This window comes from Amycolatopsis sp. NPDC104587 (genome assembly GCF_055583645.1).
Map to the genome: position 1 here is coordinate 185,125 of NZ_JBVJNO010000016.1, position 48,699 is coordinate 233,823.

General features: G+C 71.3%; 46 protein-coding genes and 1 other RNA gene (1 of these 47 only partly in view). 39 read left to right on the plus strand and 8 right to left on the minus strand.

Translation table 11 applies throughout. From position 1 onward, the window contains the following. From ACZ61C_RS39675 to ACZ61C_RS39690, 4 genes are all read left to right on the plus strand, one after another. Nucleotides 1–1,469 carry the 3' portion of an HsdM family class I SAM-dependent methyltransferase gene (locus ACZ61C_RS39675; protein ID WP_465313077.1) on the plus strand. The gene continues 223 nt to the left of window position 1, outside the view, so only the last 1,469 of its 1,692 coding nucleotides appear in the window; its start codon lies beyond the left edge, outside the window; it ends in the stop codon at nucleotides 1,467–1,469. A gap of 8 nt (nucleotides 1,470–1,477) precedes the next feature. Next, complete coding sequence (locus tag ACZ61C_RS39680) at nucleotides 1,478–2,368, plus strand: serine/threonine-protein kinase (protein WP_465313078.1); 891 nt, start codon at nucleotides 1,478–1,480, stop codon at nucleotides 2,366–2,368. Between the two features lie 108 nt (nucleotides 2,369–2,476). Further along, complete coding sequence (locus ACZ61C_RS39685) at nucleotides 2,477–3,127, plus strand: L,D-transpeptidase (protein WP_465313079.1); 651 nt, start codon at nucleotides 2,477–2,479, stop codon at nucleotides 3,125–3,127. Between the two features lie 100 nt (nucleotides 3,128–3,227). Then, nucleotides 3,228–6,062, plus strand: coding sequence for a PQQ-dependent sugar dehydrogenase (locus ACZ61C_RS39690; RefSeq protein ID WP_465313080.1), 2,835 nt, complete (start codon nucleotides 3,228–3,230; stop codon nucleotides 6,060–6,062). Between the two features lie 59 nt (nucleotides 6,063–6,121). On the opposite strand, the gene ACZ61C_RS39695 is transcribed toward ACZ61C_RS39690, so the two are convergent. Then, nucleotides 6,122–7,639 (minus strand): 3-hydroxyacyl-CoA dehydrogenase, encoded by a 1,518-nt coding sequence (locus ACZ61C_RS39695; RefSeq protein ID WP_465313081.1) that lies wholly within the window; start codon nucleotides 7,637–7,639, stop codon nucleotides 6,122–6,124. A 52-nt stretch (nucleotides 7,640–7,691) separates the two neighbouring features. On the opposite strand from ACZ61C_RS39695, the gene ACZ61C_RS39700 reads away from it, so the two are divergent. Beyond that, complete coding sequence (locus tag ACZ61C_RS39700; protein ID WP_465313082.1) at nucleotides 7,692–8,282, plus strand: TetR/AcrR family transcriptional regulator; 591 nt, start codon at nucleotides 7,692–7,694, stop codon at nucleotides 8,280–8,282. Here the strand turns inward: ACZ61C_RS39700 and ACZ61C_RS39705 are convergent. Beyond that, nucleotides 8,279–8,950 (minus strand): TetR/AcrR family transcriptional regulator, encoded by a 672-nt coding sequence (locus ACZ61C_RS39705; protein ID WP_465313083.1) that lies wholly within the window; start codon nucleotides 8,948–8,950, stop codon nucleotides 8,279–8,281. The genes ACZ61C_RS39700 and ACZ61C_RS39705 overlap by 4 nt on opposite strands. Nucleotides 8,951–9,076: 126 nt before the next feature. Here ACZ61C_RS39705 and ACZ61C_RS39710 point away from each other — a divergent pair, with 126 nt between their 5' ends. Further along, nucleotides 9,077–9,523, plus strand: a complete 447-nt coding sequence (locus tag ACZ61C_RS39710; RefSeq protein WP_465313084.1) for a nitroreductase family deazaflavin-dependent oxidoreductase — start codon at nucleotides 9,077–9,079, stop codon at nucleotides 9,521–9,523. On the opposite strand, the gene ACZ61C_RS39715 is transcribed toward ACZ61C_RS39710, so the two are convergent. Then, nucleotides 9,513–9,713, minus strand: coding sequence for a hypothetical protein (locus ACZ61C_RS39715; RefSeq protein WP_465313085.1), 201 nt, complete (start codon nucleotides 9,711–9,713; stop codon nucleotides 9,513–9,515). The two genes, ACZ61C_RS39710 and ACZ61C_RS39715, sit on opposite strands and share 11 nt — an antisense overlap. A gap of 79 nt (nucleotides 9,714–9,792) precedes the next feature. On the opposite strand from ACZ61C_RS39715, the gene ACZ61C_RS39720 reads away from it, so the two are divergent. Further along, nucleotides 9,793–10,947, plus strand: coding sequence for a sensor histidine kinase (locus ACZ61C_RS39720; RefSeq protein WP_465313086.1), 1,155 nt, complete (start codon nucleotides 9,793–9,795; stop codon nucleotides 10,945–10,947). Then, the gene (locus ACZ61C_RS39725) at nucleotides 10,944–11,627 is read left to right on the plus strand and encodes a response regulator (protein WP_465313087.1); all 684 of its coding nucleotides are present in this window, start codon (nucleotides 10,944–10,946) and stop codon (nucleotides 11,625–11,627) included. The genes ACZ61C_RS39720 and ACZ61C_RS39725 overlap by 4 nt, the downstream gene beginning before the upstream one ends. On the opposite strand, the gene ACZ61C_RS39730 is transcribed toward ACZ61C_RS39725, so the two are convergent. Beyond that, nucleotides 11,603–12,229, minus strand: coding sequence for a hypothetical protein (locus ACZ61C_RS39730; protein WP_465313088.1), 627 nt, complete (start codon nucleotides 12,227–12,229; stop codon nucleotides 11,603–11,605). The genes ACZ61C_RS39725 and ACZ61C_RS39730 overlap by 25 nt on opposite strands. A gap of 175 nt (nucleotides 12,230–12,404) precedes the next feature. Between ACZ61C_RS39730 and ACZ61C_RS39735 the strand changes: the two genes are divergently transcribed. The 11 genes from ACZ61C_RS39735 (at nucleotide 12,405) to ffs (ending at nucleotide 24,064) form a co-directional block, all read left to right on the plus strand. Continuing rightward, entirely contained in the window at nucleotides 12,405–13,154 is a 750-nt protein-coding gene (locus tag ACZ61C_RS39735) for a response regulator transcription factor (RefSeq protein ID WP_465313089.1), read from the plus strand. Further along, on the plus strand, nucleotides 13,132–14,655 hold the full coding sequence (locus tag ACZ61C_RS39740) for a sensor histidine kinase (RefSeq protein WP_465313090.1): 1,524 nt from the start codon (nucleotides 13,132–13,134) through the stop codon (nucleotides 14,653–14,655). The genes ACZ61C_RS39735 and ACZ61C_RS39740 overlap by 23 nt, the downstream gene beginning before the upstream one ends. Before the next feature lie 78 nt (nucleotides 14,656–14,733). Next, nucleotides 14,734–16,596: a glycosyltransferase family 39 protein gene (locus tag ACZ61C_RS39745; protein WP_465313091.1), complete on the plus strand. Its 1,863-nt coding sequence runs from the start codon at nucleotides 14,734–14,736 to the stop codon at nucleotides 16,594–16,596. Nucleotides 16,597–17,152: 556 nt separating this feature from the next. Further along, the gene (locus ACZ61C_RS39750) at nucleotides 17,153–18,160 is read left to right on the plus strand and encodes an ABC transporter substrate-binding protein (protein WP_465313092.1); all 1,008 of its coding nucleotides are present in this window, start codon (nucleotides 17,153–17,155) and stop codon (nucleotides 18,158–18,160) included. After that, nucleotides 18,157–19,092, plus strand: coding sequence for an ABC transporter permease (locus ACZ61C_RS39755; RefSeq protein WP_465313093.1), 936 nt, complete (start codon nucleotides 18,157–18,159; stop codon nucleotides 19,090–19,092). The genes ACZ61C_RS39750 and ACZ61C_RS39755 overlap by 4 nt, the downstream gene beginning before the upstream one ends. Continuing rightward, nucleotides 19,089–19,877 carry an ABC transporter ATP-binding protein gene (locus ACZ61C_RS39760; RefSeq protein ID WP_465313094.1) on the plus strand — a complete coding sequence of 263 codons (789 nt, stop codon included), beginning with the start codon at nucleotides 19,089–19,091 and terminating at the stop codon, nucleotides 19,875–19,877. The genes ACZ61C_RS39755 and ACZ61C_RS39760 overlap by 4 nt, the downstream gene beginning before the upstream one ends. A 25-nt stretch (nucleotides 19,878–19,902) precedes the next feature. After that, nucleotides 19,903–22,593: a sensor histidine kinase gene (locus ACZ61C_RS39765; protein ID WP_465313095.1), complete on the plus strand. Its 2,691-nt coding sequence runs from the start codon at nucleotides 19,903–19,905 to the stop codon at nucleotides 22,591–22,593. Next, on the plus strand, nucleotides 22,590–23,024 hold the full coding sequence (locus tag ACZ61C_RS39770; RefSeq protein WP_364378792.1) for a roadblock/LC7 domain-containing protein: 435 nt from the start codon (nucleotides 22,590–22,592) through the stop codon (nucleotides 23,022–23,024). The genes ACZ61C_RS39765 and ACZ61C_RS39770 overlap by 4 nt, the downstream gene beginning before the upstream one ends. Then, a complete protein-coding gene (locus ACZ61C_RS39775; protein WP_395921209.1) occupies nucleotides 23,024–23,371 on the plus strand; it encodes a DUF742 domain-containing protein in 348 nt (115 codons plus the stop codon). The genes ACZ61C_RS39770 and ACZ61C_RS39775 overlap by 1 nt, the downstream gene beginning before the upstream one ends. After that, nucleotides 23,349–23,948, plus strand: a complete 600-nt coding sequence (locus tag ACZ61C_RS39780) for a GTP-binding protein (RefSeq protein ID WP_465313096.1) — start codon at nucleotides 23,349–23,351, stop codon at nucleotides 23,946–23,948. The genes ACZ61C_RS39775 and ACZ61C_RS39780 overlap by 23 nt, the downstream gene beginning before the upstream one ends. A 21-nt stretch (nucleotides 23,949–23,969) precedes the next feature. Beyond that, nucleotides 23,970–24,064, plus strand: an RNA gene (ffs, locus tag ACZ61C_RS39785) — signal recognition particle sRNA small type. 206 nt (nucleotides 24,065–24,270) lie between these two features. On the opposite strand, the gene ACZ61C_RS39790 is transcribed toward ffs, so the two are convergent. Then, nucleotides 24,271–25,122 carry a spermidine synthase gene (locus ACZ61C_RS39790; RefSeq protein WP_465313097.1) on the minus strand — a complete coding sequence of 284 codons (852 nt, stop codon included), beginning with the start codon at nucleotides 25,120–25,122 and terminating at the stop codon, nucleotides 24,271–24,273. A gap of 84 nt (nucleotides 25,123–25,206) precedes the next feature. On the opposite strand from ACZ61C_RS39790, the gene ACZ61C_RS39795 reads away from it, so the two are divergent. Continuing rightward, nucleotides 25,207–26,769 carry an ALF repeat-containing protein gene (locus tag ACZ61C_RS39795; RefSeq protein WP_465313098.1) on the plus strand — a complete coding sequence of 521 codons (1,563 nt, stop codon included), beginning with the start codon at nucleotides 25,207–25,209 and terminating at the stop codon, nucleotides 26,767–26,769. Nucleotides 26,770–26,812: 43 nt separating this feature from the next. Further along, on the plus strand, nucleotides 26,813–29,113 hold the full coding sequence (locus ACZ61C_RS39800; protein WP_465313099.1) for a DNA polymerase III subunit gamma and tau: 2,301 nt from the start codon (nucleotides 26,813–26,815) through the stop codon (nucleotides 29,111–29,113). Between the two features lie 4 nt (nucleotides 29,114–29,117). Here ACZ61C_RS39800 and ACZ61C_RS39805 read toward each other — a convergent pair whose 3' ends face one another. After that, entirely contained in the window at nucleotides 29,118–29,969 is an 852-nt protein-coding gene (locus ACZ61C_RS39805; RefSeq protein ID WP_465313100.1) for an N-acetylmuramoyl-L-alanine amidase, read from the minus strand. A gap of 78 nt (nucleotides 29,970–30,047) precedes the next feature. Between ACZ61C_RS39805 and ACZ61C_RS39810 the strand changes: the two genes are divergently transcribed. The 3 genes from ACZ61C_RS39810 to ACZ61C_RS39820 are packed head-to-tail and all read left to right on the plus strand — an operon-like array spanning nucleotide 30,048 to nucleotide 31,496. Continuing rightward, the gene (locus ACZ61C_RS39810) at nucleotides 30,048–30,407 is read left to right on the plus strand and encodes a YbaB/EbfC family nucleoid-associated protein (protein WP_155549341.1); all 360 of its coding nucleotides are present in this window, start codon (nucleotides 30,048–30,050) and stop codon (nucleotides 30,405–30,407) included. Between the two features lie 5 nt (nucleotides 30,408–30,412). After that, a complete protein-coding gene (gene recR / locus ACZ61C_RS39815; RefSeq protein WP_285477257.1) occupies nucleotides 30,413–31,009 on the plus strand; it encodes a recombination mediator RecR in 597 nt (198 codons plus the stop codon). Then, a complete protein-coding gene (locus ACZ61C_RS39820) occupies nucleotides 30,999–31,496 on the plus strand; it encodes a hypothetical protein (protein ID WP_465313101.1) in 498 nt (165 codons plus the stop codon). The genes recR and ACZ61C_RS39820 overlap by 11 nt, the downstream gene beginning before the upstream one ends. Here ACZ61C_RS39820 and ACZ61C_RS39825 read toward each other — a convergent pair. Together ACZ61C_RS39825 and ACZ61C_RS39830 are read right to left on the minus strand one after the other, a co-directional pair. Beyond that, a complete protein-coding gene (locus ACZ61C_RS39825; RefSeq protein ID WP_465313102.1) occupies nucleotides 31,453–32,007 on the minus strand; it encodes a glucosaminidase domain-containing protein in 555 nt (184 codons plus the stop codon). The two genes, ACZ61C_RS39820 and ACZ61C_RS39825, sit on opposite strands and share 44 nt — an antisense overlap. Before the next feature lie 59 nt (nucleotides 32,008–32,066). Beyond that, nucleotides 32,067–33,164 (minus strand): UDP-N-acetylglucosamine 2-epimerase, encoded by a 1,098-nt coding sequence (locus ACZ61C_RS39830; protein WP_465313103.1) that lies wholly within the window; start codon nucleotides 33,162–33,164, stop codon nucleotides 32,067–32,069. An 84-nt stretch (nucleotides 33,165–33,248) separates the two neighbouring features. Here ACZ61C_RS39830 and ACZ61C_RS39835 point away from each other — a divergent pair, with 84 nt between their 5' ends. The 15 genes from ACZ61C_RS39835 (at nucleotide 33,249) to ACZ61C_RS39905 (ending at nucleotide 48,603) form a co-directional block, all read left to right on the plus strand. Beyond that, on the plus strand, nucleotides 33,249–34,271 hold the full coding sequence (locus tag ACZ61C_RS39835; protein ID WP_465313104.1) for a glycosyltransferase family 2 protein: 1,023 nt from the start codon (nucleotides 33,249–33,251) through the stop codon (nucleotides 34,269–34,271). After that, the gene (locus ACZ61C_RS39840; protein WP_465313105.1) at nucleotides 34,268–35,584 is read left to right on the plus strand and encodes a polysaccharide biosynthesis protein; all 1,317 of its coding nucleotides are present in this window, start codon (nucleotides 34,268–34,270) and stop codon (nucleotides 35,582–35,584) included. The genes ACZ61C_RS39835 and ACZ61C_RS39840 overlap by 4 nt, the downstream gene beginning before the upstream one ends. A 65-nt stretch (nucleotides 35,585–35,649) precedes the next feature. Continuing rightward, complete coding sequence (locus ACZ61C_RS39845; protein ID WP_465313106.1) at nucleotides 35,650–37,629, plus strand: DUF6541 family protein; 1,980 nt, start codon at nucleotides 35,650–35,652, stop codon at nucleotides 37,627–37,629. A 68-nt stretch (nucleotides 37,630–37,697) separates the two neighbouring features. Further along, nucleotides 37,698–38,399 carry a glycosyltransferase family 2 protein gene (locus ACZ61C_RS39850; protein ID WP_465313127.1) on the plus strand — a complete coding sequence of 234 codons (702 nt, stop codon included), beginning with the start codon at nucleotides 37,698–37,700 and terminating at the stop codon, nucleotides 38,397–38,399. Between the two features lie 13 nt (nucleotides 38,400–38,412). Beyond that, complete coding sequence (locus tag ACZ61C_RS39855) at nucleotides 38,413–38,847, plus strand: DUF2304 domain-containing protein (RefSeq protein WP_465313107.1); 435 nt, start codon at nucleotides 38,413–38,415, stop codon at nucleotides 38,845–38,847. A gap of 4 nt (nucleotides 38,848–38,851) precedes the next feature. Continuing rightward, entirely contained in the window at nucleotides 38,852–39,388 is a 537-nt protein-coding gene (locus tag ACZ61C_RS39860) for a uridine kinase family protein (protein ID WP_465313128.1), read from the plus strand. Between the two features lie 327 nt (nucleotides 39,389–39,715). Next, nucleotides 39,716–41,386, plus strand: coding sequence for an ABC transporter substrate-binding protein (locus ACZ61C_RS39865; protein ID WP_465313108.1), 1,671 nt, complete (start codon nucleotides 39,716–39,718; stop codon nucleotides 41,384–41,386). 88 nt (nucleotides 41,387–41,474) lie between these two features. Next, nucleotides 41,475–42,476, plus strand: a complete 1,002-nt coding sequence (locus tag ACZ61C_RS39870) for an ABC transporter permease (protein ID WP_465313109.1) — start codon at nucleotides 41,475–41,477, stop codon at nucleotides 42,474–42,476. Then, nucleotides 42,473–43,396, plus strand: coding sequence for an ABC transporter permease (locus tag ACZ61C_RS39875; protein ID WP_465313110.1), 924 nt, complete (start codon nucleotides 42,473–42,475; stop codon nucleotides 43,394–43,396). The genes ACZ61C_RS39870 and ACZ61C_RS39875 overlap by 4 nt, the downstream gene beginning before the upstream one ends. A gap of 6 nt (nucleotides 43,397–43,402) precedes the next feature. Continuing rightward, the gene (locus tag ACZ61C_RS39880; protein WP_465313111.1) at nucleotides 43,403–44,398 is read left to right on the plus strand and encodes an ABC transporter ATP-binding protein; all 996 of its coding nucleotides are present in this window, start codon (nucleotides 43,403–43,405) and stop codon (nucleotides 44,396–44,398) included. Further along, a complete protein-coding gene (locus tag ACZ61C_RS39885) occupies nucleotides 44,395–45,507 on the plus strand; it encodes an ABC transporter ATP-binding protein (protein WP_465313112.1) in 1,113 nt (370 codons plus the stop codon). Before ACZ61C_RS39880 ends, ACZ61C_RS39885 begins: the two co-directional genes overlap by 4 nt. Nucleotides 45,508–45,590: 83 nt before the next feature. Next, nucleotides 45,591–45,950 carry a YciI family protein gene (locus tag ACZ61C_RS39890; protein WP_465313113.1) on the plus strand — a complete coding sequence of 120 codons (360 nt, stop codon included), beginning with the start codon at nucleotides 45,591–45,593 and terminating at the stop codon, nucleotides 45,948–45,950. Further along, entirely contained in the window at nucleotides 45,947–47,128 is a 1,182-nt protein-coding gene (locus tag ACZ61C_RS39895) for an RNA polymerase sigma factor (protein WP_465313114.1), read from the plus strand. Before ACZ61C_RS39890 ends, ACZ61C_RS39895 begins: the two co-directional genes overlap by 4 nt. 81 nt (nucleotides 47,129–47,209) lie before the next feature. Then, nucleotides 47,210–47,851 (plus strand): SDR family oxidoreductase, encoded by a 642-nt coding sequence (locus ACZ61C_RS39900; RefSeq protein WP_465313115.1) that lies wholly within the window; start codon nucleotides 47,210–47,212, stop codon nucleotides 47,849–47,851. A 104-nt stretch (nucleotides 47,852–47,955) separates the two neighbouring features. After that, a complete protein-coding gene (locus ACZ61C_RS39905; protein WP_465313116.1) occupies nucleotides 47,956–48,603 on the plus strand; it encodes a DedA family protein in 648 nt (215 codons plus the stop codon). Nucleotides 48,604–48,699 lie beyond the last annotated feature (96 nt).

Consider the following 48,699-nt stretch of genomic DNA (forward strand, 5'->3'; position numbering starts at 1 on the left):
GCGCCCTCGGTGACGACCTCGACCTCGCCGCGCGCGTGAGCCGCGCCGGGGTCTTCTTCGCTTTCCAGGCCGGCATTTTCGACACGTTCGACAGCAAGCTCGACGACCCCGAGCTGCTCACCCTGCTCAGCGAAATGACGCATCAGACCGGGCCGGTCGAAGCGTTCGAACTGTTGTGCCACCGGTACTTCGAGGCCCACTCACGGCGGCTGTCGACCACGCCGGAGCCGGTCGCCGAGCTGATGGCCCGGCTCGCCGGGCCGGTGTCGGCGATCCTCGACCCCGCGTGCGGCTTCGGCGCGCTCGCGCTGGCGAGCGGCGCGAAAACCGTGCTGGGCCAGGACAGTGACCCGATGACGGCGTCGATCGCAGCGCTGCGGTTGAGGCTGCGCGGCCTCGAGGCCGAGGTCTACGCGGTCGACGCGCTGCGTGAAGACGCTTTCACCGACCGCGTCGCCGAAGCCGTGTTGTGCGATCCGCCGTTCAACGAACGGGCTTGGGGACATGACGAGCTCGTCGGCGACGAGCGCTGGGAGTACGGCCTGCCGCCGCGGGGCGAACCCGAGCTCGCCTGGGTGCAGCACTGCTTGGCCCACGTCGAACCCGGCGGCACCGTGGTGATCCTGATGCCCGGCGCGGCGGCCGGGCGGCGCAGCGGCAAGCGCATCCGCGGCAACCTGCTGCGCGCGGGCGCGGTCCGCGCGGTCGTCACGCTGACCGCGGCGGGCCCGGACCTCTGGCTGCTGCGGCGGCCGGTGCCCGGCGAACGGCCGCCGTCGACCGTGCTGCTCGGTGAAGCGGGCGACGATCTGTCCACAGTGGATACCAGCTGGCAGGAGTTCCTGGCCCGTCCCGAATCCGGCGTCCGGATCATCGACCTGCTCGACGACGACGTCGACCTCACGCCGGCCCGGCGTCGCGCCCGCGACGAGGACCTCGGCCAGGCTTTCCAGGCCGTGCACCACCATTTCGCCGAGCTGGCGCCCCAGCTGCCGGTGCTCGAGACGGCGGACACCGAACCCGCGTTCACGACGATCGGCGAGCTGGTCAAGGCGGGGATCGTCGAGGTGAAACACGCGGCTCGCGCGGACGCCGAGGCCCCGGTGGCCGAGGAAGGTGACGTCGTCGCGTCGGTGACCGGGGTCGCGTACGTCCACAGTGGACAACCGGAGCCGGTCGGCGCCGGGCTCACCGTGTACCGCGTCGACCCGGACCGGCTGGACGCGGGTTTCCTGGCCGGCTGCCTGCGCGCGGCCGACCTGCCCGCCGCGTCCGCGTCGACCCGGATCGACGGCAGGCGGGTGCGGATTCCGCGGTGCCCGATCGCCGTCCAGCGTGAATACGGACTGGTCTTCCGGCGGCTCGCGGAATTCGACGCCGTCCTGCGCGAGACGGCGGAAACGGGCCGTGAGCTGGTCCGGCTAGGCTTCGCTGGACTTGTCGAAGGACGGCTCAAGCCGGGCCATTAGGGGAACGGATGCTGATCGCCGACCGCTACGAGCTCGACGAGCTGCCGCTCGGCCGCGGCGGGATGGGCGCGGTGCACGGCGGGCACGACCGCCGGCTGGGCCGGCGCGTGGCGATCAAGCTGCTCAGGCTGCCGGGCCGTGACGAGGAGCTCGAAGCCCGCTTCGCCCGCGAGGCGCGGATCCTGGCGACGCTCGACCACCCCGGCGTCCCGACGCTGTACGACTACGGCACACACGACGACCGGTTGTTCCAGGTCATGCAGTTCGTCGACGGCGTGACGGTGGCGGATCTGCTCGCCGAGCACGGGCCGCTGCCGGTGCCGTGGGCCGCGGCGATCGCGGCGCAGGCGTGCGCGGTGCTGACTGCCGCCCACGCGCTCGCCGTCTGTCACCGCGACCTCAAGCCGTCCAACCTGATGCTCGGGCCCGACGGCGGGGTGAAGGTGATGGACTTCGGGCTCGCGGTGCTGCGCGAAGCCGACGCCGCGCAGTTCACGCGGGCCGGGCAGCTGCTGGGGACGCCGTCGTACATGGCGCCCGAGCAGATCCAGCGCGGCGGCGCCGAACCGCGCAGCGACCTGTATGCACTGGGGTGCGTGCTGCACGAGATGCTCACCGGCCGGCGGCTCTTCGACGGGCCCACGGCGTACGCCGTGTTCGAGCGGCAGGTCAAGGAGCTGCCGGCGCCGGTGCCCGGGATTCCGAAGCAGCTCAACGCGCTGCTCGCGGAGATGCTCGAGAAGGACCCGGAAGCGCGGCCGCCCGGCGCGGCGGCGCTGTACGAGCGGCTCGGCGCCTTTGTCGGCGCGCTGCCGCCGCTGCCGGGGTTCCTGGTGCCGCCGTCGGTGCCGAGCCCGGGCCGGATGTACGCGCGGATGCTGGGGCGCGTCACCGGCTGAGCCCCGGCATCTACCCAATCGTGACCTTCGCCGACGAACCTTCACCGGGTGACCACCGTCTTTACGGGTGTCCAAAGGCGATGATCGAGTAGCTGGGGGTACCGGATCGTGAAAAGGCTTCTGGCGGGAGCGGCCGCGCTGGCCACCGCGTTCGTGCTGGCCGCTTGCTCCGGCGGTGGCGCCGCGGGCGGGCCGAACGCCGGTGGCGGGGCCGTCGCGGCCGCGGGGACCGGTGGGGGGACGCCGACCACCTCGAGCACCACCGCCGCTCCGACGACGACGTCGAGCGCGACACCGACACCGACCCCCACCCCGACCACGTCGAAGGCCGCGCCGACCACCACGGCGAAGCCGAAGCCCAAGCCGAAGCCGCAGCCCGCGGCGAACGAGTCCGGGGTTCCGTGCGCCGCCGCGGCGGCCGCTTCCGGCACCGCGGCCTGCGTCGACCTCTCCGCGCACAAGGCGTGGATCCTGCAGGGCGGCAAGGTCGTCTACGGGCCGGTGCCGATGCTGCCGGGCCGCAAGGGCTACGCGACGCCGACCGGCACGTTCCACGTGCTCTCCAAGGAGAAGATGCACCTCTCCAAGGAGTTCGACAACGCGAAGATGCCGAACTCGGTCTTCTTCTACCCGGGTGACGCCTTCCACACCGGCAGCCTCTCGGTCTACTCCCACGGCTGCATCCACCTGTCGGCGAGCGCGTCCCTGAAGTTCTTCAACACTTTGCACGTCGGCGACGTCGTGCAGGTTGTGCCGTAACAACCACACACGGTAGGTCACAGTCAGATAACTTCACACTGTCGAGTGCAACTGACCCCCCTGTTCGGGCGATAAGTGATCGCTTGGGAAGGGGGGCCAAATGGCCTTGGCAAAACTTCGGGCACTCCGTCACGCCCTCGTGGCGGCTGTGCTCGCAGGGGCGTTGCTGCCCGTCGTGTCCACTGGGGTGGCGACGGCGGCAACAACACTCCCGCAGGGATTCGTCCTGCGGGACACCAGCACCGGGCTGGGACAGCTTCAGCTCACGGACTTCGCGTACCTGCCGGACCAGTCCGTTCTCGCAACGGCGAAGGACGGCCGTGTGCAGTGGGTCCCGGCCACCGGGACGCCCCGGACGATCGCGGCTCTGCCGTCGACCCGGGTCGCGGGTGACCTCGGTCTCGTGGGCCTGGCGATCGCGCCGGACTACGCGACTTCGCACTCCATCTACCTGACGCGGTCGATCAACGGCAGCAGCGGCTTCGTGATGCGGCTGTCGCGGTTCACGGTGACCGTGGACGCGGCGGGCGCGCCGACCGGGCTGACCGGCGAGCAGTCGCTGTTCGAGGTGCCCGGGTTCCACGACGTCCACGGCATCAACGGGATCGTCGCCGCCGCGGACGGCACGATCTGGACGTCCGTCGGCGACAACGGGGACTTCACGCAGGTCGACCCGGGTTCGCTGCGGGCGCAGGACGTCAACCAGCCCTACGGCAAGATCTTCCACTTGGCCGCCGACGGCAAGGGGGTGCCGGGGAACCCTTACTACGACACGGCGAACCCCTCGTCCACCGCGAGCAAGGTGTTCGCGCGCGGGTTCCGCAACCCGTTCCGGTTCAGCATCGACCAGAACCTCGGCCTGCCGGTCGCCGGTGACGTCGGCTGGAACACCTGGGAAGAGGTCGACGTCGTCCAGCGCGGCGCCAACCAGGGCTGGCCGTGCTGGGAAGGCAACCACGCGACGCCGGGTTACAGCGGGCTCGCGGGCTGTGCCGGCGTGCCGAACCAGCCGCCGCTCGTGGAGTTCCTCCACGGCGAAGGCCCGATGCAGGCCAACAGCGTCACCGGCGGCATCGTCTACAACGGATCGAGCTACCCGGCCGCCTACCGCGGGTCCTACTTCTTCGGCGACTACGTGCGCAACAAGATCTGGACCCTGCGGTACGACGACCAGGGCCAGCTCACGCAGGCCCCGGAGAACCCGCCGGCCTTCACCGGCATCGGCGGCCCGACCAAGTTCGCGGCGGCGCCGAACGGCGACATCGTCTACGCCGACATCCTGACCGGGAACCTGCGGCGGCTGACCTACTCGGCGGGCAACACCGCGCCGGTGGCGAAGGCGACGACGACCACCGATCCGGACGCCCGCACGGTGTCGTTCGACGGCTCCGGCTCGGTCGACTACGACAACGACCCGCTGAAGTACGACTGGGTCTTCGGTGACGGCGCCACCGCCGTCGACGCCGGCCCGAAGGTGAACCACACCTACGCGGCGGGCACCGAGTCGTTCACCGCGAAGCTCACGGTGCGCGACCCGCTGGGCGCCACCGGCACGACCGACATCCAGGTCGCGCCCGGCAACCACACGCCGGAGCTCACGCTGACCACGCCCGGGGACACCGCGACCTTCGCGGTCAGCCAGCAGGTCTCGCTGAGCGCCACCGCGACGGACGCCGAGGACGGCACGCTGCCGGTCACCTGGACCACCGCGGTCCGGCACTGCCCGAGCGAGGCGACGTGTCACTCGCACCCGGGTGTCGGCGGCACCGGGTCGAGCTTCGCGCAGCCGTTCACCGATCACCCGGACTCCCGCATGGAGTTCACCGCGACGGTGACCGACAGCGCGGGCGTGGTCACGACCAAGACGTACACGGCGATGCCGCGCCAGCACCGGCTCACCCTGCTCAGCACGCAGCCCGCGGCGCTGAGCATCCCGGTCGAGGGCGGGGTCAGCTCGGCGCTGGTCACCGAGGGCGCCAAGTTCGACGTCGAAGCCGCGCCGCTGGGCATCGACGGTGTCTCGAAGTTCACCGGCTGGCAGGGCGGTCCCACGGACACCACGTGGATCGTCACCGTCGGCACGGGTGACATGACGCTGACGGCGAACTACGCCACGCCGATCGACCAGCGCTACGACGGCGACGCCGCATTGCGGGCGAAGCTCGGGGCGCCGACGGCGGCCGAGGTCACCGACGGTCCGGTCCACTACCGCGCCTACGCGAACGGCCGGCTGTACTGGAGCGCCCTGGGTGGCGTGAAGTACGTGACCGGTCCGGTGCTGGACAAGTACGTCGCCCTCGGCGGCAGCAACGCGCTCGGTGTCCCGACCTCGGACACCGCGTCCACTCCGGACGGTGTCGCGCAGTACAGCCACTTCAACAACAACGGCAACATCGGGTCGATCTACTACACCGCGGCGACGGGTGCGCACTCGATCTACGGTGAGATCCGGAAGAAGTGGGCGGCGCTGGACTACGAGCGCGGGCTCGGTTACCCGACGACCGACGAGTCCGGCACGCCGGACGGGGTCGGCCGGTACAACCACTTCGTCAAGGGCGGCAACGTCGGGTCGATCTACTTCACGGCCGCGACGGGCGCGCACGCGATCTTCGGTGAGATCCGGAAGAAGTGGGCGGAGTACGGGTACGAGCGCGGGCTCGGCTACCCGACGACCGACGAGGGCACGACCCCCGACGGCGTCGGCCGGTACAACCACTTCAGCCTCGGCCACTCGATCTACTACACGGTGGCCACGGGTGCGCACGCGGTGAAGGGCGAGATCCGCAAGCGCTGGGCGGCGCTCGGGTGGGAGCGGTCCTACCTGCGCTACCCGACGACCGACGAGTACGTGACGGGAGGGGTGTACCGCAGCGACTTCCAGGGCGGTTACATCACCTACACCGTCGCGGGCGGGGCAGTCGACCGTCCCTGGTGACGTCTGAATGAGCAGAAGCGGGCCGTCTCCGGGTTTCCGGAGGCGGCCCGCTTCGCGTTTCAGGAGCGCAGGTCCGCCGGGGTCGTGCCCGGCGCCGTCAGCGGCAGGCCGAGGGCGACGCGCTCGGTGAGCCACGGGCTCGGCCGGTACCGCGGGTCGCCGGTGGTGGCCAGCAGGCCGCGCAGGATGCGCAGCACGACGTCCCCGCCGACGAGGTCACCCCAGGCCAGCGGCCCGCGCGGGTACCCGAGGCCGAGGCGGACGGCGGTGTCGACGTCGGCCGGGGTGGCCAGCTGCTGGCCCGCGATGAAGCACGCGGTGTTGACGATCGACGCGAGCAGCCGCTGCGCGACCGGGGCCGGCCCGTCGCGCACGACGGTCACCGGACGTCCGGTCGCGGCCAGCGCGCCCCACGCGGCGCGGCCCGCCGCCGGGTCGAGCCCGGCGTGCACGGACATCGTGAGGCGGCGTTCGTAACCGCCGAGCGGATCGACGCCGGCGACGCGGGCGGGCGGCAGTCCCGCGCGGATCGCGGCGTCCACAGTGGACTCGCCGTAGAGCGGGACGAGCAGGACCGCGTCCGGGTAGGCGTCGGACACCACGTGCACCCCCGCCGAGGACAGCACCCGCGCGAGGTGCTCGTCGGCGGTGAACACCGGGCTCGTCGGCTTCGGCGGCGCCGCGGGCTCGTCGGCGACCTGCTGCTTCCCGTCGACGTACGAGTAGAACCCTTCGCCGTTCTTGCGCCCGAACAGCCCGGCGGCGACCCGCGGCCGGGTCAGCCACGACGGCCGCAGCCGAGGCTCGCCGTGGAAGCCGCTCCAGATGCTTTCCAGCACGGCGTGCGACACGTCGAGCCCGGTCAGGTCGAGCAGCTCGAACGGCCCGAGCTTCAGCCCGAGGACATCGCGGGCGACCCGGTCGACGTCGGCGGGTTCGGCGAGCGCCTCGGCGAGGATCTGCAGCGCCTCGGTGTTCAGGCCGCGGCCGGCGTGGTTGACCAGGAAGCCGGGCGCGTCCTTCGCCAGCACCGGCTCGTGGCCCCAGCTCTTGACCAGCTCCAGCGCTTCGCCGGGCAGCCAGTCGTAGGTGCGCGTGCCGGGGACGACCTCGACCAGGCGCATCAACGGCACGGGGTTGAAGAAGTGCAGCCCGACGAGCCGGCCCGGGTCGGCCAGCTCGGCGGCGATCTCGGTGACCGACAGGGAGCTGGTGTTCGTCGCGAAGATCGTCTCCTGTGGACAGACGCGCTCGAGGCCGGCGAACAGGGCCCGCTTCGTCGCGATGTCCTCGCGGACGGCCTCGACGACGAGGTCGACGCCGTCGGCGGGCGCGTCCGGCGCGTCCACCGCGACCAGCCGGTCCTTGACCGCCTGCGGGTCGTCGAGCTTGCCCTTGCCGGCCAGCTTGTCGGCCATGCCGCCGATGAACTCGATCGCTTCGGTGACGGCTTCGCGCCGGACGTCGGCCAACTCGACGGTCACGCCCGCCGTCGCGGCGAGCTGGGCGATTCCGCGGCCCATCACCCCGGTCCCGATCACCCGGATCCTGCCGACCTTCCCGGCCCACCCCGTCACGTCGTGCCCGCCTTCCCGCCGATGCTCACCGGGCGACGGTACCGTCTCGGCCGTGACGGGGAAGCGCCTGACGCGGGCGGAAAGCCGCGAACGGACGAAGGACCGGTTGCTCACGGCCGCCGCCGAGCTGTTCGCCGAGCGCGGGGTCAACGGCGCCTCGGTCGAGCAGATCGCCGAACGCGCCGGTTACACGCGCGGGGCGTTCTACGGCAACTTCGACGGCAAGCACGACCTGGTCGTGGCCCTGCTGGCGCGACGTCGTGAGCAGGAAGCCGTCGAAGTCGCGGCGCTGCGGGGCGATGTTCTGGCGCGGTTGAAGGAGTGGCACGCCGAGCGCGCCGAGCACCTGCCCGAGTGGTTCGCGCTGCGCACCGAGCTGACGCTGTACGCGCTGCGCAACCCGGCCGCGCGGCCGTCGGCCGGGGAGAACGAGCGCGCCGCGCGGGAGCTGATCGAGACGGGCGTGCGCGCGACGTTCGCCGAGCGTGGGGTCGAGCCGCCGGCGGATCCGGCGTTCCTGGCGCTGATCATCCACGCGCTGGAGGACGGCCTGCTCCGGCAGCGGTACCTCAGCCCGGACGGCACCAGTGACACGGTGATCGCCGACGCCGTCGAGCTGCTGCTGCGGACCTGGCTGCGTTAGAGCCCGACGAACTCCGCCATCCGAAGCGCCGTGTGCGCGAAGAACTCGTCGGCAGGGTCGACACTGCCGACGTACTGGCCGAACAGGTCGAAGTTGATCGCCCCGAACAGCTGGGTCCAGGCCATGATCAGCCGGGCCACGGTTTCCGGCCCGGAGACGATCCCGAGGACCTTCGTGAGGGCCTCGGCCTGGGCGCGCAGCCGGGGCGGGACGTCGCCGCGGACGTCGCGGAGCTCGGTGTGGGTGAGCACCTTGACCAGGGCGAACGCGACCCGGGACGCCGGCGCGACGGTGTCCTGCGGCGCCTGGTAGCCGGGGATCGGCGAACCGTAGATCAGCGCGTACTCGTGCGGGTGCGCGCGGGCCCACTCGCGTGTCGCCCGCCAGATCGCCAGCCACCGGTCGCGTGGCTCGCCTTCGCCCGGGTCGGCCTGTTCCGCGGCCTCGCCGATCGCGTTGTAGGCGTCGACGATCAGGTCGGTCAGCAGCCGGTCGCGGCTGGGGAAGTAGCGGTAGAGCGCGGACGACACCATGCCCAGCTCCCGCGCCACCGCGCGCAGCGAAAGCCCGTGCGCGCCGACCTCGGCGAGCTGGCGGCGGGCCTCGTCCTTGATCTCCTGGGTCAGCTCGGCGCGGGCGCGTTCGCGCGCGGTGCGGGTCGCGGTCATGAAGCTCAGTGTGCCACGGCGGAGAGCGGCGCACCAAATCGAGAGCACTGCTCTTGACAACGTGTCGCGGCCGGTGTTCACTGCTCTTAACCGAGAGCACTGCTCTCCCAAGCTTCGGAGGACACCATGACTGCCGCCCGCTACATCGAGCCGAAGAAGGCCACCAACGTCTTCAACGAGGTCGTCGCGAAGCTGACTCGGATGGGCTTCAGCGTCTGGGGCAGCCGGGTGCTGACCGTCGTCGGCCGCAAGAGCGGCGAGCCGCGGTCGGTCCCGGTCAACCTGCTGACCGTCGACGGCGTGCGCTACCTCGTGGCCCCGCGCGGCGAGACGCAGTGGGTGCGCAACCTGCGCGCGGCCGGCCAGGGCACGCTGAGCGTCGGGCGCCGCGTCGAGGAGTTCACCTTCCGCGAGCTGGGCGACGACGAGAAGCCCGGCATCCTGCGCCCCTACCTCAAGCGCTGGAAGTTCGAGGTCGGGGTGTTCTTCGACGGTGTCGACGCCAAGGCGTCGGACGAGAAGCTGCGCGAGATCGCGCCCGGCTACCCGGTCTTCGAGATCTTCACGAAGTAGGTTTGCGCCGCTTCGTCAGGTTCGCCGCGATCAGGACCACGCCGAGCAGGAACGCGACGAGCCCGATCAGGAACCACAGCTTCTGGCCGGTCATGAAGCTGCCGGTGATGACGCCGATGCCCTGCAGCACCCAGACGGCGCCGACGAGCAGGAGCACAACCCCGACCGCGAAGGTGATCCAGCGCCTCATCCACCCAGTCTGGCACGCGTTCGGGCCAGTCGCCGGGAACGGGCCCGGCGACGGCCCCGGTTAGGGCAGAGTTGCGGGGGTGCACGACATCAGCGGGTCACTGCGGCGGCAGTCGCTGCTCGTCGCGCTGGTCTGCATCGCCTGCGACGCCATGCTCTTCAGCGTGCGCGGGCCGCTCGGCGACGGCCGCTGGCAGCCGTGGGCGGTGCTGGCCGGCGGGGTCGCCGTCAACGCCGCGCTCGCCGGGCCGGCCCGCTACTCGGGCTGGGTGTCGCTGGCGCACGCCCTGCTCTTCGCCGCGTCACCGGTGCTGATCAGCACCACCACGGGGTACGTCGTCGGCAACAACGCCGGCATCCTGATCGCCGGGTACCGCGCCGGCGCCTGGCTGCGGCCGAAACCGGCGGTGCTCGCGCTGCTCGTGATGCTCGCCGGGGTCACCGCGGGCTGCATCGAAGGCGGTGGCCGGACGGCGGGTGACCTGCGGCTGATCTCGGTCAGCGTCAGCGTGAGCGCACTCCTGCCGTGGCTGGTCGGCCGGTACACGACAGCCCGGCGCGCCTACATCGCCGACCTCGAGCGGGCGGCGGACGAACGCCGTCAGCACGAGGAAGAAGCCGTGCGGCGGGCCGTCACCGAGGAGCGCACGACCATCGCGCGCGACCTCCACGACGTCATCTCCCACCACGTCAGCGCCATCGGGGTGCACGCCGGCGCGGCCCGGCTCGGGCTGCCCGACGGCGCCGAACCGGCGCGGAAGTCCCTCGGCGCCGTCGAGTCCGCGAGCCGCGCGGCGATGGCCGACCTGCGCCGGCTGCTCGACCTCCTGCACGCCGAGGCCGGCGCCGGGCAGCCCGGGCTCGACAACCTCGACGAGCTGGTCGAGACCGTCCGCGCGGCCGGTCTGCCCACCCGGCTGACCCTGCTCGGCGAGCCCCGCGAACTGCCGGGCTCGCTCGACGTCGCGTTGTACCGGATCGCGCAGGAGGCCCTGACCAACGCGTTGCGGCACGGCACGGGCCCGGTCGAAGTCGAGCTAAACCACGGCCGCACCGAGATCGTGCTCACGGTGACGAACGGCCTGTGCGCCGGCCGCGCCGCGCAGGGCGACCACGCGCACCGCGGTCTGGCGGGCATCCGCCAGCGCGTCACGCTCTTCGGCGGCCAGGTCTCCTACGGCGAGACCGGCGAGCACTGGCAGCTGCGCACGACCTTCCCGGTGGAGAGCACATGATCCGCGTCCTGCTGGCCGACGACCACGCGATGTTCCGCTCCGGGATGCGCGCGCTGCTCGACACCCAGCCCGACTTCACCTGCGTCGGCGAGGCGTCCGACGGCCGCGAAGCCGTCGCCGAAACCGCGCGGCTGCGCCCGGACGTCGCGGTCCTCGACGTCCGGATGCCCCGCCTCGACGGCCTTGCCGCGACCGAGGCGATCCTCGCCGCGCCGGGCAACGACACGCGTGTCCTCGTGCTCACGACGTACGACGCCGACGAGTACGTCTACCGCGCGCTGCGCGCCGGGGCGAGCGGGTTCCTGTTGAAGAGCCTGGCGCCGGAGGAGCTCGTCGCGGCGATGCGGGTCGCGGCGCGCGGGGACGCGCTGATCGACCCGTCGGTGACCCGGCGGCTGGTCGCGAAGTTCGCGTCGGTGCTCGAACCCGCGGCCGCCGAACCACCCGAGCTGGCGCGGCTGACTTCGCGTGAACGTGAAGTGCTGCTGCTGATCGCCAACGCGTCCAGCAACGCCGAGATCGCGCGGCAGCTGCACGTCGGCGAGGAGACGGTCAAGACGCACGTGTCGCGGGTGCTGTCGAAGCTCGGGTTGCCCGACCGGGTGCACGCGGTCGTCTACGCCTACCGGCACAACCTCGTCCCTGACCGGACCGGTCAGTTCGACGGCCGGGCCGAGTAGCCGCCGCCGCGGCGCTGGCCCGGCTGGCGCTGACCCGCTTCGAAGCCCTTGCCGAGCGTCGTCGCCGTGGCCGTCTGGCCCTCGACCTTCGCCACGACCGTGATGTTCGTGGAGCCCTGCTTGACGTCGCCCGTCTTCTGCGTCGACGAGTCGAGCGTGTACGTCTGCTTGTAGCCGTCCTTGCTGGTCAGCGTCACCGAAGTGGCGCTCAGCTCGGTGACGTCACCGGTCTGCAGACGCTCGGTCGTGTAGCCGCCGTTCGGGTTGGCCACGACGAAGTCGCCGTGCAGCGCCTCGCGCATGGCCGCCATGCCGCCGCCGAAGCCGCCGCCCGGGCCGCCCTGGCCGCGGAACTGGCCGCCGCCCGGGCCGCCGAAACCGCCGGGGCCCTGCTGGGCGCTGTTGTCGGCGCTGCTGGTGCCGGCCCAGATCGCCGCGCCGCCGCCGGCCGCGATCACCACCGCGATGCCGGCCGCGATCGCCGTCTTCTTGCCGGACCAGCCCTTCTTGGGCGCCGCGGGGGCCGGGTCACCCCAGCTCGCCGGGGCCGGCTGGCCGGCGGGCGCCGGCTCGCTCTGGGGCGTGTTCGGCTCGGTCGTCATCGTGTCCTCCGGTCGTACCCACACTGGTTCAGCCCAGGTTCACCGCCGTGGCTGTGTTTGAGCTGTGCGGGCCGTCAGCACGCGCTGTGGCTCCCTTACCCGAACGAAGGACCTTCACAGGAAACGCACAGCGGTCACACAGTGACCACTGAAGCGCCGCCGAGAAGATGGCACTATGACCGCTATGAACGCCACGTCACCCGGCCCCGGCAAGGCCGACCTGCGCCGCGCCGACGGGAGCCCGGTGCGGGTCCTCGTCGTCGACGACGAGTCGACGCTGGCCGAGCTCGTCTCGATGGCCCTGCGGATGGAGGGCTGGGAGGTGCGCAGCGCGGGGGACGGCACCGAAGCCGTCCGGATCGCGCGCGACTTCCGGCCGGACGCCGTGGTGCTCGACGTCATGCTCCCCGACTTCAGCGGCCTCGAAGTGCTGCGGCGCATGCGGTCCGAGGCGCCGCACCTGCCCGTGCTGTTCCTGACGGCGAAGGACGCGGTCGAAGACCGGATCGCCGGGCTCACCGCGGGCGGCGACGACTACGTCACCAAGCCCTTCAGCCTCGAAGAGGTCGCGCTGCGGCTGCGCGCGCTGCTGCGCCGGGCCGGCGGGGTGACCGGCTCGAGCGGGTCGCAGCTGGTCGTCGGCGACCTCACCCTCGACGAGGACAGCCGCGAGGTGCACCGCGGTGGTGACCTGGTGCCGCTGACCGCGACCGAGTTCGAGCTGCTGCGCTACCTCATGCGCAACCCCAAGCGGGTGCTGTCGAAGGCGCAGATCCTGGACCGCGTGTGGAGCTACGACTTCGGCGGTCAGGCCAACATCGTCGAGCTCTACATCTCCTACCTGCGCAAGAAGATCGACGCCGACCGTGAGCCGATGATCCACACCATGCGGGGCGCCGGGTATGTCCTCAAGCCAGCGGGCTGAGCGGCGGCGGTCCCGGGCCCAGCGGCCGTGGTCGCTGCGACGGCGGCTGATCGTCCAGCTCGCCGCGCTGCTCGCGCTGGTGTGCCTGGTCGTCGGCGTGGTGACGGAGTTCGCGCTGAGCGAGTTCCTGGTGGGCCAGCAGGACAAGCGGCTCGCCGCGGCGACCGACCGCGCCGCGCACGGGGCGGACCGGCCGCCGCCGTGGACCTACGACGGACAGGCTCCGCCGCCGGATCCGCTGCGCGCGCTCGGCCAGGGCGAGGGCACGCTCGCCGCCGTCCAGATCGGCTCGCTGTACACCGGGTCGGTGATCGACTCCACCGTCGCCAGCTCGCTGCCGAAGCAGCGGCGAGCGCCGTTCCGGAACATCGAGAAAGGCCAGACGCTCGCCCTGCTCGCCCTGCCGTCGGACGGGAAACCGCACAGCATCGACCTCGGCGGCAAGCTCGGGGACTACCGCGTCGTCTCGACGACGTCGCCCGGCGGTGAGAAAACCGTCATCGGCCTGCCGCTCAAAGACGTCAACGAGACGCTGTGGCGGCTCGGCTTCATCCTCGGCGGGGTCGCGCTCGCCGGGATCCTGGTGGCGGGCGCGGTCGGCGCGGCGACGATCCGCCGCACGATGCAGCCGCTCGACCGGCTGGCCGCGACCGCGACCCGCGTCTCCGAACTGCCGCTGGACCGCGGCGAGGTGGCGTTGTCCGAGCGCGTCCCGGACGCCGACACCGACCCGAACACCGAGGTCGGCAAGGTCGGCTCGGCGCTGAACCGGATGCTGCAGCACGTCGCGAACGCGCTCACCGCGCGGCACGCGAGCGAGAACCGCGTCCGCCAGTTCGTCGCGGACGCGAGCCACGAGCTGCGCACGCCGCTGGCGGCGATCCGCGGGTACGCGGAGCTGACCCGGCGCAGCGGTGAGCAGGTGCCGCCGGACGTCGCGTTCGCGATGAGCCGCGTCGAGTCCGAGTCGCGCCGGATGACCACGCTGGTGGAGGACCTGCTGCTGCTGGCTCGCCTCGACTCGGGACGGCCGGTGGTGCACGAGTGGGTGGACTTGTGCCGGCTGGTGGCCGACGCGGTCGCGGACGCGCACGTCGCGGGCCCGGACCACAAGTGGCTGATGGACGTGCCGGGCGAGCCGATCGGCGTGCTCGGCGACGCGGGCCAGCTGCACCAGGTGGTGATCAACGTGCTGGCCAATGCGCGCACGCACACCCCGGCGGGGACAACCGTCATGGCGTCACTGTCCACTTCGGACGGTGTGGTGCGCCTGCGGGTGAGCGACGACGGCCCGGGCATCCCGCCGGACATCCTCCCGGACATCTTCGAGCGCTTCGCCCGCGGTGACAACTCGCGGTCGCGCGCGGCGGGCAGCACCGGCCTGGGCCTGGCGATCGTCGCCGCGGTGGTGGGCGTGCACGGCGGCCGGGTCGGGGTGCACAGCCGTCCCGGGCGGACGGAGTTCGAGATCACGTTCCCGGCGGCCCCGGCGCCGGAGTGACCCGATCGTGGTGGACGCACAGCCGTCGCACAGCTTCGGCACAAGTTCACCACATGCGCCGCCCACACGGTGGGCAGCATGACGACCACGCTGTCGGCGCCCGAACACGCCCAGCCCGCGCCCCAGGCCGCCCGCCCGCCGCGGTGGACCAAGCCTTCCGTCGCCGCGCTGCTGCTCGGGACCGGGCTGCTCTACCTGTGGGACCTGGCCAAAACGGGCTGGGCCAACGACTTCTACGCGATGGCGGCGCAGGCCGGCACGTGGAGCTGGAAGGCGCTGTTCTTCGGCTCGCTCGACCCGGGCAACGTCGTCACGGTCGACAAACCGCCGTTCTCCCTGTGGGTCATGGGGCTCTCGGGCCGGATCTTCGGCTTCTCGAGCTGGAGCCTGCTGGTGCCGAACGCGCTCGCCGGCGTCGCGTCGGTGGGCCTGCTGTACCTGGCCGTGCGACGGCTTTCGGGGCCGGGCGCCGGGCTGCTCGCCGGGGCCGGGCTCGCGCTGACGCCGGTCGCCGCGCTGATGTTCCGCTACGACAACCCGGACGCCTTCCTGGTGCTGCTGCTCGTCGCCGGCGCGTACTGCGTCGTGCGCGCGCTCGAGCACGCGAGCACGAAGTGGCTGGTGCTCGCCGGGGTCTGCGTCGGGTTCGGCTTCCTCGACAAGATGCTGCAGGCGTTCCTCGTGCTGCCCGCCTTCGTGCTGGTGTACGCGGTCGCGGCGCCGACGTCGCTCGGGCGCCGCATCGGCCAGCTGTTCGCCGCCGCGGGCGCGGTGCTCGTCTCCGCCGGCTGGTGGATCGCAGTCGTCGCGCTCTGGCCGGTCGCGGACCGGCCCTACATCAGCGGGTCGACCGACAACACCGTGCTGGAGCTGGCTTTCGGGTACAACGGCCTCGGCCGGATCTTCGGCGAAGGCCGGGGTGGTGGCGGCGGGACGTTCGCGCCGCCGTCCGGCGCGGGTGGTGGCTTCGGCGGGGAGACCGGTCTGACGCGGCTGTTCAGCGGCGAGTTCGGCGGTGAGGCGTCGTGGCTGCTGCCCGCCGCGGTCCTCGGCCTGGTCGCGGGCCTGTGGTTCACCCGGCGCGCGCCGCGCACCGACCGGACGCGGGCCGCGCTGCTGCTCTGGGGCGGCTGGCTGGTCGTCACCACGCTGGTGTTCAGCTACATGAGCGGCATCATCCACCCGTACTACACGGTCGCGCTGGCGCCCGGGATCGCCGCCACGCTGGGCATCTCCGCCCGTGAGCTCTGGCGGGGGCGGGCCAACTTCGCGGCCCGCGCGGTGCTCGCGGTCCTGGTCGCGGTCACGGCGGTTTGGGGCTTCGTCCTGCTCGCGCGGACGCCGGACTGGCAGCCGTGGATCCGCTACACGCTGCTCGTGCTGAGCGCGGCCGCGGTGCTGGCGCTGCTCTTCGGCGCCGACCGGGTCCGCCGCCTCGGGCCGGTCGTGGCCGTGCTGGGCCTGTGCGGCGCGCTGCTCGGGACGACGTCCTTCACCCTGGCCACGGCGGCGAACGCGCACGCGGGCGGGACGCCGTCGTCCGGCCCGGCCGCCGCCGCGAGCGGTCGCGGTTTCGGCGGCCGGGGCGGGTTCGGCGAGGGACAGGCCGACACCGCGGTGATCACCCTGCTGAAGGCCACGACGACGAAGTGGGCCGCGGCGCAGAGCGGCGCGATGCAGTCGGCGGGGCTGGCACTTTCGAGCGGACGGCCGGTGCTCGCGATCGGCGGCTTCAGCGGCAGCGACCCGGCGCCGACGCTCGCGCAGTTCCAGCGATACGTCGCCGCGGGCGACATCCACTACTACGTCGCCGGCGGGCGGGGCGGCTTCGGCGGCGGCCGCGGTACCTCGGGGGAGATCCAGGCGTGGGTCGAGCAGACCTTCGCGCCGCAGACCGCCGGGAGCACCACCGTTTACGACCTCACAAAATCTATCAATTGATCGAAATAGCCTCGATTGTTTCGGTCTTGTTAACAGTGGCGGAATCATTCGCGGTCTCCCGGCCGGTGCGATAGTCGCGGGTGGGCTCATCTGTTCGAACACCATTCCGGCCAGTGGCACACAACGAACGATTGTTCGGTTCTCGCCGGTAGCCCACGGTGATGATCGCGGGGGTGTGTAACGGGGAGGGACTACTGCCCGTGCAACTGCACGTCCGGGTGAACCGCGATTTTGACCGGGCGGCCGACAGAAAGTACGCCGGTCCTGTGTGTCGAACGTGTCGATGACGCTGGTTGGCCCACGCTTGGATCACTCGTTCGGCGGCATCCTCGGGGCATTGTGGTGATCTTGTGCTCCTCGCTAGGCTCTCCGCCGGGTGAGGGACAAGGGGTGGCTGGTCCGGTCCGCTGAGGCACCGGATCTCACTGGGTGTGGGTGATCCCTGTCCGCTTTTGCTCATCCGTGACCCGATCAGGTGCGTCTGGAAGAGAGCAGCGATGACTGTGCGCTTTCGGCGCCGCAACACTCCACTTCCCCCGCCTTTTGGAGTTTCGCTGTGACTTCCCGTCCCCGTCGGCTGACGGTGTTCCTGACTCTGCTGACCCTCGCCGGGGTCACCGCGCTTTCGGGGTGCAGCGACAGCACCGCCGCCGGTGGCGGCGGCAAGATCACCCTCGGGTTCAGCGCGTGGCCGGGCTGGTTCCCCTGGCAGGTGGCGCAGGAAAAGGGCCTGTTCGCGAAGAACGGCGTGGACGTCGACCTCAAGTGGTTCGACAACTACACCGACAGCATCAACGCGTTGTCGAGCGGGGCGATCGACGCGAACAGCCAGACCCTCAACGACACCCTCTCCTCGGCCTCCGGCGGCGCCAAGCTGTCGATCGTGCTGGTGAACGACAACTCCACCGGCAACGACAAGATCATCGCGCGGGACGGGATCAACGCCGTCGCCGACCTCAAGGGCAAGAAGGTCGCCGTCGAGCAGGGCACGGTCGACCACTACCTGCTGCTGCTCGCGCTGCAGGAGGCGAAGCTGACCGAAAAGGACATCGAGCTCGTCAACCTGCCGACCGACGCCGCAGCGGCCGCGTTCGTCGCCGGCCAGGTCGATGCGGTGGGCGCGTTCGCGCCGTTCACCACCAAGGCCCTCGAGCGCCAGGGCAGCCGCGCGATCTCGTCGTCCGCCGAGTTCCCCGGCGCCATCCCGGACCACCTCGTCACGTCGCAGAAGCTGGTCAAGGACCACCCGAAGGACGTCCAGGCGCTCGTCAACACCTGGTTCGAGACGCTGACCTGGATCAAGAACAACAAGGACGCCGCCGTGCAGATCATGGCCAAGCGCGGCGGGGTCAGCGACTCCGAGTACAAGACCTACGACGCCGGCACCACGATCTTCACGCGCCAGCAGAACCTCGACGCGTTCACCCCGGGCGTCACCGCCCAGCACCTGGACTTCTCCGCGAACAAGATCATCGACTTCATCGTGAACACCGGGCTCGCCCAGCAGCGGCCGTCGCTCGACGGGCTGTTCGACGACCAGTTCGTGAAGGCCGCACCGCAGTGACGGGTCCGACCCAGCGCACCGCGGGCGCCCCGGCCGACGAACGCGCGGCCGAGGAGCTGGAGGCCGAGCAGCGGCTCGCCGACGACACCCACGCGGGCCGGGGCCGCCCGGCCTGGTCGCCGTTGCCGCGGCGGGCCACGCCGAAGGCCCGGTCGCCGCTGTTCTCCCTGCGCACGCCGATCTCCTCGTCGGCCCGCTGGACGCTGGCGGTGCTGTCGTTCGCGATCCCGTTCCTCGCCTGGGTCGTGCTGAGCGTCAGCGGGGTCGTCGACTCGACGTTCCTGCCGTCGCCGGCCGCGGTGCTCAAGGCCGGGCTGGACATGGCCGGCACCGGCGAGCTGTTCGACGACCTCTGGGCGACGACCCAGCGGGTGCTCGAAGGCTTCGGGCTCGCGGTGCTCGTCTCGGTGCCGCTCGGCGTCCTGATGGGCACCTTCACCGCGGGCCAGGCGTTCTTCGAGCCGCTGATCGGCCTGCTGCGCTACCTGCCGGCGAGCGCGTTCATCCCGCTGCTGATCATCTGGCTGGGCCTCGGCGAGCCGTCGAAGATCGCGATCCTCTTCATCGGCACGGTCTTCTTCAACACGCTGATGACCGCCGACGTCGTGCGGGCGGTGCCGAGCGCGCTCCTCGACGTCTCCTACACCCTCGGCGCGCGCCGGGGCGAGGTGCTGCGCAAGATCGTCGTGCCGCACTCGCTGCCGGGCATGATCGACGCGGTCCGGGTCAACGCCGCCGCGGCGTGGAACTTCGTCGTGGTCGCCGAGCTGATCAACTCCCAGGCCGGCCTCGGCTACCGGATCGTGCGCGCGCAGCGGTTCCTGCAGACGGACAAGATCTTCGCGGTGCTGGTGGTCATCGGGATCGCCGGTCTCACCATCGACGTCCTGCTGCGCCTGCTGCGCACGCAGGTCGGGAAGTGGGCGGCATGACGCTGGAACTGCGGGGCGTCGCCAAGGACTACGCCGTCCGCGGCAAGGTGACGCGCGCCCTCGACGGGGTCGACCTCGAAGTGCTGCGCGGCGAGTTCGTCTGCGTCGTCGGGGCGAGCGGCTCGGGCAAGTCGACGCTGCTTTCGCTGGTGGCCGGGCTGAGCACACCGACCGAAGGCGAGATCGTGCTCGACGGCGCCCCGGTGACCGGGCCCGGCCCGGACCGCGGGCTCGTCTTCCAGCACGGCGCGCTCTACCCGTGGCGCACCGTCGAGAAGAACGTCGCGTTCGGACTCGAGCTGCTGCCGGTCGACGCGGCCGAGCGCGCCAAGCGCGTGGACTGGTACCTCGCCGAGACCGGGCTCGACGCCGTGCGCCGGTCGCTGCCGAAACAGCTTTCCGGCGGCCAGAAGCAGCGCGTCGCGATCGCGCGGGCGCTGGCGTGCGAACCGGAAGTCCTGCTGCTGGACGAACCCTTCGGCGCGCTGGACGTCCAGACCAAAGAGGACATGCAGGTGCTCATCCGCCAGGTGTGGGCCGACACCGGCACCACGGTGCTGATGGTCACCCACGACGTCGAGGAAGCGGTGTTCCTGGGCGGCCGGGTGGTGGTGCTCGCCTCCGACCCGGGCCGCATCGCCGCCGACGTCGAGGTGACGCTGCCCGCCGAGCGCGGCCTGGCGGTGAAGCGCGAACCGCGGTTCCTCGCGCTGCGCGCCCGGATCGAGGACCTGGTCCGCGAGCAGCACCGTGGCCACGTCGACCGGGTGGCCGCGGGTTCGTGAGAACGGAAGACGGGATGGTGGCGGGATGAGGCACGGCAAGGCGACCGCGAGATGGGCCGGCGGCGGGGGAATCCTCGCCCGGCTCGGCATTCGCGGCAAGCTGAACCTGCTGCTCCTGCCGCCGCTGGCCGCGGTGGTGCTCGTGTCGGTGCCGTTCGTGCTGACCCAGGCGAACAGCGCCGTGGCCGCGACGCAGTCGGCGACCGTGGCACGGCACACCCAGCAGCTCGGCGGGCTGGTCTCGCAGCTGCAGCGGGAACGGCTGCTGACCGGCGCGTTCGTCGCGTCGCCGTCACTGCCGGCCGACCAGATGTTCCAGCAGCGGAAGACGGTCGACTCGGCGGTCGAGAACGTCCGGTCGTCCCTCGGCGCCGACGCGCCCGACGAGCTTTCCGCGGCCCTGACCCGGATCGGCTCGCTGGCCGAGCTGAGGCAGAACGCCGAACGCCGCGGCGTCGCGCTCGACAGCGTCGCCCGCACCTACCACGCGGTGATCGGCGCGGTCATCGACGCGCTGCGGCTCGTCCCGCAGCTGACCAGTGACGCCGAGGGCACCCGGGAGCTGACCGCGCTGGAGGCGCTGCTGCGCGCGAACGAGGAGAACTCGTTGCGCGGCATGGCGTTGATCGTGACGGCGGTGGCGCCCGAGGCCGGGCAGTCCATCCTGGACGACGCGACCCAGCAGGCGCCGATCTTCACCGACCGGTTCGTCCAGCAGGCCGGCAGCGAGCAGTCCGCGCTGGTCGTCAACGTCGAGCAGAGCGAAGCGGGCCGCCGGATCGACGACCTCGCCGCCGTGGCCGCCAACCCGCGCGACGCAGGCGCGCGGAACCAGTACGTCGCCGACGTCCTCGCCGCGTCGGAAAGCCAGGCGGCGCAACGCAAGCTGGTGCAGGAGCGGGTCACCGGCGAGATCGCCGCCGCCGCGAACGGCCGTGCCGACGCGGGCACGCGGCTCGCGTGGCTGGTCGGCGCCGGCGCGGGCCTGCTGTTCCTGCTCGTCGCCTTCCTCGCCGTCGCGGTGTCGCGCTCGATCGCCCGGCCGCTGCGCCGGCTGACCACCGCCGCGACGTCGGTCGCCGACCTCGCCGGCACCGAGCTCGTCCGCGTGACCGACACCGAAGAGGCCGAGGAGCAGATCCCGCGGCTGGCCACCATCGACGTCGTTTCGAGCGACGAGCTGGGCAAGCTGGCCGCGGCGTTCAACCGGGTCCAGACCACCGCGGCCGAGCTGGTCGAGCGGCAGGCGCTCACCCGGCGCAACACCAGCCTGATGTTCGCGAACGTCGCGAAGCGCACGCAGAACCTCGTCGGCCGGCAGCTCGCGCTGATCGACGAGGTCGAGCGCAACGAGCAGGACACCCGGCTGCTGGCCAGCCTCTACCGGCTCGACCACCTCTCCACCCGCCTGCGCCGCAACGCCGACAACCTGCTCGTGGTGTCCGGCACCCGCGACGAGACACGCATCGCCGGCCCGATCGAGCTGTCCACCGCCCTGCGCTCGGCGCTCGCCGAGATCGAGGACTACCAGCGCGTCAAGCTCGGGGTCGTCGCGGAGATCCTGCTGTCGTCGGCCCTCGGCGCCGACCTGGTGCTCGTGTTCGCGGAGCTGCTGGAGAACGCGACGTCGTTCTCGCCGCCCGGCTCGCTGGTCGAGGTGGACACGATGTTCCTCACCGACGGCTCCTGCCTGGTGAACATGGTCGACCACGGCATCGGCATGACCGCCGAGAAGATGGCCGACGAGAACCGGCGGCTCGTCGAGCGCGAACGCCTCGAGCTGGCGCCCACCAGCGTGCTCGGCCTGTTCGTGGTCGGCCGCCTGGCGCGGCGCCACGACCTGGCCGTCGAGCTGCTCGCGACCCCGACGACCGGTGGCGTGACCGCGCGGCTGACGATCCCGCCGTCGCTGTTCAGCCACCGCGGCGGGCTCCTGAAGACCACTCCGACGCCGGTGATCCCGGCCCAGGCCGCGCCCCAGCCGCGTCCCGCGGAAGCCGTGGCGGTCGCCGCCTCGGTGTCCACTTTGGACGAGCTCCGCCCGGTCGCGGCGCCGGCCGAGCTGCCGATGCCGGCGATCCCGGCGCTGCTCGGCACCATCGGAGGCAACGGGTTCCGCTGGTTCAACCAGCTGGAGCCGGTCTGGCCCGACGCCGAACCCGACATCAAGGCGACCGTCCTTTCCGGGGCTCCGGAGTCCTCTTCGGAGGCCGAGTCCCGCGGTGGCCTCCGCCGGCGTGTCCGCGGCGCCCAGCTGCCCAGCCCGGGCACCACCGCGCCGGTGGCCGACGGCCCGCGGCACGACCCGGACGCGACCAAGGCCGCCATGGACGGCTTCCAGAGCGCCTTCGCGAAGGCCGCCGAGGTCGGCGCGATGGAGACCGACCCGCCGCCCGCGCCGCCGACCGTCGTGACCGAGCCCGTGTCGCTGCCGGTGCGCGTCCCGGCCGCGGCCGTCCCCGAACCGCCGTCGCGTGACGGCCTGGTCCGCCGCGTCCCCGGCGCCCAGCTCGCCCCCGGCCTGCGGCAGCAGCCCGCGGGGCGGCCGGTCGCCCGAGCCGTCGTCAGCCGCGCCCGGCGCGACCCGGCTGCCGAGCGGGCGGCGTTCGACTCGTTCGCCGCCGGCCTGGCCAAGGCGGACGTGGTGACGGCAGACAGCCCTGGGGGCATGGCTGCCGGTCGTGTGATGGAACGAGGAGAAGAGAGCAGGAAATGAGCATCCCCGCAGCAGGCGTCAGCGTCGAGGCCCAGAACTTCAACTGGCTGGTGAGCCGCTTCGCCCAGCACACCGCGGGCGCGATCGCCGCCATCGCGGTCTCCGCCGACGGACTGCTGATCGCGGTGTCCTCGGAGCTCGAGCGCTCCAACGCCGACCGCCTCGCCGCGATCTCCTCCGCCATGCTCGGCCTCGCCCACGGCGTCTCCGAAAGCCACCCGCTCGGCTCGCCCGACAAGGTGATCATCGAGCTGGAGCACGGCTACCTGCTGGTCTGCACGATCAGCATCGGCTGCTCGCTCGGCGTCCTCGCCAACAAGCAGGCCAGCCTCGGCACGATCGCCTACGAGATGGCGATGTTCGCCAATCGCGCCACCGAGGTCCTGACGCCCGGCCTGATCGAGGAGCTCAAGAACACCGTAGGTTCGTGATGACGGAGGAACCTTCGCTCCTGCGGCCGTACCTGATGACCTCGGGGCGGGCCCAGCCGGTGGACCAGAGCCTCGAGATCGAGGCCCAGGTGATGACGTCCCGGCTGGGTGCGGCGTCCCACCCGAAGCTCACCTTCGAACGCCAGGAAATCGTTTCCCTGTGCCGGAGCACCATGTCGGTCGCCGAGGTGGCCGCCATGCTCGGCCTGCACATCGGTGTCGCCCGCGTCCTGGTGGCCGACCTCGCCGAGCTCGGCTACGTCGTCGTCCGGCGGCCGGCGAACCACAACTCGCAAGACCTCGGCATGATCGAAAGGGTCATTCGTGGACTCGAAGCCATTCACTGAACCGGGCGCCCGGCCGCCGGCCCCGGTCAAGATCGTCATCGCGGGCGGCTTCGGCGTCGGCAAGACGACGGCCGTCGGCGCCATTTCGGAGATCAAGCCGTTGACGACCGAAGCGGCGATCACGTCGGTGGCGGCGTCGGTGGACCGCACCGGCCACGTCCCGGCCAAGACCACCACGACGGTCGCGCTGGACTTCGGCTGCATCACGATCGACGACGAGGTCAAGCTGTACCTGTTCGGCACGCCCGGCCAGGACCGCTTCGGCTTCATGTGGCAGGACCTGGTCCACGGCGCGCTCGGCGCGCTGGTGATCGTCGACACCCGCCGCATGGACGACTGCTACCCGGCGGTCGACTACTTCGAGAACGCGGGCCTGCCGTTCGTGGTGGCGGTGAACATGTTCGACGGATCCCTGGGCCACAACCTCGAGGACGTCCGCTGGGCGCTCGCGGTGAGCGACGACGTCCCGCTGATCACGTTCGACGCGCGGCAGAAGCTGTCGGTGCGCGACGCGCTGCTGGCGGTGCTGCGGAACACGTTCAAGCGGGCTCGTGCCCAGGCGGGCGCGGGGGCATAGGCCGGGCCCGCTACACTGATCCACGGACCCCGCGCGGCGTCCACCCTGTGAACTTCCCCAGGGCCGGAAGGCAGCAAGGATAAGCAGGCTCTGACGGGTGCGCGGGGTCCCCTTCGTTCTGGCTCCGGCTCTCGGGGCTTCGCCCCTTTGCCGGGCCTTCACTTCGTCCTTTTGCCCGGGGGCCGAGCCCCCGGACCCCCACGGTGCCTCCCTCGCGGCCTGGGAGCTCTGCCGCGGCCTCTTCGGCGCCGGTTGGGTGGGCTGCCACGGCTGTCGTGAGTGGTGATTAGGGTTCTAACCCGAATTACCACTCACGACATCTTTAGAAGATTCCCAGCATGTCGTCCGGTGGCTGCGGTGATGGCGGTGTGTCCTCGTCCGTGATCGGCTTCGCCCGGCCCGTCAGCTTCACCAGCTCCGCGCCATAGACGCACCTCGCCGGGAACGCCGCCGAGGCCGTGCGGGCCGCGATTGCCGCCGTCGGGAGTTCGGTCGCGGAGGCCGCCAGGACCAGGTTGCCGAAGCGGCGGCCCTTCAGCACCGCCGGGTCGGCCAGCACCATCACCTCCGGGAACACCTCGCGCAGCGTGGCCAGGAAGCGGCGGGCGAACGGCAGGCCCGAGCCGTCCGTGATGTTGGCCAGGTACACGCCCGGGGTGCGCAGGATCGCCGCGATCGCGCGCGTCGCCTCCAGGGACGCCAGGCCGCCGGCCAGGGTCGCGCGCTCGAACGCGTCGACCACCACCAGGTCCGCCGAATCCTCACGGCGCGTCGCCAACCCCGCCCGGCCGTCGGTCACCCGGACGCGCAGACCCGGCACCCGCAGCCCCAGCTGGGTGCGGACCAGCTCGACCAGCTCACCGTCGGCGTCGAACACCAGCTGCCGCGACCCCTGGTGCGTCGCCGCCACGTACCGCGGGAGCGTGCAGGCCGCGCCGCCGATGTGGAGCGCGTCCAGCGGGCCTGGTGGCAGCTGGTCGACCACGTCGCCGAAGCGGCGGACGTAGTCGAACTCCAGGTTGGCCGGGTCGTCGAGGTCGACGTACGACTGCGCGACCCCCTCCACCGACAGCAGCCACGCGTTGCCCCGGTCGACGTCCCGGAGCAGCTCGGCCGTCCCGAAGCGCACCGGGTACCGCCCGGGCACCGGTTCGGCCTTCCGCGTTCGACCCACGACGACCGAGCCTAGCGGGTCGGAAACATTCCGTCCGCCGCGCCGATAGAGGAGCGGAACGATCAACGATCGAGGGGGTTTTCCTTGCGTGCAAACGCAGTAGTCGTCGCCGCGGCACTCGCCGCCGGGGTCTTCGCGACGCCGGCGGCCGCGGACGTCCTGCCCGACCGGGCCCAGGCCGTCTCGCTGCTGGAGTCCGGCGGTCCCGGCGTCGCGAGAGCAGCGGAAACGGCGTTGCTCGGCACACCCGCCGACCTGCAGGCCTTCCTGGCCACCGGGCAGTTCCAGGCCAAGGACGACGACGACCGGGTCCTGGTCACCCAGGCCCTGTCCACCGGCGGCCCGGTCACCAAGCGCGCCGCTCAGCAGGCGCTCAGCGGCACCATCGCCGACGTCCGGGAGTTCCTCGCCCACGGCCTCCCGCAGGCCCGGGTCGCGGACGACCGGATCGCCGTCGGCCAGGCCATGAGCACCGGCGGCCCGACCGTCAACGAGCGCGCCCAGAAGGCGCTCGACGGCACGCCCGCCGACGTCCGGGCGTTCCTCGAGACCGGTCTGCAGCTGGCTCGCGACGTCGACGAGCGGGTCCTGGCCGCCCAGGCCATGTCCGCCGGCGGTCCCGAGGTCAAGGCGGCCGCGCAGACGGCGCTCGACGGCGACCCGGCCGACGTCCGGTACTTCCTGAACCTCTGGAAGAAGGTCGCCGCGGACGGCGACGCCGAGGTCACCGCGGTCCAGGCCCAGCTCGACTACGGCAAGGCGGCCGCGGCCAAGCACAGCGCCCTCGGCGTGCGGCTCGCGAAGAGCCGGGCCGCGGCGATCGCGTCGGACGCGCGGAAGGCGAACACCGACCGGCTGGCCACCCAGCAGCACCAGGGCCAGCAGGACGGCCAGGCGGCGGCCGGCGCCGAAGCGGCCGCGCAGCAGCAGGCCCGCGACGCGGCGGCTCGCGCCGCGCAGGCCAAGACCGACAACGACAAGCTGCTCACCGACGCGGCCGACCCGGCGCTGACCGTGCCGAACGGCCGCCGCGCGTCGCTCTACCTGCTCCACAACGGCGGCGCCGCGGTCAAGACCGCCGCCCGCGTCGCGCTGAGCGGTTCGGACGACGACGTCGTCACCTTCGTGCACAGCGGGCTCGCCGTCGCGCAGGAGTCGGACGACCGGGCCGCCGTCTCGGCGATCGCGGCCGACCCGAAGGCCCGCCCGGGCCTGCGCCAGGCCGCTCGTGACGCGCTCGCCGGGCCGTACGCCGGGGTCGCCGCGCTGCTGCGCACCGGGGACTACCCGGGCCGCGACACCGACGACCGCGTCGAGGTCAACCAGATCATGGCGGCCGGTGGCCCGGCGACGAAGTCATGGGCGCAGAAGGCGCTCGACGGCACTGTCGCCGACGTCCGCGAGTTCCTGGCGCACGGGCAACACGACGCGCACCTGGTCGACCTGGACATCTACGTGACCCGGACGCTGTCGGACGGTCCCGAGGTCAACGCCGTCGCGCAGGGCGTGCTCGACGGCCCGCGGTCGGGTCTGCAGCCGTACCTCGACGGTGAGCTGGGCAAGGCGCGGGCGCGGGACGCCTTCACCGCGGCGCACGTCACCAAGGTCAACGCTCTGGTCGCCGAGGTGAACGCCCTGACCTCCTGACCGCAGGGCGAAGGTTGTCGGTGGTGCCCGGTAGTCTCGCGGCGTGGCTCTAGCGCTGTACCGCAAGTACCGTCCGGCAACCTTCGCCGAGGTCGTCGGGCAGGAGCATGTGACCGAACCCCTCCGCACGGCGCTGGCCGCCGGGCGGATCAACCACGCCTACCTCTTCTCCGGCCCGCGCGGCTGCGGGAAGACGTCGAGCGCGCGCATCATGGCGCGCTCGCTGAACTGCGTGAAGGGGCCGACGCCGGACCCGTGCGGCGAGTGCAACTCGTGCAAGGCGCTCGCGCCGGAGGGCTCCGGCAGCGTCGACGTCACGGAGCTCGACGCGGCCAGCCACGGTGGTGTCGACGACGCCCGCGAGCTGCGGGACAAGGCGTTCTACGCGCCGGCCGAGTCGCGGTACCGCGTGTTCATCATCGACGAGGCGCACATGGTCACCACGCAGGGTTTCAACGCCCTGCTGAAGATCGTGGAAGAGCCGCCCGAGCACGTCATCTTCATCTTCGCGACCACCGAGCCGGACAAGGTGCTGCCCACCATCCGCTCGCGCACGCACCACTACCCGTTCCGGCTGATCCCGCCGGGCGCGATGCGGACGCTGCTGGAAAGCAACGTCGCCGCCGAGGGCGTCGAGGTCGAGCCGGCGGTGTACCCGCTGGTCATCCGCGCGGGTGGCGGTTCGGCGCGCGACACGCAGTCGGTGCTCGACCAGCTGCTCGCCGGCGCCGGGCCGGACGGGGTTTCGTACAGCCGGGCGGTGTCGCTGCTGGGCGTCACCGACGTCGCGCTCATCGATGACATGGTCGACGCGCTCTCGACCGACGACGCCGGCACGGTGTTCGGCACGGTCGAGAAGGTCACCGAAGCCGGGCACGACCCGCGCCGGTTCGCCACCGACCTGCTCGACCGCCTGCGTGACCTGGTGCTGCTGCGCGCGGTGCCGGAGTCCGCGGGTGGCTTGGTGTCGGCGCCGGAGGAAGAGCTGACGCGGATGGTCGCGCAGGCCGAGCGAGTCGGCCTGGCCACGCTCTCGCGCTACGCGGACATCGTCCACAATGGACTCCTGGAGATGCGCGGCGCGACCTCGCCGCGGCTGGTGCTGGAACTGCTGTCCGCGCGGATGCTGCTGCCGTCGGTGACGGAGGCGGAGAAGGCGCTGCTGGCCCGGATCGAGCGGCTGGAGCGTCGCGCCACGTTGGCGGGCGGCGGTGGCGCGCCGGCCGAGGGCGGAGTCGAGCCGCCGGTGCGAGCGGCGCCGGAGAAGGAGTTTTCCCGGCCTTCGCAGCGCGCGGCTTCGGCCGGGCCGGCGCCGGTAGCGGTGCCTGAGCCGCCGCAGGCTGCCCCGGGTGGCGCGACCGCGGTGGCACCGGCCGGTGCTTCCGCTCAGCCCGCCGATGGCGGCTCGCGCACGCCCGCTCCCGCCCAGTCCGGCGACGGCGGTTGGGGAGCTCCTCGCACTCCGGGCGGCGGCACGCCTGCTGCGGCTGCGGGCGCCCCGGCTGCGGGCGGTGCCCCTGCTCAGTCCGGCGACGGTGGTTGGGGAGCTCCCCGTACTCCGGGCGGCGGCACCCCCGCCCAGTCCGGCGATGGCGGTAGTGGCACTCAGCGCACTTCCGGTGGCGGCACGCCCGCCCCGGCCGCAGCCTCCGCCGAGTCCGCCGATAGCGGTTGGGGCACCCCGCGCACCCCGGGCGGCGGCACCCCCGCCCCCGCAGCCGCCCCCGCCGAGGAAGCCCCGGCGCCCGCCGTGTCCGGTGGGATGGACGCCGCCGGGATCCGGAACATCTGGCCGCAGCTCATGACCGCCCTGCGCAAGTTCACCGGCGGCCGCAGCCTCGAAGCGATGCTGACCCAGGCCACGGTCGCGACCGTCGAGGGCAACGCCGTCACGCTGACCCACAAGTCCGAGCCGCTCTCGCGCCGCCTGTCCGACCAGGACAACGCCCGCAAGATCGCCGGCGCGCTGACCGAAGTCCTGGGTGGCGAGTGGCAGGTCCGCTGCGTCCACGGCAACGCCCCGGCCGCGCCCGCCGCGCGTCCGCAGCAGGCCGCGCCCGCGCCGGAGCGGTCGTTCACGCGCCAGTCGGCGGCCGCGCCCGCGGCTCCCGCGCCGCCGTCCCGGCCCGCGCCACCGCCCGCGCCGCCCGCGCGGCCCAAGGTCACCACGGCCGAGCCGGACATCCCGCTGCCGCCGGAGCCGTCCGACGAGGACGACGAAGACCTCTACAACGAGGACGCCAGCCCGGCCCCGCCGCCCCCTCCGCCCCCGCCGGACCAGGACCCGGACGAGCTGGCCCGCAAGCTGATCTCGGACCACCTCGGCGCCCGTCCGCTGGACTGAACCGTCAGCCGGCCAGGTAGGCCTCGATCGCCGCGGCGATGGCCGAAGCGAACTGCTGACGGCCTTCCTCGCTCGTCATCCGGGCCGCTTCGGCCGCGTTGCGCATGTTTCCGCACTCCACCAGCGCGATCGGCCGTGTCGACAGGTTCAGGCCACCGAGGTCCGAGCGCGCCGACAGGCCGTTGCCGCCGATGTAGTTCGACGTGCTGAAGCCGCCGCTGCGCATCGTGTCGCGCAGCGTCTGGGCCAGCCGCGTCGACGGCGCGCCCTGGGCCGCGTTCAACGGCGGTGACGAATACGCGACGTGGAAGCCGTTCGCGCCCGGCGAGTTCGAGCCGTCGGCGTGGATCGAGACGACGGCGTCCGCGTTGGCGGTGTTGCCGATCTCGGCCCGCTTGTCGACGCACGGGCCGACGCCGGTGTCGTTCGGCCGGGTGTAGACGACGCGGATTCCCTTGGCCGCCAACGCCTGCCCGACGCGCTGGGCGACGTCCCAGGTGAACGCGTGCTCGGCGTACCCGGCGTTGGTCGACGTCCCGGTCGTGTTGCACGGCTTGGTCTGCCCGCGCCCGGCGGGCACCAGCCGGTTGATCTCCGCGGGGTGCGAGCCGTTGCCGCCGTTGTGGCCCGGGTCGAGGACGACGACCTTCCCGCCCGCGGCCGGCGGCGGTGGCGCGGGCGCCGAAGACGACGGCGAGGTCGGCGGCGGTGGCGCGGAGGTCACCGTCGTCGGGGCCGGCGTGACCGTCCGGGTGACCACGGGGGCCGGAGCCGCCGGGGCTTCTTCCTGACAGCCACTGAGCAGCAGGGCACCGGCCAGCAGCAGGGGGACAATCGCGCGTCGCACGGCGACCACGGTGCCACAACCCGGGCCCGCCCGGGGCGCGACTACCCTGGTGGGGACACAGGCGTGCAGAGAGGACCGAGTGCGATCATGGTGCAACCCGGCGGCGGCTTCGACATTTCCCAGCTGATGCAGCAGGCCCAGCAGATGCAGCAGAAGCTCGTCGAGGCCCAGGAGGAGCTCGCCAACACCGAGGTCACCGGCACGGCCGGCGGCGGGCTGGTCACCGCGACCGTCTCCGGTGACAGCCAGCTGAAGAGCCTGCAGATCGACCCGAAGGTGGTCGACCCGGACGACGTCGAGACGCTGTCCGACCTGATCGTGGCGGCGGTCCGCGACGCGTCGGCGAGCGCGCAGAAGCTCACCGAGCAGAAGCTCGGCCCGCTGGCCGGCGGTCTCGGCGGCGGTGGCGGCATGCCCGACCTCGGCGCCCTCGGCTTCGGCGGCTGACGAACTTGTACGAAGGTGTCGTCCAGGACCTGATCGACGAGCTCGGGCGGCTGCCCGGGGTCGGGCCGAAGAGCGCCCAGCGGATCGCGTTCCACCTGCTGGCCACCGACCCGGCCGACATCGCGCGGCTGCAGGACGTGCTCGGCAAGGTCAAGGAGGGCGTGCAGTTCTGCGAGGTCTGCGGCAACGTCTCGGAGCAGCAGAAGTGCCGCATCTGCCGCGACGAGCGCCGCGACCTCACGGTCATCTGCGTGGTCGAGGAGCCGAAGGACGTCCTGGCGGTCGAGCGCACCCGCGAGTTCAAGGGCCGCTACCACGTCCTGGGCGGCGCGCTCGACCCGCTGTCGGGCATCGGCCCGGAGCAGCTGCGGATGCGCGAGCTGCTCAAGCGCATCGGCGAGGCGGACATCAGCGAGATCATCATCGCGACGGACCCCAACACCGAGGGCGAAGCGACGGCGACGTACCTGGTGCGGATGCTGAGGGACTTCCCGGGGCTGAGCGTGACGCGGCTGGCGTCGGGCCTGCCGATGGGCGGTGACCTGGAGTTCGCGGACGAGCTGACCCTGGGCCGCGCGCTCTCGGGCCGCCGTGTCCTTTGACGGGCTGCCGGTCGGGCCGGTCCGGACTCTGCTGGCCGTAGAGCGGCGGTACGTCGACATCCGGGACTGCACCAAGCTGCCCAAGGTGCGATACAGCGCCGACCTGACCGGCGTGATCGAGCTGTCCGTCGGGCAGGTCGCCCTCTTCGGCCCGAACTGGGAGTCGGAGATCGAGGGGCTGTGGGGTTCCGTGGCCGACCTGGTCGCCGGCTACCGCGAAATCGGGCACGCCGAGGAGAGCTTCCCCGACCAGCCTGCGGACATCACGCTCGAGCCGGTGCCACCGGGACTCATCCGGATCACCGTGGCCGGCGGGGAGTACCGCGAGACCGCGGTCACCGGCGAGGAGAAGCTGCTCGCCGCCCTCGTCGCGGGCGGGGTCGAGTTCTTCGAGAAGTTCGCCGACCTGACCGGCCGGAACTTCGACCGGGGCATCCGGAAGCTCACCGGTCGAAGCGTCTCAGGTCGTAGAGGTCCATCAGCCTGATCACCTTGTTCGCGTACTCCGGGTCGGTGGCGTACTTCCGCGCCACCGCCCGGATGAACGCGTCCGGGTCGCTCCGCACCGGCAGCGCCGCCGCGTAGTTCGACGACGTCGTCAGCAGCCGCCCGTAATCACGGAACGAGTCGGAAACCGTCGCGTACGAGCGGAAAAACGCGTCCACCGGGTGGCACGGCGACGGAATGCACTCCGCCGTCGGGTACCGCGCGCACCTCAGCGCGATCGGCCCCGGGCTAGTCGGCGTCACGCACTTGAAGCCGAAGAAGTTCCGCTCGACCGTGGACAGCGTGCTGCGGCCCCAGTTCGACTCCAGGATCGACTGCGCCACCGTCACCGATGCCGGGATGTCGTACGCCGCGTGGATCGCCTGGGCGATCGGGCCTGCCGAACCGACGTACGCCTGCTGGTAGCCCGAGGAAAGCGCCGCGTCTCGGACCGCCGGCTGGTCGACCGGCGGGGTCACCACCAGCAGCGCGGCCAGTCCGATGTGGATCATGGACGCCAAGCTGCCCGATCGCCGCCGAGGCGGCGACCGGGGTCACTCCAAAGAGGACCTCAGCAGTAGCCGAGCTGCGCCAGCGTGTCCACGATGATCTCGGACGGGTGGTACTTGTCCATCCAGGACTCACCACGCCGGTTCTGGTACGTGTCGAGGAAGTTCTGCAGCTTGTCGCCGCGCATCTCGGTCAGCACCACCGTCTCGCCGAGGTGCTGCGGCGTCTCGGTGCGCTCGCGGTGCACCGCGCACGGCAGCCCCAGGTAGTAGCACTCCGCCGAAAGACCACCCGAGTCGGTGACGACGTACTCCGCGCGCGCCACCAGCGGGAGGAACTTCAGGTACCGCATCTTCGGCTGCACGATGAACTGGTCGTCGAAGATGTTCCCGATACCCAGCGCGCGGATCTTCTCGCGCTCCGGCGCGCCGGCCATGTACAGGATCGGCATCTTGCGGCTCTGCTCGCGCAGGATCTCCAGCGCCTCGCGGTACTTGTCCGGGCGCGAGACCAGCTCGAAGCGGTGCAGCGTGGCGAGGCCGAACTTCTCCGGCAGGTTCGGCACGTCCAGCGGGCCGTTGATGGCCAGGCGCATCGCGTCGATCGCCGTGTTCGCCTCGGTGTCGACGACCACGCCGCGCGCGTGGCGCAGGTTGTTGACCTCGCGGATGCTCGGCGCGAAGTGCATGTCGACGATCTTCGCCGCGATCTTGCGGTTCAGCTCCTCCGGCAGCGGCGAGAGGATGCTGCCCGACCGCGCGCCCGCCTCGACGTGCCCGACGCGGGACTTGAGGATCCGCTTCCCGATCAGCGAGCCGTACGGCGTGGTGAACGTGTCGCCGTGCACCAGCACCAGCGGCGGGCGGCCGTCCTCGTTGAGCGCGGCGCGCAGCTCCTGGCGGCGGCTCCACGCGGTGCGCAGCACCTGCGCGGCCCAGCTCGGCACCTGCGCCGGCGACTCCAGGTTGTGCGCCTTGTCCTCCGGCACCAGCCAGACGTCCGGTTCGGGCATGTTCAGGTCGGCGAGCACGTCCGCGACCTCGTCGACGTGCTGCGCGGTGAACCAGATCTTCGGCCGCATCCCGCGCTCGCGGATCCCGTGGTAGACGGGCGCGATCTTGATCAGTTCCGCGGTGGTGCCGAGAATGAAGGAAATCACCGTGAAGGCCCATTTCTGGTCGGGTGCGGTGGCGCAAGGATACTGGCCGACCCGCCGCGGAGACCGCCGGGTAGCCTCGGCCCGGTGAGTGCGAACCCGCTCCTCCCCTCGCTCAGCGTCGTGATCCCGGTCTACAACGAGCAGGACTGGATCGAACGCAGTGTCGGCGCGCTGCTCGCCTCCGCCGAGGAGGCGAACTGGCCGATCGAGGTCGTCGTCGTCGACGACGGCAGCACGGACGCCACGCCTTCGCGGCTCGACGAGCTGCGGGAACGCCGGGGGATCACCGTGCTCAGCCAGGCCAACTCGGGCCGCTTCGAGGCCCGGCGGGCGGGCATCGCCAAGGCGTCGGGTCACCAGATCCTGCTGCTCGACAGCCGGGTGGTGGTGGACACCGGCTCGCTGACCTTCCTGCGCGACCAGCTGGTCGACCACCCGGAGCGGACGGTCTGGAACGGGCACGTCAACGTCGCTTCCGAGCACAACCCGTACGCCGGGTTCATGGCCGGGCTGGTGAAGATCCCCTGGCGCCGGTACTGCGCGGACCCACGCCTGATGTCCTTCGGCATCGACCAGTTCGACCTGTTCCCGAAGGGCACCGGATTCTTTTCCGCGCCGCGTGACGTTCTCGAAGCGGCTTCCGACGCTTTTGTTTCCCTGTTCGACGACGTCCGCTTCGCCAGTGACGACACCGGCGTCCTGCGCTGGATCGCCGAACGGCACCGCATCTTCCTGGCGCCGGAGTTCTCCGCGACCTACCACGGGCGCGACAGCTTCAAGAAGTTCGCCGCCCAGGCCTACTTCCGCGGGACGACCTTCGTGGACTCCTACCTCGGCTCGCCCGGCCCGGCCCGCAACGGCCTGTTCGCCGCGTTCGGCGTCGGCGTCCTTGGCCTCGGCCTCGCGCTGAAGAAGCCGAAGACGGCGGTGGCGCTCGCGGCCGCCGGCTCGGCCGCGGCGGGTGTGGCCGTGACCCGCTTCGGCGCGACGAACGCCGAGGCCAAGGCCGTCGCGAAGCTCGCGCCGGTGTTCGGGGCCGGCTTCGGCGCGGGCGCCGTCCGTGGGCTCGTCATGGCGCTGCGCGCGCGCCGGCGGCGGGATCGATGAGCTCACCGGTGACCCACGAGTCCGATGAGGCGGACGGCCGCAGCCTGGCGAAGGAGACCGGGCGCTCGGCCGGGCGGATCGGTGTCTCGCTGCTCGTCGCGATCGCGCTCGGGTACGTCCTGACGCTGGTCGCCACGCGCTGGCTCGGGCCGGAGAACAGCAAGGTCTACCTCTCGTTCTGGGGCATCCTGATGGGCCTCGGCAGCGCGTTGTCGCCGCTGGAGCAGGAGCTGTCGCGGCAGTCCGCGGTGGCCGCGCTCGACGGCGGCAAGGCCGGCAAGCCCGCGCTGCGGGCGCTCACCGTCGGCGCGGTGACGGTCGCCGTGGTCGCGGCCCTGACGATGGCCGTGCCGGTGCTCTCGGACCGGCTCTACGGCGGCAACACCGTGCTCGGCGTCATCGTGCTGTGCGGCGCGATCGCGTTCGCCTGCCAGTTCGCCGCGCGCGGCCTGCTCGTCGGGCAGCAGCGGATCAAGCCGTACTCGGGGCTGGTCGTCGCCGAAGCCGCGGTCCGGGTGGTCGTGCTGCTCGGGATCGCCGCCGCCGGGCTCACCGGCGTGACGTCGTACGCCATCGCGGCCGCGGCGGGCTCGTTCGCCTGGCTGCTGTTCGTCCGGCCGGTCTCCGGCCTGGTCGACCCGCACGCCGAAGGCGAGGGCTGGGGCCCGGTCACCGGCCGGATCCTCACCCTGCTGGCCGGCGCGGCGCTGACCGCGAGCGTCATCACCGGCTACCCGGCGATGGTGAGCCTGCTCGCACCCGGCGGGTCCGTGCGCGACGTCGGTGTCCTCTTCGCGACGCTCACCGTGTCGCGGGTGCCGCTGCTGCTGCTCTCACCGCTGCAGGCGCTCGCGGTGCCCACGGTCGTCCGGCTCACCGGCACCGACGAGGGCCGGCACCGGCTGCGGAAGCTGCTCGCGGTGGGCGCGCTCGGCACGCTGGTCGTCGGGGTGGTCGGCGCCCTGGTCGGCTGGCTGATCGGGCCGTGGCTGGTCTCCCTGCTCTACGGCTCGGAGTTCGTCGCCCAGGGCTGGTGGGTGGCGTGGATGGTGTGGGGTGCGGTGCTGCTCACCGCGCTGCAGCTGATGACGGCCGTGCTCGTGGCCCGCAAGGAAGCGAACAAGGTGCTCGTCACCTGGGCCGTGGTCGCGGTCGCGACCGCCGTGACGCTGCTGCTCGTGCCGGGTGACCCGATCCTCAAGGCCGTCGCCGGGCTGGCCGGTGGCCCGACGCTCGGGCTGGCCGTCGTGCTGGTGTTCGTGTTACGACGGCCGGGCAACGTGCACCCCGCTTCGGACGTCCCAGTAGGGTGACCCCGGCCGGACCCTCGGGGACAGGATCGGCGTGAAGCGCCGGTGAGGTTGGACAGCGGAAAACCATGAACGTACTTCTGGTCGTGCTCGCCTTCTGGCTGCCTGGCCTCGTCTTCGGGGCGGCGATCAGGCTCCGCGGCTGGCTGCTCGCGGCGGCCGCGCCGCTCCTGACCTTCGGCGTCGTCAGCCTGGGTGTGCCGGTGCTCGGCGGCCTCGGCATCCGCTGGAACGCGCTCGACGTCGCACTGTGGACGCTCGTGCTGTCCGTCGTCGGCTTCGGGCTCGCGTTCCTGGTGCAGCGCTTCACCGCGCGGCGGCACCCGGACTGGGCCGAGAAGGACGCCGCCGCGGCCGCGCCCGCCCGGTCCGTGCGTGACCACCTGCTGATGGGCGCGGGCGTCTTCGCCGGCAGCCTGATCGCGGTCGTCACGTTCCTGCGCGGCGCGCGCGGCCTCAACCAGGTCCAGCAGGGCTGGGACGCGCCGTTCCACGCCAACCTGGTGCGCTGGATCGCCGAGCATGGCGACGCCCGGCCGTCGACGGTCGGCACGATCGCGAACCTGCCGGGCCAGACGGACTACTTCTACCCGGACACCTACCACGCCCTGCTCGCGCTGGTCCTCGACAAGGCCGGCCTGGCGATGATGCCGACGCTGAACATGGCGGCGCTCACCGTCATCCTGTGCGTGCCGATCGGCGTCGCGGCGATGTGCCACGTGTGGCGGATGCCGCCGCTCGCGGTCGCCGCGGCCGCCGCGGTGTCGGCGTCGTTCACGAACTTCCCGTACGACTCGCTGTGGCGCGGCCCGCTGTGGCCGTACGTCGCCGGGGTCGCGCTGATCCCCGCCGCGCTCGCGCTGGCCCGTCTGCTGCTGGAGCCGAAGGGCGTCGCCGGCCCGGTGGCCATCGGCCTCGCCGTCGCGGGGCTGATCGGGCTGCACACGAGTGTCGCGTTCGTCGTGGTCGTGTACTTCCTGCTGATCCTGCTCGCCGTGGTGTTCCGGTTCGAGCGGATCGACTGGCGGCGCTCGGCGCCCTCGCTCGGCGCGACGATCGTGCTGGCCGTCGTCTGCGGGCTGCCGCTCGCGCTGCCTTCGCTGTACAACGCGGGGGGCGTGACGGGCGCCTTCTGGGCGTCGGAGGCAACCGTCTCCGGCGGTTTCGGCGAGACCATCACGTTCTCGCCGATGGCCGCCTTCCCGCAGTGGTGGATCGGCGTGCCCGCGTTCATCGGCATCTGCCTGCTGGTGAAGCACCGCCGGATGCTGTGGATGGTCGCCGCCTACTTCGTGTTCGGCGGGCTGTTCGCGGCCACGGTGTCGATGGAGTCGCCGCTCATCCACACCCTCACCGGCATCTTCTACAACGACCACTGGCGGATCGGCGCGCTGGTCCCGCTGGCCGGGGCGGTCGCGTTCGGCGAGTTCACCGACACCGTGGCCCGCTGGTTCGCGCGCAAGGCGGGCACCCGGCTGACGAACGTCCGGCCGGCGACGCTCACCACGATCGGCGTCGTGCTGCTGGTCGTCGTGATCGGCGGGCTCAGCCGCGGCGGGTACATCGGCCGCAACACCGCCCGCCTGCAGCTCAACTACAGCGGCGGCCCGACGGTCAGCAACGACGAGCGCGACGCGTTCGGCTGGCTCGCCGCGCACACCGCGCCGGGCGAGCACGTCATGAACGACAAGGCCGACGGCTCGGTCTGGATGTACGCCCTCAACGGCGTCCAGCCGGTCGAATGGACGTTCTACGGCGCCGAGCGGGACACCCCGGCCGGCTACCTCAGCGTGTACCTCAACGACATCGACAAGTACCCGCGGGTGCGCGAGCTGCTCACCGACCTCAAGGTGCGGTACGTCTTCATCGGCAAGGGCAAGGTCACCACGACCACCCAGACCGGGGTCGGCCTCGAGCACCTCGAATCCGGTACCGGTTTCAAGCTCGTCTACCGCAATCCGGGCGCTTCGATCTACGAGATCGAGGGCCAGCAGGGGGTCGTCACCTCGGGGGCGGCCGCCGGGTCCGCGGCCGGTAACGGGCAGTGAAAGGCTAGAGTGATCGCGTGTCAGTGACGTCTGCGACCTCCGTGACCAGCCGCCGGGTGCTCATCGTGATGCCCGCGCTGAACGAGTCGGCGAGCGTCGCGTCGGTCATCGAGCAGGTGAAGCGCGCCCTGCCGGGTGGTGACCTGCTGGTCGTCGACGACGGCTCGGTCGACGACACCGCCAGGCTCGCCCGGGCGGCGGGCGCCGAGGTGGCCCGCCTCGCGGTGAACCTCGGTGTCGGCGGCGCGATGCGCACGGGTTTCCGCTACGCCGTCGCCCGCGGGTACGACGTCGTCGTGCAGGTGGACGCGGACGGCCAGCACGACCCCGACGAGCTGGACGCGCTGCTGCGCGGCCTGGACGACGCGGACATCGTGATCGGCTCCCGGTTCGCCGGCAAGGGCTCGTACAAGGCGAGCGGGCCGCGCAAGTACGCGATGGTCGCGCTGTCGCTGGTGTTCTCGCGGCTGGCGAAGACCAAGCTCACCGACGTCACGTCGGGGTTCAAGGCGATGGGCCCGCGGGCCATCCGGCTGTTCGCCGGCTACTACCCGGCGGAGTACCTCGGCGACACCGTCGAGTCGCTGGTCATGGCCATCCGGGCCAAGCTGACCATCAAGGAGATCCCGGTCGTCATGCGGGAGCGCGCGGGCGGCACGCCCAGCCACTCGCCCGTGAAGTCGGCCGTCTACCTCAGCCGGGCCGGGCTCGCGCTGCTGCTGGCGCTGGTGCGCCGCCGGCCGGCCGTCGACTCGTCCGACTCCGCGTAAGGGGAAGCAGGTTATGGACGGTTGGCGCATTCTCAGCATCGTCGTCGCGGGCGTCGTGCTGTTCGTCGTCCTCGAAATGATGCGACGCCGGAAGCTGCGCGAGAAGTACGCGGGTGTGTGGCTCGTCGTCGCGGTCGGCGTGGTCGTGCTCGCGGTGCTCCCGCAGGCCGCCGAGTTCCTGGCCAAGAACACCGGCGTGCAGACGCCGTCGAACTTCGTCTTCCTCCTCGCCGGTGTCGTGCTGGCGCTGGTGTCGCTGCACCTGTCCACCGAGGTCGGGCACCTGGAGGAAGAGGTGCGCACGTCGGTCGAGGAGATCGCGCTGCTGCGCTGCGAGCTCGAAGACGCCAAGCGCGAGCTCGAAGGCCGGATCGCCGAGCTGGAGACCAGGACGTCGGCCCCGGACGACGTCAAAGGGCTCCCGGAGGTCGAGCGCGTCGCCAAGTGACGCGCTGATCGGGGTGCTGCTCGCCGCGCCCGCCCGCCTCGGCGGGGTGCGCGTCCTGGCCATCGACGGCCCCTCGGGCGCCGGGAAGTCCACAGTGGCCGCCCAGGTCGTCGAGCGGCTGCGCACGCGTGGCTGCCGGACGGAACTGGTGAGCACGGACGCTTTCGCGACCTGGGACGACCCCGTGGCCTGGTGGCCGCAGCTGCTCGACGGTGTCCTGCGTCCCCTCGCGGCCGGCGAGGAAGGCGTTTACCGGCGCGTGGACTGGTCCACCGGCACTCCCCGCGCGGGTGAGCTCGTCCGGGTGACGGTGCCGGACGTCCTGGTGCTGGAGGGGGTTTCCTGCGGCCGGGCTTCGGCAAGACCCCTGCTTTCGCACCTGTGCTGGATCTCCGGCGGCTCGGCGGCCGAGCGGCTGGCGAAGGCCGTCGCAAGGGACGGTGAGGCCGCACGGGCCGAACTGGGCCGCTGGCAACGGTTCGAGCGCGGCTGGTTCGCCGTCGACCGCACTTCCGAGGCCGCCGGTACCCGACTTTCGTAGGGAACGGATCGCTCACGCTGCGTGCACGAGCCGTTCCGGACCGATCAAGAAGGCTCGCCGCGGAAACACGACTGGTCTAACGTGGGTACCGCCATCTGAGTTAGTGATCCGGCACCGGGTGCAGCCATCCCCGGCAAATGGTCACATTGTGTCGCGATTTACGGACACATTGCGGTCAAATCGACGCCCACGTAGCGCGATCGTAACCTCACGTGCTTAAGTGCGAGCCGAGTTCCCGCTAGTGTCGGCGAGCACACCGATCGTCCGTCGAGTTCCTGACCGACCGGACGGTGACTTTGATCCCGAACATCTCCCAAGGGGTGCCAGATGCAGCAATTGCGGCTGACCCGAACACGCCGCGTGGCCCTGATCGGGCTCGCCGGCGCGCTCGCGGTTTCGCTGTCCGCCTGTGCGGAATCCAAGCGTGAAGAGGGCGCCGGAGGTGGTTCCGGAGGCACGATGATCTTCGGCGCGGCCGGCAACCCGAAGATGTTCGACCCCGCGTTCAACGACGAGGGCGAGACCTTCCGGATCACGCGGCAGATCTACGACACGCTGATCCAGAACAAGCCGGGCACCGCCGACCTCGAGCCCTCCCTCGCCGAGAAGTGGGACCCGAGCAACGACGGCAAGACCTGGACGTTCACCCTGAAGTCCGGCGTGAAGTTCTCCGACGGCACTCCGATGGACGCCACGGCGGTCTGCTTCAACTTCGACCGCTGGTACAACATGAAGGGCGCCGCCGCCCAGAGCCAGATGATCTACTACGGCGACGTCTTCGAGGGCTTCGCCAAGAACGAAGGCGACGCGGGCGGCGAGCCGGTCTACAAGAGCTGCGAGGCGAAGGACCCGACGACCGCGGTCCTGAACCTGAACAAGGCCAAGGGCGCGTTCCCGTCGGCGTTCACGCTGCCGTCGTTCTCGATCCAGAGCCCGACCGCGCTCAAGGCGCACAACGCGGACACGGTCACCCAGAGCGGCGACTCGTTCACCTACAGCGACTACGCGAACAAGTTCCCGACCGGCACCGGTCCGTTCAAGTTCGAGAGCTGGGACCAGGCCAAGGGTGAGATCACCCTGGTGCGCAACGACAGCAGCCCGTCGCCGGCGAAGCTCGACAAGCTGATCTTCAAGGTGATCCCGGACGAGAACGCCCGCAAGCAGGCGCTCAAGGCCGGCGACATCAACGGTTACGACTACCCGAGCCCGGCGGACTACGGCCTGCTGCGCAACGACGGCGAGCAGGTCCTCATCCGCCCGTCGTTCAACGTGCTGTACCTGGGCATCAACCAGGCCAACAACCCGAAGCTCAAGGACGTGCGCGTCCGGCAGGCGCTGGCCTACGGCGTCAACCGCGAGCAGTTCGTGAAGTCGAAGCTGGCCGAGGGTTCCGAGGTCGCGACCGAGTTCGTCCCCAAGGTCATCTCGGGCTACACCGACGACGTCACGAAGTACCCGTACGACGTGAACAAGGCGAAGGACCTCCTGAAGCAGGCCGGCGCCGAGAACCTCACGCTGAAGTTCTACTACCCGACCGAGGTCAGCCGCCCGTACATGCCGAACCCGGCGGACACGTTCACGGCGATCTCCGAGGACCTCAAGAAGATCGGCGTCAACGTCGAAGCGCACGCCGAGCCGTGGAACGGCGGGTACAAGGACGACGTGCAGAAGGCCGGCAAGCAGGACCTCCACCTGCTCGGCTGGACCGGTGACTACAACGACGCCGGCAACTTCGTCGGCACGTTCTTCGGCCGCAAGAAGGCGGAGTTCGGCTTCGACAACCCGGAGCTGTTCGCGGCCCTGGGTGCGGCGGACGCTTCGCCCGCCGGTGACGCCCACGCCAAGGCGTACCAGGAAGTCAACAAGCAGATCATGAACTACCTCCCGGCGATCCCGATCGCGTACCCGACGCCGGCCATCGTGGTCGGCCCGAAGGTCAAGGGTCTGGTGGCGAGCCCGCTCACCGACGAGCGTTTCAACACCGTGACCGTGAGCTGATCGACGGACTCAGCCAAAAGGCAGGGGGTGGGTGCTACCGCACCCACCCCCTGCGCCTGATTCCCGGGCTGGCAACAAAGGACTGCAAGTGCTCCGTTTCCTCGTGCGTCGGCTGCTACAAGCGATCCCGACGCTCCTCATCCTGTCCATCCTGGTCTTCGCCTGGCTCCGGTCCCTGCCCGGTGGCCCCGCCGCCGCCCTCCTCGGGGACAAAGCGACGCCGGAGAAGATCGCCGACCTGAACCACGTGCTGGGCCTCGACCAGCCGATCTTCATCCAGTACTTCGGGTTCCTCGGCCGCGCGCTCACCGGCAACTTCGGCAGCTCCCTGGTGTCGACCCAGCCCGTCATGAGCGAGATCGTCACCTTCCTGCCGGCGACCATCGAACTCGGTCTTTCCGCGATGATCATCGCGATCGTCGTCGGCATCCCGGCCGGCTACCTGTCCGCGCGGTACCGCGGCGGGCCGGTTGACAACGGTGTCATCGTGCTCAGCCTGATCGGCGTCGCGGTGCCGGTGTTCTTCCTCGGCTACATGATGCAGGACATCCTGGCCGCGCCGCTGGGGCTGCCGTCCCAGGGCCGGCAGTCGGCGGGGCTCGACGCCACCGCGATCACCAACTTCGCCATCCTCGACGGCATCATGACGAGCGAGTGGGACGCCGTCTGGGACGCGATCAAGCACCTGATCCTGCCGGCGTTCGCCCTCGCCACCATCCCGCTCGCGGTGATCACCCGGATCACCCGCGCGTCGGTGCTGGACGTCCTCAACGAAGACTTCATCCGCACGGCCAACTCCAAGGGCCTCACCCAGCAGGTCGTGCGCACCCGGCACGTCCTGCGCAACGGCCTGCTGCCGGTGGTCACGACCATCGGCCTGCAGACCGGCGCGCTGCTCGGCGGCGCGGTGCTGACCGAGCGGGTGTTCAACATCCGCGGCCTCGGGTTCCTGCTGGCCGAAGGCATCGAACGGCGTGACTACCCGCGGCTGCAGGCGCTCCTGCTGTTCGGGGCCGTGGTCTACGTCCTGGTGAACATGCTGGTCGACATCTCGTACGGGATCATCGACCCGAGGGTGCGTGTGCGATGAACACTTTGCTCAACAAGAAGAAGGAACCGATCGACAAGCTCGCCGCGGCGAGCGGCCGCAGCCTCGGCGGGGAAGCGCTCCGCCGCATGCTGCGCAGCCCGGTCGCGATCACCGGCGGGGTCATCACCGGCCTGTTCCTCATCGTCGCGATCTTCGCGCCCTTGCTGGAGCCGAAGGACCCGGACGTCCACTACCTCGGCGACCAGATCCGACCGAACTTCATCCCGGGCGCGCAGTCCGGGTTCCCGCTCGGCGTGGACGACTTCGGCCGCGACTTCCTGTCGCGGCTGATCGCCGGCGCCCAGCAGACGCTGATCGTCGGTGTGCTCGCCACGCTCGTCGGGGTGCTGATCGGCGTGATCATCGGCGGCCTGGCGGGCGCGTTCGGCGGCTGGGTCGACACCGTCCTCATGCGACTGGTCGACGTCCTGCTCTCGTTCCCCTCGCTGCTGCTGGCCATTTCGATCGCGGCGCTGTTCGCGAAGCCGAGCCAGTGGACGGTCATCCTGGCCGTGTCGATGATCGGCGTGCCGATCTTCGCCCGGCTGCTGCGCGGTTCCATGCTGTCCCAGCGGGACGCCGACCACGTGCTGGCCGCGCGGTCACTCGGGGTCAAGCGCGGGGCGATCGTGTTCCGGCACATGCTGCCGAACTCGCTCGGCCCGGTCATCGTGCAGGCGACGCTGACCCTGGCGACGTCGATCCTTGAGGCCGCGGCGCTGTCGTTCCTCGGTCTGGGCGACCCGGACCCGTCGCGGGCGGAGTGGGGACTGATGCTGGGCAAGGCCTCGCACCAGTTCCTCGACGTCCGCCCGGAGCTGGCGTACTACCCGGCGATCGCGATCATCATCGTGGCGCTCGGGTTCACGCTGCTCGGCGAGTCCCTCCGTGAAGCCCTCGACCCGAAGAACAGGCGGTGAAAACCCATGGCACTCCTTGAAGTCCGTGACCTGACGGTCAACTTCGTCCGCCGTGGCGAGCGGCCGTTCACCGCGGTGGACGGCGTCAGCTTCGACGTCGAACCGGGCCAGACGGTCGGCCTGGTCGGCGAGTCCGGCTGCGGCAAGTCCGTGACGTCGCTGGCGATCATGCGGCTGCTGGCCCGGCGCGGCAACAAGGTCAGCGGTTCGGTGCGCTTCGAAGGCACCGACCTGCTCAAGCTGTCCGACAAGGACATGCGCGACCGCCGCGGCCGCGACCTCGGCATGGTGTTCCAGGACCCGCTGTCCTCGCTGAACCCGGTCATCCCGATCGGGCTGCAGATCACCGAGGTGCTGGAGCGCCACCGCGGGATGTCGCGCAAGGCGGCGTCCGTCGAAGCGACGGAGCTGCTGGACAAGGTCGGCATCCCCGACCCCTCGCGGCGGCTTTCCGAGTACCCGCACCAGCTTTCCGGCGGGATGCGGCAGCGCGCGCTGATCGCGATCGCGCTGGCGTGCCGGCCGCGGCTGCTCATCGCCGACGAGCCGACCACCGCCCTGGACGTCACCATCCAGGCGCAGATCCTGGCGCTGCTGCGGGAACTGGTGCAGGACACCGGAACCGCGCTGATCATGATCACGCACGACCTCGGCGTCGTCGCCGGGCTCTGCGACGAGGTCAACGTGCTCTACGGCGGCAAGATCGTGGAGCGGGCGCAGCGGCACCAGCTGTTCGGCGAGCCGCGGCACCCGTACACCCACGGCCTGCTGGCCTCGATCCCGCGGCTCGACGCGGGCCGCGGCGAGAAGCTGATCCCCATCCGCGGTTCGGTGTCCGACAACATCCCGTGGGAGGGCGGTTGCGCGTTCGCGCCCCGCTGCCCGAACGCGCTGCCGGTCTGCCGTGAGGTTTCGCCGCAGCTGGTGCCCGACCAGAGCGGGCTGCTGCGCTGTCACAACCCCGTGCGGCCGGCGGTCGCGGCGGGAGGAGGAGCCCGATGACCCGTCCTGCTGGCGACGTGCTGCTCGAGGTCACCGACCTCAAGGTGCACTTCCCGATCAAGAGCGGGGTTGTGATCGACCGGACGGTCGGCCACGTCTTCGCGGTCGACGGCGTCGACCTGGCCATCCGCCGCGGCGAGACCTACGGCCTGGTGGGTGAGTCCGGCTGCGGCAAGTCCACGCTGGGCCGGGCGATCCTGCGGCTCAACGAGCCGACGGCCGGCTCGGTGGTCTTCGACGGCACCGACGTCGCGAAACTCAAGGGTGAGGAGCTGCGGAAGGCCCGGCGCCGGATGCAGATGATCTTCCAGGACCCGATGTCCAGCCTGGACCCGCGGCAGTCGGTCGAGTCGATCCTGGTCGAGGGCATGCACGCGCACGGCCTCGACAAGGACAAGGAAGCCACCCAGCGACGGCTGCGGCAGCTGCTGCACGCGGTCGGCCTCCCCGAGTCGTCGCTGCGGAAGTACCCGCACGAGTTCTCGGGCGGGCAGCGCCAGCGCATCGGCATCGCGCGGGCGCTGGCCGTGGAGCCGGACCTGATCGTCGCGGACGAACCGGTGTCGGCGCTCGACGTGTCGGTGCAGGCCCAGGTGGTCAACCTGCTGGAGGACCTGCAGGACCAGCTCGGCCTGACGTACGTGGTGATCGCGCACGACCTCGCGGTGGTGCGCCACATCTCCGACCGCATCGGCGTGATGTACCTCGGCGCGCTGGTCGAGGAGACGGACGCGGACTCGCTCTACCGCGACCCACTGCACCCGTACACGCGGGCGCTGCTGTCGGCGATCCCGGTCCCGGACCCGCAGGTCGAGGACACGCGCGAGCAGATCCTGCTCGCGGGCGACCTGCCCTCGCCGGCAAACCCGCCGTCAGGCTGCCGCTTCCACACGCGCTGCCCGTGGAAGCAGGCGAGCCTGTGCGACACGGACCGCCCCCAGCTGCGTGAGATCGGCGGCGGTCACCGGGTGGCGTGCCACTACGCGGAGGACATCCGCGACGGGCGCATCCAGCCGCACGAGGTCAAGCCGGAGCTGATCGAGCTCACCGGGGCGCTCAACCCCGACCTGGGCCCGCCGGACATCGGCACCTCGGCCGAGATCCTCTGACCGGAGCTTTCACGTGAAAGCGATCCGGAGGTGCTCCCTCCAGGTCGCTTTCACGTGAAAGCGACGCTCCTCGGGAGACGTTCGTGAAATACGTGGTCCTGATCTACGGCAACCCCGAGTCCCGTGCGGCGTGGGCCGGGATGAGTGACGAGCAGCGGGCCGCCGGGCTCGCGTACTACCAGCAGCTCAACGACGACCTCGATGCCTCCGGGGAGCGGATCGTCTCCGAGCGGCTCGCCTTCCCCGAGCTCACCAAGCGCGTCGGCGTGCCGATGGCCACCGACGGGCCCTTTGCCGAGGTCAAGGAGTTCCTCGCCGGGTTCTACCTGCTCGACTGCGAAAGCGAGGAACGCGCGCTCGAGATCGCCGGGCGGGTTCCGGAAGCGGCGTTCGGGGTGGTGGAGGTGCGGCCGGTGATGGGCCTGCACGGGACGGACCTGTGAACGGTCTCCTCCGCGAGCTCGCACCCCAGGTCCTCGCCGCGCTGGTCCGGCGCTACGGCGGCTTCGACGCCTGCGAAGACGCCGTCCAGGAGGCGCTGCTGGCCGCGTCGCAGCAGTGGCCGTCCGATGGCGTGCCCGACAACCCCAAGGCCTGGCTGATCACCGCCGCGTCCCGGCGGCGGATCGAGCAGTGGCGCAGTGAGACCGCTCGGCAACGGCGTGAGCAGGCCGTCGTGCTGGCCGAGCCGCCGGATCCCGAGCCGGTCGCCGCCGTCGACGACACGCTGACCCTGCTGCTGCTCTGCTGTCATCCGTCGCTGTCGCGGCCGTCGCAGGTCGCGCTGACCCTGCGGGCGGTCGGTGGCCTGACCACGGCGGAGATCGCCCGGGCCTTCCTGGTCCCGGAGGCCACGATCGGCCAGCGGATCAGCCGTGCGAAACGCTCGTTGCGCGGAGAACGCTTTTCGTCGGACGAGCAGCCCGAGCGGCTGGCTTCGGTGCTCCAGGTGCTGTATCTGATCTTCACCGAAGGCCACACGGCCAGCTCGGGCTCGGCGCTGAACCGCGTCGAGCTGACCACCGAGGCGATCCGCCTGGTCCGGCAGCTGCGGTCGGAGCTGCCGTCGTCCGGCGAAGTCACCGGGCTGCTCGCGTTGATGCTGCTGACGGAGGCCCGCCGGCCGGCCCGCCTTTCCCCGGCCGGCGCCTTGGTGCCGTTGGCCGAGCAGGACCGGTCGCTGTGGACAACCGACCTCATCGACGAGGGCGTCTCGCTGATCACGGGGGCGCTGGCTTCGGTGCCGGTGGGGCCGTACCAGCTGCAGGCGGCCATCGCCGCGGTGCACGACGAGGCCGCGTCCGCCGGTGAGACGGACTGGCCGCAGATCCTCACGTTGTACGACCTGCTGCGCGTGGTCGCTCCCGGCCCGATGGTGACGCTCAACCGCGTGGTGGCTTTTGCCCAGGTCAACGGACCGGCCGCGGGCCTGGCCGAACTGGCCGGAGCCGTCGAAGACCCGGCGTTGAAGCCGCACTATCGGGTGGATGTGGTGCGGGGGCACCTCCTCGAAAGAGCAGGAGACGCCGCCGGCGCGCGGGACGCCTATATCGCCGCCGCCCAGCGGACTTCGAGCCTGCCGGAGCAGGCGTACCTCCAGTCCCGGGCGGCCCGGCTCTGACCGGGTTGTCCACATGGGGGTCACTCCTGTGGACAACTCCGCCCCTGGGCAAACCGCCGACACCTGCGGGAGGATCAGCCCATGCAGGTCACCGTGCTGGGCGCGACGGGCCGGACCGGGTTCCACGTGGTCCGCTTGCTCGCCGCGAGAGGCCACACCGTCCGCGCCGGCCTTCGCGGCCGGAAGCGGGCCGAAGTGCTGCGAGACGTCAAGGCGGAGCCGGTCGTCGCCGACGTCACGGCCGATCCCGAAGACCTCGTCGAAGCCTTCAAGAACTCCGACGTCGTCATCAACACCATCGGCGCGCCCGATCCGGAGCCCGCGTCCGTCAACCTCGTCGACCGGGACGGGGCCATCACCGCGATCCGGGCCGCCGAGAAGGCCGGGGTCGCCCGGTACATCCAGCTGTCCGCCCAGTTCGCCGACTCGCCCGACCAGGGTGACCGGCTCGTGCGGTCGATCCTGCTGGCCAAGCAGATCTCCGACAGCGCCCTCCAGCGGTCCGCGCTGACCTGGACGATCGTGCGGCCCGGCACGCTCACCGACGGCCCCGCCACCGGGCGGGTCAAGGCCGCCGGCCACCTCGAGCCGGGGCGGATCGCCCGCTCCGACGTCGCCGCCGTGCTGGTCGGCGTGCTCGCCGAGCCGCTCACCGAAAACCGCGGTTTCGACGTCGTTTCCGGGGATTTCCCGGTTGCGCCGGCCCTCGCCGCGCTCGACTGACGCTACTTAAGTCGTAGACACCGCAATACCTGAGTAGGCCGCCCTGGTGCGGCCGCCCCCGGTACCCTGCGGAAAGCAGATTCTCCAAGTAGGGGGTACGGGCAGTGCACATCGACCAATGGCTGGAGGCGATCCCGCCGCTCTCGGTGTACCTGATCGTCGGCGCGGTGATCATGATCGAGAGCCTCGGCATCCCGCTCCCGGGGGAGATCGTGCTGGTCAGCGCGGCGCTGCTGGCGTCGCAGCACAGCAACCTGAGCCCGTTGTGGATCGGGATCCTGGCCAGCGCCGGCGCCATCATCGGCGACAGCATCGGCTACCTGATCGGGAAAACCGGTGGCCAGCGGCTCTTCGCCTGGGCGGGCCGGAAATTCCCGAAGCATTTCGGCCCGACGCACATCGCCAACGCCGAACGCATCTTCAACAAACGCGGGATGTGGGCCGTGTTCCTCGGCCGTTTCATCGCGTTCCTGCGCATCCTGGCCGGTCCGCTCGCCGGGTCGCTGCGCATGCACTACCCGAAGTTCCTGGTGGCCAACGCGCTCGGCGGCATCGTCTGGGCGGGCGGCACCACCGCGCTCGTCTTCTACCTCGGGGTGGTCGCGGAGAAGTGGCTCGGCAACTTCTCCAAGTACGGCCTGGTCGCCGCGATCGTGATCGGCGTGGTCGTCTTCTTCGTCATGAAGAAGCGGCTCGGCAAGAAGCACGAAAGCGAAGAAGAAGCCTCGAAGCAGGAAGAGACCGCGGCCTAGATGTGATGTCCAGGGAGGTTGGTCAGCCGGGTGACCGGCGGCTTGCCGCCGGTTGAGCTGTGGGGTCGGTGTTGATTGTAGAAGTGCAGCCAGCCT

What these genes read in the sequence shown, in the direction of transcription:
- ACZ61C_RS39770 (WP_364378792.1), top strand. Translation starts at nt 22,590, where the DNA reads ATGAGCATCCCCGCAGCAGGCGTCAGCGTCGAGGCCCAGAACTTCAAC.
- ACZ61C_RS39855 (WP_465313107.1), top strand. Translation starts at nt 38,413, where the DNA reads ATGGACGGTTGGCGCATTCTCAGCATCGTCGTCGCGGGCGTCGTGCTG.
- ACZ61C_RS39845 (WP_465313106.1), top strand. Translation starts at nt 35,650, where the DNA reads ATGAACGTACTTCTGGTCGTGCTCGCCTTCTGGCTGCCTGGCCTCGTC.
- ACZ61C_RS39690 (WP_465313080.1), top strand. Translation starts at nt 3,228, where the DNA reads ATGGCCTTGGCAAAACTTCGGGCACTCCGTCACGCCCTCGTGGCGGCT.
- ACZ61C_RS39810 (WP_155549341.1), top strand. Translation starts at nt 30,048, where the DNA reads ATGGTGCAACCCGGCGGCGGCTTCGACATTTCCCAGCTGATGCAGCAG.
- ACZ61C_RS39705 (WP_465313083.1), bottom strand. Translation starts at nt 8,950, where the DNA reads ATGACCGCGACCCGCACCGCGCGCGAACGCGCCCGCGCCGAGCTGACC.
- ACZ61C_RS39850 (WP_465313127.1), top strand. Translation starts at nt 37,698, where the DNA reads ATGCCCGCGCTGAACGAGTCGGCGAGCGTCGCGTCGGTCATCGAGCAG.
- ACZ61C_RS39825 (WP_465313102.1), bottom strand. Translation starts at nt 32,007, where the DNA reads ATGATCCACATCGGACTGGCCGCGCTGCTGGTGGTGACCCCGCCGGTC.
- ACZ61C_RS39735 (WP_465313089.1), top strand. Translation starts at nt 12,405, where the DNA reads ATGACCGCTATGAACGCCACGTCACCCGGCCCCGGCAAGGCCGACCTG.
- ACZ61C_RS39710 (WP_465313084.1), top strand. Translation starts at nt 9,077, where the DNA reads ATGACTGCCGCCCGCTACATCGAGCCGAAGAAGGCCACCAACGTCTTC.
- ACZ61C_RS39865 (WP_465313108.1), top strand. Translation starts at nt 39,716, where the DNA reads ATGCAGCAATTGCGGCTGACCCGAACACGCCGCGTGGCCCTGATCGGG.
- ACZ61C_RS39875 (WP_465313110.1), top strand. Translation starts at nt 42,473, where the DNA reads ATGAACACTTTGCTCAACAAGAAGAAGGAACCGATCGACAAGCTCGCC.
- ACZ61C_RS39740 (WP_465313090.1), top strand. Translation starts at nt 13,132, where the DNA reads ATGTCCTCAAGCCAGCGGGCTGAGCGGCGGCGGTCCCGGGCCCAGCGG.
- ACZ61C_RS39680 (WP_465313078.1), top strand. Translation starts at nt 1,478, where the DNA reads ATGCTGATCGCCGACCGCTACGAGCTCGACGAGCTGCCGCTCGGCCGC.
- ACZ61C_RS39765 (WP_465313095.1), top strand. Translation starts at nt 19,903, where the DNA reads ATGAGGCACGGCAAGGCGACCGCGAGATGGGCCGGCGGCGGGGGAATC.
- ACZ61C_RS39775 (WP_395921209.1), top strand. Translation starts at nt 23,024, where the DNA reads ATGACGGAGGAACCTTCGCTCCTGCGGCCGTACCTGATGACCTCGGGG.
- ACZ61C_RS39885 (WP_465313112.1), top strand. Translation starts at nt 44,395, where the DNA reads ATGACCCGTCCTGCTGGCGACGTGCTGCTCGAGGTCACCGACCTCAAG.
- ACZ61C_RS39840 (WP_465313105.1), top strand. Translation starts at nt 34,268, where the DNA reads ATGAGCTCACCGGTGACCCACGAGTCCGATGAGGCGGACGGCCGCAGC.
- ACZ61C_RS39900 (WP_465313115.1), top strand. Translation starts at nt 47,210, where the DNA reads ATGCAGGTCACCGTGCTGGGCGCGACGGGCCGGACCGGGTTCCACGTG.
- ACZ61C_RS39725 (WP_465313087.1), top strand. Translation starts at nt 10,944, where the DNA reads ATGATCCGCGTCCTGCTGGCCGACGACCACGCGATGTTCCGCTCCGGG.
- ACZ61C_RS39880 (WP_465313111.1), top strand. Translation starts at nt 43,403, where the DNA reads ATGGCACTCCTTGAAGTCCGTGACCTGACGGTCAACTTCGTCCGCCGT.
- ACZ61C_RS39730 (WP_465313088.1), bottom strand. Translation starts at nt 12,229, where the DNA reads ATGACGACCGAGCCGAACACGCCCCAGAGCGAGCCGGCGCCCGCCGGC.
- ACZ61C_RS39715 (WP_465313085.1), bottom strand. Translation starts at nt 9,713, where the DNA reads ATGAGGCGCTGGATCACCTTCGCGGTCGGGGTTGTGCTCCTGCTCGTC.
- ACZ61C_RS39760 (WP_465313094.1), top strand. Translation starts at nt 19,089, where the DNA reads ATGACGCTGGAACTGCGGGGCGTCGCCAAGGACTACGCCGTCCGCGGC.
- ACZ61C_RS39745 (WP_465313091.1), top strand. Translation starts at nt 14,734, where the DNA reads ATGACGACCACGCTGTCGGCGCCCGAACACGCCCAGCCCGCGCCCCAG.